Here is a 57,671-nt window from a genome sequence, read left to right on the forward strand (position 1 = left end):
AGGTGATATCGCTGAATACACCAACGAAATGACTTATTTTGCCATCGTCGTCGTGTACCGCATCTATGTTTAATTCCATTTCATAGCGTTCGCCATTAACGCGAACTGATTCTACTTCACCCGACCAGTTACCTTTGGTTTTCAGGGTCTTTTTAATCTCTTCTGTAAACGCATCGGGATACAAATGGAAATGTAGGTAGCTGGCAAGTGCTTGTTCTCTAGTTTCACCTGTATAGCTACAGTAAGCGTTATTCACTGAAATAAATTTAAACTGTGTGGTGGTAATGAATACACCCTCAGAGATATTTTCGATTGAACGCTTAAAGAGGTTTAGCTGTTCTTCTGCTTCCTTTAGGTGGTTGATATTCTTCAACGTTCCGGTCATACGAACCGGCTGCTGATTATGATCGCGCTCAACCACTTTTCCACGATCTAGTAGCCATATCCATTGGTTTTTAAAGGTTTTAGCGCGATAGGCAAGCTCGTAGAAGTCACTCTTACCTTCTAAATGGTTGCGTAATGTATCCCTAACGCGACCTATATCATTGGGGTGGATATTCGCATCATAGGCGCCAGTGGTTCTTATATCGTCTTGTGGGAAGTCTAAAGTCCCCCATGTGTTTGCTCGATATACTTGCCCGCGATACACGTCCCAATCCCATAGTTCGTCGCCAGAGCTCCATAAGGTAAGTTTAAGGCGTTCCTCTGATTCACGTATGGAAAGTTGATTCGATTTACGCAATTGGTACTGTCGAATAATAAAGGCCAGAACAATGGTTAGAATAAGTGCATAAAAAACTAATGCGACGGAATGTAACCAAGGGGGGCGTGCAATATAAATTTTTAACTCGCGACTTTGAGACCAATGCTTCCCAGGTTCGATAGCTTGGACTTCAAAAATATAATTTCCAAAAGAAATATTGTTAAATTGAGCCGTCCTAACATTTTCATTGTAAACCCATAAATTATCCATACCTTTAAGACGATATCGGTATGAAACCTCTTTAGGGTATACCGCGTTTATTAAACCAAATGAAATGCTGAACCTAGATTCAAAGTACTCTAGCGTTTTTTCACTTTTATAGGTGATGTTTGCAAGTAAACTATCTTCTTCAACTACTCTATCTGTACCAAGCAACCCCGTATTCGCTTGGTTTGACTCACCAAATACTCTAAATTCAAATAATTCAGGCATTCTTGTTCGATTCTCACTTTCAATCGTCGATGTTTGATGTGCCTTAGATATTATGTTGAAGCCTTTGTTACCGCCAAAATAGATATCTCCATTAGAGGTCGCTAAAACTGCACTTTCCCCTAACGAATTAAATTCGAGTTGATCGTTTGAAACACTCGACATTTCAGTAAGTGTCGAGAGTTCGATTTGATGCACGCCCGCACTGTCGGCATACCAAATGCTGTCGTGGGTACCAATAGATGAGAAAATAAATCCATTTCCATCATCACGAGTTTGCCGCTGTACAACTTGCAGTGTTTTTTTGCTAACTTTGAGCACGCCATCTGAGCGGGTAGTTAACCAGTACGCATCAGGCGTTTCATACACACCATAAACAGGTGATGAAAGACCTTTTTCTTTTCCAATCCGGTCTATTACTCTGTTACTACTTAGGGAGTAAAGAAGAATGCCACTTTCTTGCCGAAGCCATAGACGATTGTTATTATCGGTAAATATAGGGAGTAGGATAGTAGAGGTGTCATCTACTTCGTGATGGACCGGTAAAGGTGATGCCGAGTTCATCGAGGTGTCTATTGAATACAGGCCATTATCTTCCAACCAAACCCAAACTCTGTTGTTCCCTTTATAAATATAGTCAACAAACTGCCCTGGGAAATAACGCTCTAATAGCTCAAGCTTATTATCTACTCGTTTATAGACACTTAAACCACCTGAACTGGCGACCCAAAAGTAACCTTCTTTATCAATTTCAACGTCCCAATAACTGGTGCCAGGCGAGATTTCCTCATCTAAAGATAGATAGTCGAAATCACCTGTGACTCGATCGAGCCTTCCAATCCCGTCTTGTTGAGATGCAAAATAAATATCATTAGATGAGTCTTGGGCTAGACCCCATATCGTTGAGTTTTCATCTCTATCTGTGGCTTTAAGCGCGCTAGAATGAAAGCGTATTTCTGAAAACTCCGAGTGGAACTTAAAGGCATTTTGCATAGTGCCAAGCCATAGTGCGCCAGATCTATCTTTGGTGATACCGAAAATAATCTTTTGGCTGAGCTTGGTTATATTTTTTTTGTCTGAACTTAAATGGGCAATGTCTGCTGAAGATATATTTTTTGGAGATTCAATATTACTGTTAACAATAAAAAGCCCATTGTCTGAACTGAACCAAACATTCCCATTGAACTCTATAATGGAAGTGACATTCACGTTGCTATCAAGGTTCAATAGCTCTCTACTAATGTGTTTGAGCTGACCACCGTTCGCACTAATAACGTATACGCCTTCATTCGTTGCTAACCAATAATTGCCTTCAATTACCGTAACATCATGCAAGGCACCCGTTTCTATACTTATTCCCCAGGGATTAACCCTGCCTAAGTCAAAAACTTCTTTGGTATTTTTATCTAAAATTTTTGCACCTAGTTCATTAGAGCCAAACCAGATTCTAGACGGTTCATCGAAAATTAGTTTAATGGTGCTATCTGTCTTGTAGACTTGAGCGAGTATTTTTATTTGGTTATTTTCATTCTTAGAGAGGGAGTAAGCAAATTTATGGTCTGAAAACAGAATGCTGCCGTCAATACCTTCACTGATGGTCGTGATTACATCGAGTTTGATGACAGAGTTTTGTTTTGAAAATGTTTCAAAATCATCGCTTTCTGGTCGGTAGCGGGCTAATCCTGAATGAGTCGCAATCCAAAGGATGCCGTCAGAGTCAACAAACAATTTTTGAATAAATCCACTTGGGAGGGCGTGGGGGTCGTTGTCTGACGGGTGATACTGATTAATTTCATAACCAGAGTAACGGTTGAGCCCGTTTGGTGTCGCAAGCCATATGTACCCCTTGTCGTCTTCGGCAATGTCGAGAACAACTGTACTTGACAACCCATCTCGGTTGTCTAACTCAGTAAATTGTAAATCAGCAACTTCTATGGCTGCCGCATCGGAGAAAATTACTCCGAGCAGTTGAAGCCATATGACTATAACTGAGTAAGCTAGGGTTGAGCGCACCTACACACCTTTGGCATTACGCCTTATCATTATAATTTATAGTTAGGCTGGCCGCATCCCTAACAGCCAGAGTAATAAATATGCCGAAATAACGCGGGCTCTACAAGCGATTTTTAGTTATCGGAGGGTGATGGTTCAATTGTTAACCACCTTTTGCTAGTAATAGGGAATTTGGGATTTAAACTCGGAAATTCCATTGATGGTTCTTTGCTTTGGTGTTTCTAGTTTTTCGTACTTGCCTTGTGCAAAAAGAATTAACTCTCCGCACCGTTCTCGCTTGGCAAGTTGGTGCGCGTAGCTTTGTATATCCTCAAAACTCAATGCGCTAATACATTCAGCAAGTTGGGTATTTCTATTAAAGCTTAAATCCTGCGTCCCTAAGCTTATCCATAGTCTTTGCGACTTCATCGATAAATTAAGATCGCGTTCTTCTAGTTGCTTCAATAAGTTCTGTTTGATGGTAGACCAATAAAAACGATAGAACTCGATTTCTTCTAACTGCTGAAACAAAAATACCGTCATCGCATCAAGTAACGTTTTGGCACTATTATTAGGGCTTTGTACATAAAATGCCATCCCCGGGTGTTGATTATGGGGAACATAACCGGTTCCCACAATGTAGCCCAATTGTTGTTCTGTTCTAAGTGCATTGAAAAATGGTGCCGCTAGCATTTGTTCCAACACCATACAAAGTGCAGTGTCGTGCAGGTCTGCAGTCGGTGCCTGCAAATACAGCACTACAGCAGCATCGTCGTGTTCACAGGTGACTTGATGATAAAAAGCTTCACCAACAGGAAGTTTCGACACCGCGCGCGACAAAGGTGAGCCGCTGGTATTAACACATTTACTATCAATATTTTTCGCGAAGTCCTTTGCTTGTTCACTGGCCCAATTGCCATGCACAAAGCTTTCTATGAAATAGTCATCAAATGCATTGTCACGCACGTTAATCATGTCTTCATAGGAAGTGTTTGCTACCGCTTCCAGTAATTCCACAGGGGCTTGTGTATTACGCTGTATCAACACGCTTAACCTAGAGAACAAGCGGTTAGTCGGTTTGTTCAGCAGTGAGTTCTGTAAATTCTGAAGCTGCATTTGTTTGTAATGCTGAAAATTAAACTCAGAAGGTTTGAATGATAAGACGGCTTCTAATAACTGCTCTGCTAACAACATTTGCTGATTGGTAAAGCCTCGGGTATGCAGCGTAAAGCCAGCTTGATGACCATAAATTCGATAATGTAACCCTGCAATTTCGGCGCGGTAATACTTGGCCTGAAGGTAGTCATTTAATGCACTTAACCAGATTCGTTTAGCAGCAACCGCGGTTAACGAATCAGAGAAATGCACCATATCAAACGAGACATAAATGTCGCCTTTTGGGCTAAAAAACTGTTGGTCTTGTGCAAACCAAAAACGCACACCGTCTTTCTCAACCAATCTGGTCGGGTTATCAACTCCCGTTTCTGGTAATACTAGCGCGTAGCTTTCCCCTAAATAGGGGTTCGGAGGGGGAAGCGATAATGCATCTATCGTTATTGGTGACGCAAAGGCATTCAATTGATCGTCAGCAATAGGTTGAACACGGTATCTTGCGTTGTAATACGCGCAACTTCTATCGGTTTCTACATCCGGAGAGATTACTTTTAATCGAATGTTACACGGCGTAAAGAACGACAAGGCCTCTTTCATGACAGTGCCGTCGTAGCTGCCGATACTTGTTCGAAGTTTTCTAAGCTGCTCTGGCGTGAACAAAAATTGATGCTGGGCAAATTCGCTCACCATCGTTAGCGGCTTGACGTTTTCTTCGTACTCTAGTGCTAGCGCAGTAAGTTGCGCTTTCTCTTCGAATCGCCACGAGTCATTAATAGATTGTTTAACCAATTCTAGGTAACTGAATAATGCCATCACAACATCTTGTTGTTTTGCTAATCCTAGTTCTGTTAGCTGGAAGCTTATATTGAAGTCTTTAAATTTATCGCCTTCAATACCCGAGCCAGCGATCAGATTTACCGCCCAGTTTTGGCTCTTCAAATACGCAAGTAAACTGCCTTCGCCCTCATCGCCAAGTAAATGGCTAATATAATTTAGCGGTTTGGTATCGATATCGTTGTGAATACCAGGCAATGCAAAGGTTACAATCATTCGCCGCGCAGTTTGCAGCGGTTTAATATTAATTTGAATACCAAGCTGAGAAGAGGAATACAGCGCAGGCCATGAATCATTGGCTAACGCTCCGGCCTCAAAACTTGAAAAGCTTTGTGTTATTAACGCTTCTAACTGAGCAATGGGAACTGGGCTTGATATACATAAACACATGTTACGACCGCAATAATACTGTTTATGTAGGGCTCTTAATGCCTCTCGAAGACTGCCAACCTCGTGTTTTGAAAATATATCGGCATTGCCAACAGAAAATTTTGAGAAGGGATGAGCCGGATTACACGTTTCTTTGTGAATCTGATAAAGCCGGCGTAAGTCGTCTTTAATTTTAAACTGAAACTCTGCATCAATAGACTTTATTTCGTTTGTCAGCGCAGTTTCATTTAAGATGGGTTGGCGCAGCATATCGGCAAAGGCTGGAAGAGTTTGCGCAATGGCAGAGCCGTCACACTGATAATGGTAATTCGCATATTCAGTGCCTGTCCACGCGTTTATATTACCACCATATTGCTCGATGAACCCGTTGATACTATTAGGGTTTGGGAAATGTCGACTTCCCATAAAGAGCATGTGTTCTAGCAAGTGGGCTAGCCCCTGACAATCGTTTGGATCGTAAAAATGACCCGCACGAACCGCCATAGAAACATAGGAAGTGCTGGATTGTGGTTCATAGCATAACATAACCCTAAGACCGTTGGGCAAGGTAAAATGATATGCATTATCAAATTTTTGAACGTTAGTCACATGATCTCATTGTAAAAACTCAAGACAAAATTGTCAGGAAAACCACGAACTGCTCACAATCCCTGAAATGAAATAATACAGTTAAATAACCACTATTTAGGTTTTGTGCTATGCGTAATTAAAGCACTCTGTTATCGTAACTGCACATAAAACATAGTATGCGTAATGTTATGTCAGGTCAAAGTAGCAACGACGACATTTTTTTATTTATCATGCGCCATGGAGAGGCAGAAGCGCCGCGTTTGGATGACAAAAGTCGGCAGCTCACCCAAGTTGGTAGACAGCAATCGTCGGCCGCCACGCAGTGGTTGTGTGCGAATTATTGTCCTGATAACGCCGTGGATTTGGCGCTAATCAGTCCTTATCGTAGAACTCGCCAAACCCTTGATATGGTCTCCCTTGATATCGTCGCTGATAAAATCGAAGTCAATGAAGATATTATTCCCGACGGTTCGGCAGAATTGGTTAGCGATTATTTGTCGGCGCGGATACACAGCGCTGTTAATTCAAAACAGCCCCTCAAGCGAATATTGGTGGTCAGTCATATGCCATTAGTCAGCTATTTGGTTGACGCATTGTGTCAGTCTTACACAACCAGTTTATTCGCTACCGCTTCCATTGCTGTCATCCGATACTCGCCTAGAACACAAAAAGGTACCTTGGTAACGCATTACCAAGGCTGAAGGTTTAATGGCTAAAATAGGCTGGGGTACACGGTGTGTCTGGTTTGAAAGCTTATGATTATATTAGACTAAAGATTTATTCGCGGATTTTGCTTCAGAAGTTTTGTTTTTGACCGATAATTAATATTGAGAGTGTCAACGTTTATTCGAAAGCAGGGTGGGGAATGACCAGCAAATCTATTCCTGAACTCCTCAAGCGTTCATTGCAGTCGCATATGGCGGAAGCAGATTTGCGCGAAGACGAGGAGATGCAGGACATTATTACAAAACTATCTACATTGTCTGACAAGGTTGCGGCTGCAAAAGCGCAAGTGCTTGCCAAACGTGCTCAAAAAGCAGTAGATAAAATCTAGTCTGAAGCGCCAGATTGGGGGGCGTTGAAGTACTCCGGCATAATACGAACCGTTTTGATCATGTTTTCTGTAATATCCACAATCTCTAACGGGTAACCTGCCAAGCGAACACTCACTTTGTTCTCAGGAATTTCTTCTAAATACTCTAGCAATAACCCATTCAACGTTTTTGGCCCTTCAGTAGGCAAGTTCCAATCCATTTCTTTGTTTAGATCGCGAATGTTAGCACTTCCGTCCACCAGCACAGAACCATCTTGCTGAACGTGCGCTTCTTTGCTGTGATCGGGCACCATGCTGGTCGTGAAGTCCCCGATGATTTCTTCAAGAATATCTTCTAATGTGACCAAGCCCATAATGTCGCCATACTCATCGACAACCAGTGCAATGCGCTCTTTCTCAGCTTGGAACTTGTACATTAGCGTATGCAATGGCGTTGATTCTGGCGTGTAGTAAATTTCTCTTACTGCACGCAGTAGGCTCGACTTGGTAAACTGATCTTTTGATAATAAACGCAGTGCATCTCGCACATGAACAAACCCTACTGCATCATCGATACTATCGCGGTAAAGTAATACGCGGGTATGTTGGGCGTGAGTAAGGTGTTTCTGAATCCGCTTCCATTCGTCGTTAATATCTATGGCGACAATTTCAGCTCTTGGCACCATAATATCTTCAGCTGTGACACTTTCTAAATCAAGAATACTTACCAGCATATCTTGGTGTTTTTTCGGGATAAGGCTCCCCGCTTCGTATACCACAGTACGTAATTCTTCACGACTTAAAGAGTCATCATTGCCATCTGCTGGACTAATTTTAAGCAGAGCTAAAATGCCATTGGTGATGCCATTGATAAAAGCCACAAATGGATAAAGTATCGTTAGCAAGGGCAATAGTATTACCGAGCTTGGGAAGGCCACTTTTTCTGGGTAAAGGGCGGCTAATGTTTTCGGGGTGACTTCCGCAAAAATAAGTAGAATTAAGGTTAGACCAAAGGTGGCTGCAAATAAGCCCCAATAATCGCCAAACAAGCGAATACAAATAATTGTCGCTAACGATGACGCGGCGATATTAACAAGGTTGTTCCCTATTAAGATAAGACCTATAAGTCTATCAGGGCGGTCGAGCAGTTTTTGAACCCGTTGGGCAGATTTATTGCCTTCGTTTTGCAGGTGCTTCAGGCGATAACGGTTTATCGACATCATGCCTGTTTCAGAACTAGAGAAATACGCAGAAAGTAATATGAGTACGCCGAGCGCGATAAACAGCGTACTCGTAGATATGTCGTCCAACTATTGGGTTCCTATCATTTATTGATGTTCAAATAATATAATTTGAAATTGGGTCTACATGTGCAATATACGCAGCATACGCAAGGTGTGCACGTAAATTTGATTAATTCATTTAGATAATAGGTGATTTATAGCAATATTTCGCGAACCAATTTACTACCGAAGTACGCAAGTGACAGTAAAATAACGCCGAGTACTGTCATAAATATCACTTGTCTTCCTCGCCATCCTCTCAGCTTTTGACCAACCAATAATATTAAGTACACGACTAAAGCGGCACTCGATAGTACCGTTTTATGCGCATACGTTTTATTAAACATGTCATCTAAGAACACAAACCCGCTAAGAAGCGACACAGATAACAAGCATGTACCCACCAGCAAAAGCTTAAACAATATGCCTTCTACCAACATCAGAGGTGGCAAAGATGAATGTAGTAGCGCTGCGCCTTTTTGTTTCAATCGATAGGTGATGTATGACATCTGCAAGGCATAAAGAAAGGCAATAACCAATGTGCAATAAGCAAACAGAGACAAGCTGATATGCACAACTAGCCCTGGTTGCAGCTCTATATGCATGATGTAAGACACGGGAATAAATAGCGAGGCCAGCACTGATAGGCTAGCAAACCCAAATACCACCGGAAGCAAAATAAGGTTTGGAATAGCGCGAGCAAATATCAGCATGGCGGTGGTGATTATCCACGCCACTAGTGAAAGTACATTGGTAATACTCATGTCTTGCCCAGGCGCCACCATAATAACGTTAAGCAAAAACGCAATGTGCGCAACAACACCTAAGCTAGCAATGCCTAGGCCTAAGCGTTTGTTTGGGCCTTCTTGATGTACAAACTTGCCAAGTAAAACAATGGCGGCCATAGCGTAAAGCGCAGCGGCGGCAATGGCGAAAGCGGTGTTCATGATGTTTCCTGTAAAAAATGGTGTTTATCACCAATACTGGCGGTATTGATACTGGAAGTTGGGCTTAAATTCAACCATCTCCTTGTTTTTCTTTATGCAAGTACCATGTATTGGGGCAATAGCGTTCGTTTAATTTTCTCGCAAGCTAGTCTTTGAGATGAGACAATAACGACCTGAATTAGTTTAATGGTGGCTCATAGCAGGCTTGTATGCGTGAGCAGTAGACAGAGGAAAGAAATTTCCTTCACTAGACGGTACGTTAAGTCGCCCTTTTACGTTACAATAGGCGCATTACGTCTGAAATAAATAGAAGTTTCATACTATGTTTGAAAATTTATCAGAACGCTTAGGCCAGACATTACGAAATGTCAGTGGTAAGGGGCGTCTTACAGAAGACAACATTAAAGAAACGCTTCGCGAAGTGCGCATGGCGTTACTTGAAGCGGATGTTGCATTACCGGTTATCAAATCCTTCGTTGCACAAGTCAAAGAGCGTGCGGTAGGGACTGAAGTTACCAAGAGCCTGAAGCCAGGACAGATCTTTATCAAGATTGTTCAGTCTGAGCTAGAAGCGGTGATGGGGGAAGCAAATGAAAAGCTAAACCTTGCCACTCAGCCTCCTGCGGTTATTTTGATGGCTGGCCTTCAAGGGGCGGGGAAAACCACCTCTGTAGGTAAGCTTGCTAAATACCTAACCGAGCGTGAAAAGAAAAAGGTTATGGTAGTGAGTGCCGATGTTTATCGCCCAGCGGCGATCAAACAGTTGGAAACCCTTGCTAGCGAAGTTAACGTTGCTTTTCATCCATCAACTATTTTGCAAACGCCAATTCACATTGTTGAAGGCGCCATTGACGAAGCGAAGAAAAACTTCTTTGATGTACTGCTAGTTGATACTGCAGGTCGTTTACATGTCGACAATGACATGATGGACGAGATTAAAGATTTACATGCTGCCGTGAAGCCAATTGAAACCTTGTTCGTGGTTGATGCCATGACAGGTCAAGACGCTGCCAATACAGCAAAGGCGTTCAACGATGCACTACCATTAACCGGTGTAATCTTAACGAAAGCCGATGGTGATGCACGAGGCGGTGCAGCGCTTTCAGTTCGTCATATTACGGGTAAACCTATTAAGTTTATCGGTATGGGCGAGAAAGTAGATGCGCTAGAGCCATTCCACCCAGAGCGTATCGCTTCACGGATTTTAGGCATGGGTGATGTACTCAGCTTAATTGAAGAAGTGGAACGTAAGGTTGACCGCAATAAAGCAGAACAACTGGCTAAGAAAGTTCAAAAAGGCAAAGGCTTCGATCTGCAAGATTTTAAAGATCAGCTTGAGCAAATGAAGAACATGGGCGGCATGATGGGAATGATGGACAAACTGCCGGGTATGGGCGGTATGTCTGAAAAAATCAAAGAACAGGCCAACGACAAGCAGTTTAATCAGATGGAAGCCATTATTAACTCGATGACACCCGCTGAACGTTCTCGCCCTGATATCATCAAGGGGTCTCGTAAGCGACGTATTGCCGCAGGTTCTGGTACCCAGATTCAAGATGTGAACCGTTTACTTAAACAGTTTACTCAAATGCAGAAGATGATGAAAAAAATGTCTGGCGGCGGCATGAAGAAAATGATGCGTCAGATGAAAGGTATGATGCCTCCAGGTGGACCGGGCGGTCCAGGTGGATTTGGTGGCGGAGGCCCAGGTGGTTTCGGCGGCGGTGGCGGAATGTTCCCTCCACGCTAACCGTTAAATAGAAATGAATTTAAAAAGCCCCATCAAGATGGGGCTTTTTTTTATTTTCTCGCGTCTCATTCTATAGGCGAGTTGTTTGGTTTAAGTAACAGGACGTAAGCAGTTACACGGGTCTACCTAATCTGAGAGCGTGCAAAATTAATTGTGGTAAGTAAGCGAAAGTCGTTAATTGTGGGCAGTTTTGTGTGTGAGTTTCTATTCTTAGATGTAGAAACGAGGAGGTACAATCTTGCGAGAATATTATGGTTTTGACAATCCTGAGCTATAATAGTGTCCAACGCTGTTAATTTTTGATGCGAGGCAATAATGATAAGAGCGAACTACGTCATTAGAGCAGACAATAATGTTGTCATTGTACATGTCAAAGGCGCTTGGGATCTTTCTATTGCTGAGAGATTTAGTAAGGAATTTAAAAGCTTAGGCCGTCAGCTTAACACCAGCCCTTGGGCACACCTTGTGTATTTCGACGAGTGGGCGTTGTCTACCCCAGACGTAGAACCTGTCATTAACGAAATGCTTGTTTGGGCAAAAATTAATAATATGACGCACACCGCGAGGGTCTATAAAGATCACGCGCTTAAAACGTACCAGCTTAATCGCATGTTAGATGCAGAGAAACAAAAGGACAATATATGCCATGTCGAACATTCAAGCGAAGGTTTTGAATGGCTTTCAAAGCATGGTTTTCACGTTAACCTTGCTAAGGTAGTTGCTTAATTTTTCTCTTTTCACTACAACACCTATCACCTTAGCGCAAAAAAGCAGCAGTCACTCATTCTGCTGTGTTTGTCCCCTCATACTGTCTGTGCAAATCATTCATTTCATAATACACTGAACGGCTCATTAATCGGTTTACAAGCAGTGCCTGAGTGCGGCTTGTTAATTGCAAAAAATAAAACGTTTAATATAGATAGACGTGCTTGAAGCCCCAAAAGGGCAATGTGCTGATACTCAAATAATAGGATACTGAATGGCAGGCTTAAAACGTATTGTTCTCATCGATACCCATTTGCCGGGTGTGGTTGAATTAAAGCTTGATGGGCATACCAACATCTGTGGTACGAACGCATCGGGTAAAACTACCTTGCAGCGGCTCATTCCGGTTTTTTACGGTGAATATCCTAGTCGTGTTGTACCTGCCACTCGCGATAGTTTTGAGCGTTGGTACTTACCTCGTTTATCCAGTTTTATTATTTATGAGTATGCGCGCGCCGATGGTGATTTATGCCAAGCGGTTTTAAGCTCCAACGGTTCGGGTGTTAACTATCGTTTAGTGGGCAAGCCGTTCGATATCGACGATTACTTAATTAAACAAAAAAGTGGTAAGCACGTTAGCGTAAGTAGCGCCGAACTTGCCCGCGCCATGAAACGCAATAACGTGATGGTAACCAGCTTACTTAATACCAAAGACTTCCGCGCGATTGTGCAAAACGACCATGGTGTATTAAACCAAAGCGGTAACGGGCGTGAGCTGTTAGGTTACGCTAAAATATTTAGCCTGTGCGAGCCAAGCAAGCACATGCGTCATATCGAAAAACTTGCAAAAGCGGTGCATTCAAAAGAAGGCAAGATGGAAACCATCAAAGCCATGATTGCCGCTATTTTGGAAGAAGACGGGGTAACACCGCCTACTTCAGGTTTAAGCCGTCACCGTGTTGATGACTGGATTAAAGAATGCCAGTTAATCAAACAGTTCGACAATATTCGTCCTGAGTTCAGTAAACTTGAACAAGCCGATATGGCGTTAAGCAGCACTGAGCAACTATTAGCTAACTTAAAGCACAGCTTTGAGTTGGATAAAGTGTATCTATCTACTCGCGTTGATACCACTAAAAACGAATTAGATGAGAACACATTTCAGCGTAAACAAACGGATAGTCAGTGGCACGATACCCGTGATCACCTTAACCAAGTTATTTCGTCTGCCCGTGCTGATGTTGAAAAATACACCAGTGAACTCGATACCGTTGAGCGTGAATTCGATAAATGGCAAGACCAGAATATCGATAAACTAAAAGAAGACGTGGCCAATCTAGCGCAGTGGCAAAACGCGCGCGAGCTGGCCGACAGCCGCTATCTATTGCTTACCGAAAAGCACCAAGATATTGAATCAGCCTACAACAAACGATTGGCTGAACTAGGCGATAAGTTGTCACTCTCGTTAGAGTCACTGTCAGCGGCAAGGCAAGAGGCAGCGGAAACCAAAGCAGAGCAAACACAACAAGAACATGAAGCCATTGCTCGCATTCGAGACGACTACGCAGGCCAGCTCAGCACCTTACAAGCAAATTATCAAACCGCGTCTGGTGAGCTTAAAGTCGCTGAAGCTGAACTTAAGTCCTCGCTATCTAACGCGGGTTACAACGAATTTGAACAGTCGCAATTAGATTTGCTTGATGGCGCCACAAAAGAAGCGTCGGTTAACGAAGATGCAGCTCGAGCGGCTTACCGACAAACTCAGCAAGCCCACAGTAAAGCGGTGCAGTTTAGGCAAGATGCCTCAAACGCCCTTGATAAAGCGCGCGTTGCGTTTCAAAAAGAAGAGAGTGCAGTTTCAAAAATCAATGGTTTGTTGTACCCCGGAGAGGGCTCACTGCTAGAATTCTTGCGAGCCAATGTCGATGATTGGGAATTATCGTTAGGTAAGGTGCTTCGCCCTGAATTGTTAGACAGAAACGACTTGAACCCCAGCGTGGTTAAAGCCGCTGGTGAAGCCAAATTGGACCAAAAGTCGGACACTGACGAAGCAAATACGTCGCTGATGGGCGTTAGTCTAGCCCTATCAGAACTTGAAATACCTGAATACGCACAAACCGAACAAGCCTTAAAGCAACAACTTCAATTAGCCGAAACTCGTCAAGCGGCATCGCTTGCTGCGCAAAATGAATGCGAAACGCGTTTAGCTAAAGCCAATGAAGATGTGCGTAATGCTGAATTGTCGATGACGCAAAAAGACAATGCAGTGAAAAGTGCTGAGGCTAGCCGTAAGCGTGCGCAACAAGACCGAGATAGCTTATTAAGCGAATACCAGCAGGCGCTTTCAGCGCGTAAGCAAAAGGCGAAAACCAAGCTTGAAGCTAACCTTCAAGCCCAAAAACAAGCCAAAGCCCAATATGAGCTTAGCCGCGATGAAATAAAAGATCAGCAGCGAGAGTCGGAAACAGAACATAGCTTCCACTGGCAACAACTTATCGCCGACAGTACAGGCCGTATTGCACAAATTGATAAAGACATGCAGCAGGCAAAAGCGAATGCTGCTTGCGACCGTGAAGACATGCAAAAGTGGCTTGAAAATGAGCTAAATAATCGCGGTGTAGATATAGACGAAATAGGCCAGCTTAAAAAGCAAATTAATAAGCTGAAAGAGGACATAAACCGCACCGAAGCCCACCGCCATAAAGTGGCTGACTATGAACGTTGGTATGCCACCATTTTCACTAAACAAAAAGTGGTATGGCAGGACGAACTAGCTAAAGCACGGAAATCTTTAGGGGAATCTGAACGCGGTTTAGCTCAAAAGCAAAGCGAGTACAAAGCGACGCGCGAACAACTACAAGAACAGCAAGCTTCACTTGAAACTAGGCTGAAGACAGCAACGGATCAACTAGAACAAGTTCGAACATTAAGTAAATCACTCAGTAAGCTTACCCTGCAAGCAGCGAAAGAGTTTACTGAAATTAAGCATGACGATGTCAGTGTGAACCAGCGTATTTCTGAAGTTCAAGGGCACTTACAAGAACGAGATACACTTTATAGTGATATTCGAGCTTATGTAGAAAGGTTCGATCAGTTGATTGCAGCGCAAGCTGGAACTGGGCTTTCTGATACATGGGAGCGCGCACGTGAAGAATGCGCCACTATTAACGCCCACGGTGTAAAGAGCTTCGACCATCGCCGCATGGTATCTCACTTATCTCAGCTTCTTAATGTGATAGTGCCTCAGAAACTGCAAGGCTTACGTGAGCAGGGCAGAATATTCGGGGCTGACTTGTCTCAGTACTACTTTGTACTTGCCGATATAGATAAGCGCATTGTGTCGCAAAGCCGCCGAATTACCCAAGAAGTCGACGGTGAGCTGTTCCTAGATGGTGTGTCTGATTCAGCTGTTAAAATTCGCTCTCGCATAAGTGAGCTAGAATTCTGGCCAGAGCTAGAGCAGTTTAGAAAGCTTTACGAGCATTGGATGGAAGAGGGCGCCAATACCTTACCTGAAGAAGAATACGGGCTAAGTATGCGCCGTGTGCTAGATATTTTAGGCCGCGCAGCACTAACTGGCGGCATCAGCAAGTTGCTTGATATCGAACTTCATTTACGTGAAGGCAAAAGCGACTTGGTTATCCGAACCGATCGTCAGCTTAATGAATCGTCAAGTCATGGTATGGCTTACCTTATTTTGTGTAAGTTCTTACTGGCCTTTACCCGTTTACTGCGAGGCGACGCAGAAGCAACCGTACACTGGCCAATTGATGAACTAGGTACGCTGCATCAAAGCAATGTGAAGAAAATATTTGATGCCTGTCAGAATAATAACATTAGCGTAGTCGGGGCGTTTCCTAACCCAGAATCGGAAGTACTTACTTTGTTTGAAAACCGCTACTTAATTGACAAAGTAACCCGCCAGTTGCAGGTGGTTCAGCCTAGAACCAGTGGCATTGCTGCTCGCCTACAAGCTAAAAAAGCAAAAGATAAAGGGAACGCCGCTAGCCAGGAGACATTATCATGATGACTGAACAAGGCCGCGTGTTAAGCGCACTATTGCAAGGGACGTTTATTTGTCAGGTTACTGACGAAGAAGCATGGCGTTTCTTGAAAAACCGTGAAAAAGCCCAGCAACTAGAGCCACATTTAGCCATGCTAAATCGCACGCTTTCAAGCACAGCTGAAGGCGATGTGTTTTTTGCCAGTTACCTCACCATTGGTGAGACAGAGCGCAAAATGCTAACTCAACAGTTTCAAGATACCGCGTCGAACTTAGTCCCGCTGGTGGAATGGTTGTTGTTAGTACAACAGGCCAATGAATCTGATATGCCGGTTACCATGGGCAATGCTATTCGCTTGAACGAACTGCAAACTACTATTGAAGATACCCCTGCCTATGCCGAGCAACTAGAGAAAATTTCTCGTTACCGCATGTTTGGTTCTACCAGCGTAAATTTAGATGGTCAGTTAAAGCAGGTATTTAAACGCTTAACTGAAATGGGGTACTTAACTAGGCCAAACCCAGAAAAGCAGATTTACCTTGCTACCGGTAAAGTAGAGCACCTCTATGAAATGCTGCGTTTTATTGATGAAACCGAAGCGCTAAGTTTATCTGAGCAAGCTGATGCAGCTATAACCCAAGGTAGCTTGTTATGAGCCAAGCGCTTATTCAAACAGGCACTCGCTTACTGAATGCATTGGGTAAGCACAGTGACCTTATTATGCAGGTGTATATAAACGGCACCGTTGATGAGCAAAAACACAGCCCTAAGGTTTTAGAGCAATTGGTGCAGCTGGGAGTGCTTTGGCGTCCCGAGTCGCAAAGTGAGTTGCGGCTTAAAAGTGCGGTGCGTACGTTACTAGAAGGTAGCTTACAAGATGAAAGAAACCGCACGATTAATGCGAATATCGGTGCGTCGCTAGCGAGCTTAAAAACCTTGGCTGAGCATTATAAAGAAGCGCTGCATTACAATAAGTACAATGAGTCTGCTGCTCACATGAGCGATTTAACCGAGCATGTGTATCAACTGTCTGAGTCATTATCGAATAGCGTACGTGTATTATTCGGGCGTATTACCAATGAGTTTGGTTATGTGTCTTCGGTAGATGCGAAAATTCGCGAAAACGAACTGGCGCAAGGGCAAGTTACTGATCTGTTGTCACAGCTGGAATGTTTCCGCTTTGACGAATTAAGTGAAATAGCTGGCTCAAACCGAGAGCTTCGCCATTTGCTGGTGGTTTCTTTGCAACAGCGCTTTTCAAAAGCCGCGCAAGAACTCTCGGTAGTACAAGCGCGGTTGATAGATTTGCTTGGCCGGTTTCGGGAATTCCAAGGTCGTACTCGCTTACTTAAAGGCTACTTGCTACACATGGAGCAACACCCTGACTTTGCGCCGGGTAACTACACTAACTTGACCCAAGTGCCAGTGTTGTTTAATCAATCGAACAGCGTGATTAGTGCAGCTGCGCCAGACGTGAATAACGTTGAGCACGAGAACGATTATCAAGAGATTGTGTCCTCGCTTACGCATATTCATCAACGTGCTTCTAAACAAGATGATGCTGAAGCACAACAAGATATCGATGTAACCGCACAATCTACGGTATCTCTTGAAAAGGATGAATTGCAGTTGGCCATAGAAGACTTCTTCTGCGAAGTCATTGATTCAGGCCAACCGAAAACAGCGTTAACCTACTATGAAGAAAAAGCATTAGGCTTTGATCAAGAGGTATGGATGTATCAAGTGATTGGTGGCTATCAAGCGCTTGCCGATCAGGAAAAGCAATTTTTTGCACTCGATCCCCATGGTGAAAATGACAAAACGTTTACTGGCAATTTCTACATTAACGATATCACGCTAGGGCTGCGTTAGCAGCTCTATTCTTTACAATCATCTTTACACTTATTTTGGGCTTCTTATACGCAAGTTTACTTGGAACCCGTAGAAAAAGGACTATAATAATAACAGTTGTTTTACACTAATTTCACATGTTGAACTTAATTGTTCATGGTGGCGTAATATAGCTGTCAACGAGTAGGAGCAACATTAAAACTCTCGTGAGAAACAATAAACTGCCTAGCAGGATGCGGGCAAGTAGTGGTGCCAATGCGTATGGCACGAAGAGGATGAAACTATGCAACTTTCACAGCAACAAACCTTTAATCAAGCACTTATCAAATTGTCAGTACTACTTTACCAAGTAGACGGTATGGTGACGTTATCCGAACAAGACTATCTCAATTCAATGGTTGAAGAATTAGACTGGCAAAGCCCAATTTGCCGGGAAGCTTTCTTGAACGATACGATTTATCAAACTAGACAAGCTATTGATACTGGCGATGAGCTTAAGTTCATGCGAGCGCTAAAAGATGACCTATCTTTTGACGCGGAAAAAACCTTGGAGGTCGCCATGGCAATCACAGGCGTTGATGGAGAGCGAAGTGAAGCAGAAACAGAGCTATTATCGGTACTTACCCATAAACTATTGGCAAAAGCATTGATAGCAGGCAGCAGTGCACTGCCCAATCAGGTTAATAGCCAAGCTCCGCACTAACTGCCTAGAGCTGGTTAAACACTTAGAGCTTAGCTAGACGCCAAGTGCTCAGCGAGATGCAATATACACAAGTTACTAACCGTCGGTAGCAAAGCGTGGGATCACTGAATAGTGTTTTCACTACTTGGCCTTGCTAGTACAACGCATTAGCTAACAGCAATACCATAGTGTAGCCAACACTATAAGCAAGAAGTAATAGGGCAGAGTAACGTAGGAAGGTAGCGAAAGTTAGCCCTTCCACTTTACTCATGGCCACAATACCTGCTGCCGATCCTATGACTAATAAAGAGCCACCCACACCCACCGCATAAGTGAACGATAACCACTCAGGTGTCGTCATGGCTATTTCCGCTTTTAACAACGCTGCGGTTAAAGGTACGTTATCTATCATAGACGATACTATCCCCATCAGATAATTAGCTACGCTCACAGGCAGTGAATCGTATAAATACATAAAGCCGTTAAGTGCGTGAATATGTTCCAACATGCCTACAAGCAATAGCACACCTAAGAAAAACAACAGGGTGTCGAATTCAATATAACGAATGTAGTTGAGTATGGGGTCGTTGTCGTTGTGTTTTCCGTAGAGCGTTGCCACCATAAACATAACCGCCATACCGGTTAAAAAGCTAAGTACAGGCGGAATGGAAAACATGACATTAGCGGCCAGGGTAAATATTATGGTCGCAAGAAATATGGCGGCAATCATGTAATCAACCGTTGCGATATCATTTCGCTGTTTCTTAATTCTTACTTCGCCAGTAATGCCAATACTAAGCAATGCTGCTAGCAACATCACGGTGATAAAGGATGGGACTATCAGCATGAGCAGTTCGGTAATAGACACTTTGTGTTGCAGAAAAATCATCAGCGTTGTGACATCGCCGGTAATCAATGATACCCCACCTGAATTAACGGCGAATACCACCAAAACGGAAAAGCGGATGGTCTGTTTTAATGGCAAGCCCAAAGACAGCACTAACGCAATTGATACCAGCGTTGCTGTAATGTTATCGGCTAACGAGGAGAAGCAAAAACTGAAAATAGCAGTAAAGAACAGTAATGCTTTTAGGCTGATTTTCTCTGGCATCACAATATTCATCACATTTTCAATTAAGCCTTTTCGGTTTAAATACGCCACGAATGTCATCGCTGCCACCAAAAATAACCATAATGTGGAAATTTCGGTGAAGTTACTCATTAACGCGTCATTGATGTGCTTAGTCTGAGAAATAGACGAAGAAAATATAAACAGAAGTAACCAAGAAATAGTGCCTAGTAATAAGGTAGTTTTGGCTTTGTCTATATGAATGAGGTCTTCAAAGATAACGCACAGTAGTGCAAGAATGGCGATGACAATGAGTGCCACGTCTAACATGGTGTCGATTCCTAGCAGCAATTTTTATTCGCGCGGATTGTAAGAGTTAGAGAGTAAAATAAACAGTGAGATAGGCATGAAAGCCCCATTTTTTGGGATGTTTTAACTATCAGTGTGATAACTTTTTGCTATCACCTATGGAAAAGTGAAAAAGTGAATTACCCATCACATAATCGGCGACAATTATAAGCATGATGAAGCTTAAATAGTGCAGCGTTTATAAGCCGCTGAGTTATAAAAAAGCCCCGTTAAAAACGAGGTTTTTAAAAGATACTTTAGGTACAGAGGAGTAAGCGAATATTCACGCCGTCTGTATTGGCCTTAACTTACACTGGCTTCTTCGCGCAGTTCAGCCTCTCGCATTTCCCCTTCTAACCGCTGGCTTTCATCGGCGCGAGGTTTAGTAAATCGGGCTAATGCAAGATATAGCACTGGGGTTAGGTATAAGGTAAAGACTACCGCAATGCCTAGCCCACCAAACACAACCCAGCCAATAGCATTTCGCGCTTCAGCACCAGCACCGGTTGAAAGTATAAGGGGCAAGCCACCTAATATTGTAGACACTAATGTCATCATAATGGGGCGAAGGCGAACGCGACCCGCTTCTATAATGGCATCGTAAACGCTGTAGCCTTTGTCGCGTAACTGATCAGCAAACTCAATAAGTAAGATGGCATTTTTCGCCAGCAGACCTATTAGCATCACCAAGCCAATTTGCGAGTAAATGTTAATGCTTGTACTGGTTAGGTATAGGGCATAAATAGCCGCAGCAATACCGAAGGGGACCGTCAACATAACCACAACGGCTGAATTCACACTTTCAAATTGCGCTGCCAATACTAGCAGTACAATAATAAACGCGAGTACATAGGTGAGGGCGACTTGCTTAGATGTTTCTTCATAGGTTTGTGCTTCACCTAAGAATACCAACCCCATGCCATCTGGTAACGTTTCGTTGCCAAGTTCACGAATACTGTCTACCACATCGCTTAAGGCTAAGTCTTCTGGTAAATCCATTTCGATATTGATGGCACGGCGCTGCGCTTGGCGTTCAAGTTCTGCCGCCACACCTTCTTCTGTAATAAATGCGACACTGGATAATGGCACTAGGTTGCCGGTACTGCTTTTCACATATAGGTTAGTCAGATCTGATGGGTTAATAGAATTTCTATTATTAGTTTGCAGCATAATAGGAATGGCTTGGTCACCCACGTTTAAATCAGCAATATCATCACCGTTAACCGCAGCGCGAAGGGCGCTGGCAATATCAGGTAGTGGCACACCTAATTCCTCTGCTCGTCGCCTATCTATATTAACTCGCATTTGAGGCTGCGTAGGGTCGTAGCTTATTTGCGGCCTACCTACTTCAGGTAACGCATTCTCTATCTCGTTAGCAAAAGCCAATGCCGCTTTATGAATATTTTCATAAGTATCGCCAGTGAGTGCCAGTTCTAGTCCACCACCTTGGCCACGTAAATTAAGGCTGTTTCCACCAAAGGCATTGCCCGGCGCACCTGGAATGGCTTGCAAGCCAGGGCGAATTTCACCCACGATGTCTTGTAGCGACTTGTCGCGGTCATCCCAATGTTTAAGCGGAACAGTAATAAATACAATGTTAGGATCCCACTGTCCCACTACTGTGTAAATAGAGTCTATGGTGCCGTTTTCCACATAAGGGAATAGCATTTCTTCCATCTTCTCGGCCTGTCGGTCCATGAAGTTCAAGCCTGCACCATCGGGCCCACGAGCAAATATACGAATAGTGCCTCTATCTTCACTTGGCATTAATTCATTATCGATATTTTTTGCCAGTAAATACGCACCACCGCCAGCCAATAAGCTTAGTATGCCTACCGCCCACGCATATTTTAGCGCGACCACTAATGACTTTTGATACATCCGTAAACAGGCGTGACCGAAGCGGCCAAAGGTGGCATCGAAAAAGCCCGACTTCGTCGATTGCTTTTTCGAGAGCCGAGCGGTAAGCGCGGGTACTAACGACAAAGCAACAAACGATGAAATAATGACTGCTCCCGCTAGCACGCCGCCGAATTCTCTGAATAAGCGCCCTGCGGTAGATGGCAAAAATGCGATAGGTATAAACACCGAGGCTAGTACTGCCGTGGTAGCAATAACCGCAAAAAATACTTCACGGGTACCAATAACCGCGGCTGCCCGAGGACCAAGCCCCATAGCTCTTCTGCGCTGAATGTTTTCAGATACCACAATGGCGTCATCAACAATCATGCCTGTGGCAAGGACTAGCGCCAATAAGGTTAGGATGTTAACCGAAAAGCCCATGGCCCAAATAATACCTAACGCACCTGCAAGTGAGACCGGGATACTCAGTGCTGGCACAATAGTGGCGCGCCAAGAGCCAATAAACACTAATAAAGTAAGAACAACCAAGGCTACGGTAAGACTCAACGACACTACTACTTCTTTTACCGAATCTCGAATAAATTCGGCGTCGTCAGACGTCACTACAATCTTCATATCCGTAAAGCGTTTGTCTATGTCTTTCACCATAGAAAGCACTTCATCTGAAATTTCAATGGTGTTCGAACTGGCTTGGCGTATAACGCCTAAGCCAATAACAGGCCGGCCATCAAGTCGAACCATACTGCTGGAATCGGCAGGGCCAAAATACACACTAGCGACGTCGCTGATTCGTATATCACCTGAAACGACAATGTTACCTACATCTTCAGCACTGACTGATGTAGCGTCTGCTCGCACAATTAAGGCTTGATCGGAAGATTGAATACTGCCTGCTGGCACATCAAAAGGCGCGAGTTCTAATGCGCTGGCAATTTCGGCCATCGATAGCCCAAAGCTGGTTAAACGAAGGGGGTCAACGGATACCCTAAGTACACGTTCTCTGTCGCCACTCATGCTGACATCCGCCACCCCAGGAATGCTTAAAAAAAGCGGAGCGACATCGGTATCAACACGCTCAGTTAGGGTTTCCATGTCTAGGGTTTCACTTGAAATCGCAAGGCTTACCACCGCTTGCGCGTCACTGTCTGCACGAATAATAGCAAGCTCTTCAACGTCATCCGGTAGTTGTCGTTGAACGCGACTCACTGACTCTCGGGTTTCGTTGGCGGCATCTTCTAAGTTGACGCCAGCGCGAAACTCTACCCTTATTCTTGCTGAGTTTTCTTCACTTTGTGCGGAAATATTCTTTACGCCGCTAACGCGGGCTACTGCGCCTTCTAAGCGACTGGTGACCTCTGCATCAACGGTTTCCGGTGACGCACCTGGGTAGGTGGCGGTCACCGTAATTCTTGGTGTATCTACATCGGGGAGTTCTCGAACTTCTAGTGCACTTAATGCCGATAAACCGGCAATCGCAATAAGTAAGTTAAGAACAACAATGAGTACTGGCCGTCGAATTGATAACGAGGGGAGATCGTTGGTTACAGGCGTGTTACTCATTGGAGGGGCCCCCAACCAATTCCGTCGTAATGTCTTGTCCATTTCGAAGACGCTGCACGCCCTCAGCAATTAGCGTGTCTCCTTCGCTAATGGCGCCAGACACTAAAATTGCACCGCGTAAACGTTGATGAACGTTTACATCGACACGCTTCGCCTTTCCAGATTCTGCAAGCCAAATGTACGCGCCAGTGGCACCCCACAATAACGCGGCTTCTGGAATAGCAGCATAGCGGTCGCCTTTAATGCTTAAATTTACCCGAAAGCTCATACCAGGGCGGAATTTGTCTGCAGAGTTGTCTAACAGCGCGCGGGCACGTAAGGTACGATCAGCTTCGTTAATGCGTGAGTCAATTTGTGCAATTTCGGCCTTAATAGCCACTTCGCGATCGCTCCAAGGTTCTAACGTCACATCCGGCGCGTTCATCAGCACAGGTAAAGCCGCTTCTGGGGCTTTGAAGTTAATGTAAAGCTTACTTCTATGGTCAAGCGTGGTGATTAACGTTTGTTCATTTATTCTATCGCCTACTTCAATGTCAGTAATGCCAACAACGCCATCAAAAGGTGCTTTTATAAAACGGTCATCTAAGTCGACAATGGCTTCTTCTAAAGCAACCTCGGCTAGGTCACGCTGGGTGCGTGCAAGATCAAGCTCACTGATGGGCACCGCGCCTTGGGCATGGCTAGTAACAAGCCTATCAAGCGTGCGTTGTGCATCTTTAAGGGTTAGTTCGGCTCGTTTTACTGCAACTTTCTGCCTACGGTTGTCTAGCTTTATTAATACTTTCCCAGCTTCAACCAGTTGGCCAGGAACAAAATTGACTTCTATGACCTCGTCGGCAACGGCAGGGTAAAGTGCAATAGAGCGGAGCGCCTCGGCACTGCCCACCGCTTCCACTTTTCGGGTTTCATACATGAAAGAGACCGGTTCAGTCACGACTAACTTAGCTTGTTTGTCACCCATAAATTGGCTGTAAGCCGGTACACTTGTCAGCGCCAATACTACACAGCACGCCGATACCCTCGCGTATCGGGAGATCATATTTGTCATTTTTTTTCCGAAATCTTTTAGTTTTTATTTTTTTAGTGATGATAATTAGTGGCTGTTTTTGCGTTCTTTTTTCGCCACTTAACACAAGCAAAATTCTAGTGCTATAGCACCATAGGAGGCTTAGCTAAGCAATTGCAGTTCAGCGTATTCTCTGTACAGGGTATCGCTTTTCATTAACTGTGTGTGTGTACCGATACTGACAATGTTGCCTTTATCCATCACAACTATACGATCAGCATGTTGAACGGTGGCAAGTCGATGTGCGATAACAATACTGGTTTTGCCTTCCATTAAACGGTTCATTGCCTGTTGAACCATACGCTCACTCATGGCATCTAGCGCACTTGTTGCTTCATCTAAAAGAAGGATAGGGCGATTGGCTAATATTGCACGGGCTATGGCGATGCGCTGTTTCTGCCCGCCAGAAAGCTTGATGCCACGCTCCCCCAATTGAGTGTGATAGCGATTTTCCAGATTATCGATAAACTCATGGGCAAAAGCTTTTTTGGCCGCACTCATTACTTCGTCATCCGTTGCTTTGGGGCTGCCATAGCGAATGTTTTCCATTACGCTATTGGCGAATACCACAGGCTCTTGGGTAACAATGGCAATATGTTGGCGCAAGCAGCTTAGCGGCATGCCGATAATGGGAGTGTCATCAAAAGTGATTTCACCGCTAGAGGGGTCGTAAAAACGCATCAGCAATTGGAATAGAGACGACTTTCCAGCGCCACTCGCTCCCACTAAAGCAAGATTCTCACCGGCTTTAATATTTACGTTTAGGTTGTTAAATAAAGGCTTAGTACCGGGATAACCAAAGCTCATGTCTTTAAACGCAATAGCAGGCGCTACCTGAGGTACTTGCGATGAAGCCGAATGTTCAGACAGCGAGGTCACTTCTGATGTTGCATTCAGTAGCTGATAAAGGCGTTCGCTTGCGCCTACGCCTCGTTGCACTTCACCAATTACTTCACTCACAGTGGCGATACTGCCACCTGCCATCACCGCGTAAAATAGAAAAGCAGACAATTCCCCGACGGTCATTTTGCCTTCTAATACTTGGCGTGCGCCTACCCAAGCAATAAATATAATGGCTGTCATGCTCAAGCACATAATGCAGCCAATTAATAAAGAGCGGTAATGGATACGATGCTTGGCCGCATCCATGGCATACTCTACGCGAGATGAAAAGTGGGCACGTTCTTTGTCTTCTGCGGTATACGCTTGAACCGTCATAATTTCATGCAGGCTTTCATCTATGTGCGAGCCTAAATCTGCCACCTTATCTTGACTAATTTTAGCGAACTTGCGCACTTGCGGTGCCAACACTTTGATGGGGACAAGTACCGCGGGTACTGCAATGATGACGCAAAAGGTAAGTAGGGGACTCGATATTCCCATTAGCACCAACGCGCCAACAAATGTTACTACCGAGCGAAGCGTCATTGATAAGCTCATGCCCACCACAGTTTGAATGACCGTCGTGTCGCTGGTGAAGCGTGAAATAACCTCACCGGTTCTAAGCTCTGCGAAAAACGATGGGGGAAGTGAGAGCAAATGAGAGTAAACCTGATTCCTAATATCGGCACTGACTCTCTCGCCCAACCATGTCATCAAGTAAAAGCGGGCATAGGTAGCAATGCAGGCAATCAACGTTATCACCAGTACAATAACCGTGGCCTGGTTTAAGGTTTCAGAGGCGCTTTCAACAAAGCCACTATCGATGGCGTATTTAATGCCTTGTCCTAGCATTAACCATGCTATAGCGGCAGTAAACAAGGCGATAATGGCCCCAGCGACACGTGTTTTGTATTGGCTTAAGTGTGAACCTATCCACTGCAGTACTTGTTTTGTTGACACTTCATTTAACGGTGTTGCCAAAATAACCTCTTTTAAATTTTTAACCGGGTAAAGCGACATTACGGAAAACCGTATCTAATTTGCGCTATCGATGTGTTCGACCATTGGTCGAGAACGATTAACCGATAAGACTATACGCTGAATAAGGAAAAGTTGATTTATTCATGCGACTACAGTTGCAGTAAATCAGGTGGGTGGAGCCTTGCTTGTACCTTACTGACACAGACTAAATTAAAAATTTGTTAGACAATCCGAAAGTGAGGAAAAGACACGAGTCAAGGAACAAACGGCGGAATAAAGAGAATAGGCAAGACGCCGGGGCTCCATTTGAAATCCAGAACCCCGACATACCTAAGTGCAATTAAGCGCTTTAAAATACAAAGCGTAACTGCTTCAAGTGTTTAGCTTTGGCTAGCGATAAGCGCTTGCTCGATGTCAGCCACAATATCGTCGATATGTTCGATACCTACCGAAATACGCACCATATCTTCACTAACACCGGCCGACGCGAGTTCTTCAGCATTCAATTGACGGTGTGTTGTACTGGCAGGATGACATGCTAAAGACTTTGCATCACCAATATTAACCAAGCGTAAAATTAGTTGTAGGGCATCGATAAACTGAGCGCCTGCTGGCAACCCACCTTGAATACCAAAGCTAATAATACCGGCCGCTTTACCGCCACAAATGCGTTGGCAGGTTTCAAAGTGTTCACTATCAGGCAGGGCCGCATAGTTAACCCAGTTCACTGAAGGGTGTTTTTGCAGGAACGCAGCTACTTTTTCTGCGTTTTCGCAGTGACGCTCCATGCGCAACGATAAGGTTTCTAAACCTTGCATAATATTGAACGCACTTTGTGCTGAAAGCGCTGCCCCCGTGTTTCGAAGAGGAACGACACGACAACGGCCAATATACGCGGCAGGGCCAAGGGCTTCGGTGTAGGTAACACCATGGTAGCTTGGATCGGGAGTGGTCAGCATACTGAATCGCTCTGGCTGAGAAGCCCAGTCAAAGTTACCTGAATCAACAATAATACCGCCAACAGTCGTACCGTGACCGCCAATATATTTGGTTAGCGAATGTATGGCGATATCAGCCCCATGGTCGAACACCTTGCAGAGAATAGGCGTGGCTACCGTGTTATCAACAATTAAAGGCACGCCTGCGGCATGTGCAATATCGGCCCATCGTTTAATATCAACTACGTTTCCTGCAGGGTTGCCAATAGATTCGCAAAATACCGCTTTCGTATTTTCATCAATGGCGGCGGCAAGGCCTTCGAAGTCATTGGCTTGTACAAAGGTCGTTTGAATACCTTGGCGAGGAAAAGTATGCGCAAATAGGTTGTAGGTGCCACCGTATAACTGCCCAACACTAACAATATTACTTCCCACTTCTGCGATAGCTTCAATGGCGTAGCGAATAGCGGCCATGCCAGAGGCTACAGCTAGGGCGCCCACACCACCTTCCAATTCAGTTAAACGCTGCTCTAACACCGCGTTTGTCGGGTTCATTATTCGGCTGTAGATATAACCTGGTACTTTAAGGTCGAACAAATCAGCGCCATGCTGTGTATTATCAAAGGTAAATGAGGTGGTTTGATAGATAGGTGTGGTTGCCGCTTTGGTGGTTTCTTCGCTAGTATAGCCTGCGTGTAATGCAATGGTTTCTGGTTTCATTGAACATACCTTAAAAGTTAATTTGGATTTTAGACGTTTAGACGTCTACCTAAAGTAGTTCAAAAATCGTTCCTTGAGAAGCATTAACGTGTAAGTTGTAAATAAAAAGTTATCACTCAATACGCAGATCACCACATAGGCTTCTATCAAGCATGCATATTGACAGTATTAAATGCCCTTTTCAGTTTGGAATGGGCCCTAAGAGCCGACAGACTCAAAAATGAATTATTGGAAGAAAGTTACATGGGGCAAGCTATTAGTTTGCTTGATTTTGAATATCACAAAAGCTTCTCGACTATAACGACGTCAAGCCATTTACCATCTATTTTACCATGGCGCTGATAAATACCGACTTCTCTAAACCCCAATTTCTCGCATAGAGACAAACTGGCGTGGTTAAAGGTAAATATTCGTGAAAGCACTTTATTAAACCCCCCACTTTTCGCCGCGCTTAATAACGCTGAAAGTAATTTTGTTCCTAAACCTTTACCCTTGGCTTCGTCAGCAAGGTAAATAGAAAATTCGGCAATCGTTTTATAGCAATCGCGATCGCTGTATTTAGACAGTCGGGCAAACCCGATAACGTTGTCTTTTTCTATACCAACAATTACAGGGTATCTACTTTGTTCTGCTAACCAATTCTCTATATCCGTTGGCGTGCGCATAGAAGTGTCAAATGTCGCACTACCTGACTGTATTCCCTTATTGTAAATAGCGCATATCGCATTAACGTCTTCTAACGTGGCGTTTCTTAATTGCATGGTATTTCATTGTGTTAAGTTACATGTGAATTATCATATGTATAATTTTAGGCGTGTCAATAAGTTGAGTAAACGCATAGCTAAAGGGGAAGGTAGGTCACTGGGGTTCATTTCCTTAAAGAAAGCAATATGGACATTATATCGCTGTCGAATTACTCTCGTTACTCTTCCATTTTCCATCGACTTGCAAAGGATGACATCAGTGATGCAACACATAATAAAATCTACCCTACTTATTAGCCTTTTATTTTTATTCAGTCATACCACTTTGGCGAATACCACTATCGAGAAAGAAATCGCACAGTACATCGATAAAAATCTGGCTAAGTCGAAAGCGATGTTGGAAAAAACGGTAAATATTAACAGTGGCACCATGAATTTCGACGGTGTTAAAAAGGTGGGGGCTATTTATCAAGCTGAATTCGATGCAATGGGTTTTGATACCCAATGGGTTGATGGAAGTAAATTTAATCGCGCGGGTCATTTAGTGGCAAGTTATGGAAATTCGGGGCCGAAAATTTTAATGATAGGGCATTTAGATACAGTATTTGCTAAAGACGATGCATTTCAAAATTACAGCGTTGTAGATGACAGCCATATTGCAGGCCCCGGTATTACTGATATGAAGGGCGGTGACGTAATTATTATAGCTGCACTGCAAGCGCTGAAAGCCTTAAATTTGCTAGATAATGTGAGTATTAAGGTAGTGATGACGGGTGATGAAGAAAGTAGTGGCCGCCCACTTTCGTTATCTAAGAAAGCTTTGGTTGATGCGGCAATATGGGCAGATATCGCGCTGGGGTTTGAAGATGCCGATGGCGATATTAAAACCGCTGTGGTTGCTCGTCGTGGCTCTATAGGCTGGCAGCTAGATGTGGTAGGTAAGCCTGCGCACTCATCACAAATATTTACCGACAATGTGGGCTATGGCGCTATTTTTGAAACTGCTCGTATTTTAAATAGCTTTCGTGAGCAATTAGCGGGCGTAGGCAATATTACCTTTAACCCTGGCCTTATCGCGGGTGGTACGGAAGTGCAAATACAGCCCGAAAACTCCATTGTTCAAGGCTTTGGTAAAACTAATGTGGTGGCCAAAGAAGTGACCGTGAAAGGGGGCATTCGTACCTTAACCTCTAATGAGCTAGCACAAGCTAAAAAGGTGATGCAAGACATTGTAGCAGACAACCTTTTACATACATCGGCAACCTTAACGTTTGCCGATGGTTACCCACCAATGTCACCGACCGATCAAAACTATGCGTTGTTGAAAATGTATAGCGATGTGAGTGAATCTTTAGGTTATGGCCCTGTTGCGCCAGTAAATCCGCGAAACGCAGGCGCAGCTGATATTTCATTCGCTGCAGATCATGTAGACATGGCAATTGATGGCTTAGGGTTAATGGGGGACGGTGGGCACACCAAAGATGAAGTGGCCGATATGTCTACTTTTGCGCAAAACATGCATAAAGCCGCTATTTTAATTTATCGCTTAGGTGAGAGTTATACCCAATAACACTACGCACAATGTGCTTTATCTGCACTAATATCATCTTATTGGCAAATAGGGATGCATAATCCCTATTTAACCCGCATTTATACTTGCATTCACACCCCATATCCGTATAATTCGGCGGCCTTCTCTTAGGCGCTTAATTTATAGGCGTTGAAAGAAGGCTTAAGTTAACGGTAACGCTACAACGAGTTTGAGGCATTTATGGTTACTATTCGTTTACAGCGTGGTGGCGCGAAAAAGCGTCCATTTTATCAACTAGTGGTGGCTGATAGCCGTCGTGCAAGAAACGGTCGTTTTATTGAAAACGTTGGTTTCTTCAACCCAACTGCACAAGGTCAAGCAGAGCGTTTACGCGTTGACCTAGAACGTGTTGATTACTGGGTTGGTGTTGGCGCGAGCTTATCTGAGCGCGTAACTAGCTTGGTAAAAGAAGCTAAAAAATCTGCAGCGTAAGTTGCAATTAACTGGTGAGTATAGATGAGTTTAGCGTCTGACATTGTGGTTGTTGGCAAAATCGGTGCACCTTACGGTGTGAAAGGTTGGGTCAAAATCAACAGCTATACACAAACACCAGAAGGTATTTTTGAGTACTTGCCTTGGTTCCTTGGCGAAGAAAACGAATACCAAATTGACCAATGGCGAACGCATGGTAAAGGCCTGGTAGCAAAGATTGTTGGTGTAGATAGCCGAGATGATGCAGAACGCATCAAAAACTTGGATATAAACATTAGCGCTTCGCAACTTCCCGATTTAGGGGACGATGGTATTTATTGGCGCGAGCTCACTGGCATGAAAGTGGTAACTACGCAAGGTTACGACTTAGGTGTGGTGAAAGAAGTATTTAATACAGGTGCCAATGACGTGGTTCACGTTAAAGCGAATGTAGGCGATGCTTTTGGTCAAAAAGAAAGATTAATACCTTTTGTGTTCGACGACGTTGTACAAGAGGTAGATCGGGAAGCGAAGGTCATTAAAGTTGACTGGGATCCGGGGTTTTAAGTGACACCGGAAAAATGGTTCGGGGTAGTTAGCCTGTTTCCAGATATGTTCGCGCCATTCACCCAGCAGGGTGTAATCGGCAGGGCAGTTAAGTCTGGTAAATTATCGGTTGATACCTTTAACCCCCGCGACTTTACTCATGACCGCCATCGCACAGTTGACGATCGCCCCTATGGTGGCGGACCCGGCATGCTGATGATGGTTAAACCGCTTACCGATGCTATACAAGCTGCCAAGAAAGTTGGTGGCGAAAACAGTAGCGTGATCTACTTATCACCCCAAGGGAAACCCCTTGACCAAGCAGGCGTTCAACGTCTTGCTGGCATTGACCGTACGATTTTAATCTGTGGTCGATATGAAGGAATTGATGAGCGCGTAATCGAAAGCCATGTAGATGATGAAGTCTCCATTGGTGATTACGTTCTAAGTGGCGGTGAACTGCCGGCAATGGTCTTAATGGACGCAGTTGCCAGATTAGTTCCCGGCGTGTTGGGGCATAAAGCTTCAGCAGTTGAAGATTCCTTTACCGATGGTCTTCTGGATTGTCCGCATTATACGCGGCCAGAAGTACTAGATGGTCAATCGGTACCTGATGTGTTGTTAAGTGGTGATCATGAAAAAATTAGGCAGTGGCGATTAATGCAGTCTTTGGGTAGAACCTTACTGCGTCGCCCTGATTTGTTAAATCACCTAGCTCTGACTGAGGAGCAGCAGCGGTTATTGGAAATATTCCAAACGCAGTTGCAGCGAGATGACAGTTAACTAGGACGAGAGGATATGATGAGCAAAGTCAGTCAAGATATCATCAAGAAAATTGAGCAAGCACAGCTTAAATCTGATGTTCCAGGGTTCGGCCCGGGTGACACAGTAGTTGTTAAAGTTCGCGTTACCGAAGGTGACAAAGAACGTCTTCAGGCTTATGAAGGTGTTGTTATCGCTAAGCGTAACCGTGGTCTGCACTCGTCTTTTACCGTACGTAAGATTTCTAGCGGCGAAGGCGTTGAGCGTGTGTTCCAAACACACAGCCCGGCTATCTCTTCAATTGAAGTTAAACGCCGCGGTGCGGTTCGTCGTGCTAAGCTTTACTATCTTCGTGAACGTTCAGGTAAATCTGCACGTATCAAAGAAAAGCTTAACTAAGATTACTAATCCTTGCGTTATTGTTAACTTCGAAAGAGCCCGCTTATTAGCGGGCTTTTTTGTGTCTGCAAAAAAGCGGGAGAGAAGCGGTGTAGGTGCCAATGACTCGCCGTAAACCCATCCATGGGGGCTCTGCCAGCGCGTCCTGCGCTGGAAGGTCATCGGCACCTACACCGCATCCCTCCGGTCGCACTTTGTAGCATGAGTTGGTTAGGGGAAGGGCTTTGTGCGCCTCTGAAACCCGGCGTAAACCCATCCATGGGGCCTTCGCTACAGCATCCATGCTGTAGAGAGTTTCCGAGGCGCACAAAGCCCTTCCTTCTGAACAGCCGGTTAAGGCTCACCGTTGAATATTAATATTAGTCGCCAGTAGAAGCCCACGTGAAACGAGGCGCGAATCCATCTATGGAGTTTTCGCAATAGCTCCATGTTGTGGAAGGCTTCTGATGAGGGCGACTCCCGCTCCTATAAACGCTGACCCGTACCATGAAGTAGTGCGTCATAAACCCATCCATGGGCGCTATGTCAGCGCATCCATGCGCTGGAAGGTCACTGCCAACTACATAGCATTCCGGAATGTATTCCTTGGTGTTGGCACAATTGCTCAATGCACGTTTGCGAGATAAGATGTTGAAAATAGATAATTAAAACAATGAGTGGCCCCATGCGATTGCGTTTTTTCTGGGTAATAACGGTGTTTGTCTTTAGTGCTATGGCTAGTACCGTGGCAAATGCTGACGTTGAATTCAAAATACCTAGAAGTACTGTTGTGGAACTTCAAGACAATAAATCTAACCGAACTTACCCCATTTTTATTAAGTTACCGAAAAGCTATCGAGCTAATACGAAAGCGTCTTACCCGGTCATTTATTTGTTGGATGGTTCGTATGCATTTCAGGTTGTGTCAGGGGGAACACGATTTCCCATGAATAGCGGTGTAATGGAACAGGTTATCATCGTGGCCATATCCTACTCTAAAGGGTCTAAAGGCGCCTCTAGTCGCGTTCGCGACTATACCCCTTATCTTGCTGAAGACTGGAAGCTTGAAACTGGCAAAGCGGGGCAACATGCTGACTTTATCAATGACACGGTATTTACCTACATAGAGAATAACTATCGCGTGAAGGGAATGCATAGAACGTTAGTGGGAAATTCTTTAGGTGGGTTGTTTAGTGCCTATGTGCTTTTTACCCGTCCAAATATGTTTAGTAGTTACATTATTGGCAGCCCATCGGTATGGTTTCGCGACAATGCCATTTTGTCTGAACCGGTTGTTAAACCTAAAACGCCAGTTAAGGTCTTCCTTGCTGTAGGCGAATTAGAACGTCCCGAATATGGTGAAAGGCAAAATATGGTGGAAGGAGCACAAAAACTAGCTCAAAAAATAACGCAGCAGAATGATAATCAGGTAAATCTGAAGTTCACACTCATTGGTGAGGCCACTCACGCTACGGCGTTTCCCACCACAACAATTCAGGGGGTAGATTGGCTTTACGCAAGCAAACCACACGTGAAAGCGCAGCAGTAAGCATGAGTGCTATTGTGCGTTTTGGGGGCCTGATTCACTAATCCAACGTTTTAGCGGAATCACCCATTCATCCATAGGACGATAAAACGCACCATGTTCTTTTCCTGTTGAGATGGCTATCTCTTTAAATTCCCTTAGTTTACGGCTTCGAGCTTCTAAGAGGTTGCATGAGCCTACGTCGTCAGAAGTTTCATAAATAGAAAGCACACGACCGTATAGCTGAATATCCCGCTTACGATTAATCAATCCTGCGCAGCCCGCTAAAATCACAACGTTAACCCGAGCGTTTTTTAACTCGTTTGACGCGAGTATTGTAATCGCGCCGCCGCGTGAAAACCCGGTAAGGGTAATGTTCTGTGGGGGCACACCTGCGGTGATAAGTTGTTTAACTTCTCCAGCAAGGCGTTTAGCGTAATCGATAGGACTTACACCTTCTGGTCTGTGGTGTGCTATTAAAACATAGCTATCGTCATCAAGTGCTTTTTGAACGCTAGGAAAATTGTATACACCCCACCTAGGATGTATGGGCGTTAGATCATCCCCTTCTACAATAAAGCCATGTGAATAGAAAACGTAGCGTCTGGCAGGGTCTATACTATTTGGGAACGCATATTCACTGGACGCTGCCTGAGCGTTAACTGTAGTAACAACAAAGAATAAAATGAGTATAAATTTCATCTACAAGATAGGTTTGCATACTTAAAACAATAATACTGACACGAAATTCGTAAATTAACGATCTGTACTCAACTATTTTCAGAATAAACCTATAACAAAAACGCAAGTGAGACAGGAATGACGGCAGATTACTTTCTTTTTTTAGGGCTATTTGGGGTGGCGTTCTTCGCGGTTTCTGGCGCACTGATGGGGCACGAAAAAAGCATTAATGGTTTTGGGGTGGTAGTGGTGGCGTCGGTCACTGCATTAGGCGGGGGAACCATCAGAGACTTATTGCTTACCCAACCTATTTTTTGGGTAGAAACGCCTTCTTATTTATACTCTGCCTATGGTGCAGTGGTACTCACAGTATTATCCATTCGCTATCTACCGCCATTATCTAACTATTATTTTATTTTGATGGATGCGGCAGGGCTTGCCATCTTTAACATCATGGGCATAGAAAAAGCACTGATAGAAGGTACAGGAATGATAGTGGCGCTAACCATGGGAATGACTACAGGGATATTTGGCGGGTTATTAAGGGATGTAATTTGCAGAGAGGTTCCTTTAGTCATGCGCGGCGACCTTTATGCAACCGCGTGCCTTTCTGGTGGCTTAGCGTATGCGGCATTGTTTGCATTAGATGCACCCTACGCGTGGTGTATTTTTGGCTCACTAATAACAACCGTATTTATTCGTCTAGGTTCGCTACATTGGGGTTGGAAACCTAACATATTTAAGAAAGGATACACGCCGAAGAGCTAACACTCACCTTTGGTTGAAAAGTAAACTAAATAGGCGTGAACTTAACTGATCGTCAGGTGAAAAACATATTTGTTGGACTTAAAGCAAAGTATTATACGTTAAAGCTTGCTTGCTTATTCGTTTGTTGTTAAAAAGTCAATGACGTTAAAGAAAATTAGAAAATGCCTGTTGTACAAATAAGTTTACATGCGAAAATATACTCTTTTGACGTTTCATTTTTTCCGTTTTTAGTAGTTAAGAGAGCCCCATGATCAAGGACACAGTAAATAATATCCACGTAAGCGCTGAAGATGTGCTTATTACCCCAGAAGCTTTAAGCGCTGAGTTGCCTGCCTCAGAGAAAGCGCTTGCAGCTATTTCAGAATCTCGCAAGATTGTTTCTGATATCATTCACCGCCGTGACCATCGTATGTTGGTCGTATGTGGGCCATGTTCTATTCACGATGTTGAAGCAGCTAAAGAATACGCGCTTAAGTTAAAGGAACTGCATGAATCATGCAAAGACACCTTATTCATTGTGATGCGCGTTTATTTTGAAAAGCCCCGTACCACAACGGGTTGGAAGGGGTTAATTAACGACCCTCATATTAACGACACATTCGATATTGAAGCTGGCCTGCGTAAAGCCCGAGAACTATTGATTTGGTTGGCTGAACTCGAACTTCCGGTCGCGACCGAAGCGCTAGATCCAATTAGCCCTCAGTACTTAGCCGAATTATTCAGCTGGTCTGCAATTGGTGCTCGCACCTCTGAGTCACAAACTCACCGTGAAATGGCGAGTGGTCTTTCGATGCCAGTTGGTTTTAAAAATGGTACTGACGGCAGTTTAGATATCGCGTTGAATGCCCTTAAATCAGCAGCTTCAGGTCACCGCTTCATGGGCATTAACAAACAAGGCCAAGTTAGCGTTATTGCGACAAGTGGCAACCCAGATGGTCATATTATTTTACGCGGTGGTAAACAGCCTAACTACGATTCAGTGTGTGTATCTGAGTGTGAAGTTGAAATGCAGGAAGCGGGCCTAACAGCTGGCTTAGTGGTCGACTGTAGTCATGCGAACTCTTCAAAAGACTATCGACGTCAGCCTCTGGTTGCACAAAACGTAGTGAATCAAATACTAGAAGGTAATCAGTCTATTATTGGCGTAATGTTAGAAAGCCACTTAAAAGCGGGTAACCAAAAATCTGATGGGAAAAAGCTAAGCGAAATGGAATACGGTGTGTCTATCACCGACGGCTGTATTGATTGGGAAACCACAGAATCGCTTATTGCCCAAACCAGAGATAAATTAATAACTGTGCTACCCTTACGCCAAAATAAGCGCACCGATGTTGCCTAATAGGTGAGGTAGTCAGTGCCATTTGATTTGAGGGACATACTGAATGGCCGAATTTTCGCAGCAATTAAATACGCTGCGTGAAGGAATAGACGAGCTGGATACCCAGCTCGTTGAACTTCTCGCAAAACGCAATGCACTTACTACACAAGTGGGTCAGGTAAAAGCCGAAGCTGGTATGCCTGTTTATGTACCTTCCAGAGAAAAAGAACTTATCGCTTCGCGGCGAGCGCAAGCTGAATCGTTAGGCGTTTCCCCTGATCTTACCGAAGACTTATTACGCCGCATCATGCGCGAGTCTTATCATACGCAAAATAATCGATACCTTGGGGTAAATGCTGATGTCGGTACCATTGTGGTTATTGGTGGAGCAGGTGCACTGGGTAAAATATTCGTCAGCTTGTTCGAGCGAAGCGGTTACTCTGTTTCTGTCGTCGAAAGGGAAGATTGGGAAAGTGGCCATGCTGCTAACGTGCTTTCAACCGCCGCATTAGCGGTGGTGGCTGTACCAATTAACCTCACTGAACAGGTGATAGGTCAGCTCTCTATGTTACCTGAAAGCTGTGTTTTAGCTGATATCACGAGTATCAAGGTTAAGCCCATAGAAGCTATGATGGCAGTGCATAAGGGCCCCGTGGTTGGCTTGCACCCTATGTTTGGGCCTGATGCTCCAGGTATGATTAAACAGGTTGTGGTGGTGTGTGAGGGACGCGACGAGAGCGCTTATGGTTGGCTTATCGATCAAATGCGAATTTGGGGGGCAACTATTCACAATAGCACCGCCGAAGAGCATGATAAATCTATGGCTTATATTCAGGTAATGCGCCATTTCAATACTTTCGTGTATGGTGAGCATTTACGTGGAGAAGATCCCGATCTTGAATCCCTCACTATGTTTAGCTCGCCTATCTATCGATTAGAGTTAGCTATGGTTGGCCGATTATTCGCGCAAGCCCCCGAGTTGTACGCCGATATTATTTTCAACAACCCTGAAAACTTCGCTTTACTCCGCCGTTTCTATGACCGTTTCGGTTTAGCCTTAACCTTGCTGGAAAAGGGCGATAAAAAAGCGTTTATCAAGCAGTTTTTAACCATAGGAAACTGGTTTGGCAGCTACGCGAAAAACTGTCTGATGGATAGTAAACAATTGTTATTAAAAGCCGATGACGGCCAGCTATTGCGTAAGAAGTAATAGGGTATGTTTTCTGCGAACTAGCGATTAATAAAAACGGTACTTCGATGGTCATAAACCCCGTAGTACCGTTCTTAAAGCTGGCTTATATTATTCCGCTAGCGCACTAGCTGCCGCTACTTTTGTGGGGCTGATTTCTTCGCTAGGGTAGCAGCCCAGTATTTTAATGTAACGGGTAATGTTTCTAAGGGCTTCAATGGCATTTTGTACAGGGCCATCTTCCACATTGCCTTTCACATCAATGTAAAACATTTCTTCCCAAGGATTACCTGGAATAGGACGAGACTCTAGCTTCGTCATATTAATGTTGTTTTCACTTAGCACCAACAGCGCTTCAACTAATGCGCCGGGCTTTTGGACCGTTGACATAACCAGTGTGGTTTTAGCGGGTACTTGAAGTGGAACTACTACGGCTTTTCGAGCAACTACGATGAAGCGACTGTGGTTTTCTTTTTGGTTGGCCAAGTTACTTTTTATTGCTGTAAGTCCATATAGGTTTCCGCCAGCCTCACTGCCAATAGCTGCAATATCATCTCGCTGTAGCTCACTCACTGTCAACATAGCCGATGATGTACTGTCCATGGTTTTCACTTCAATGTTGCCAAGCTCAGCCAAGAAGTGGCTACATTGTGTGAATACTTGTGGATGAGCGTACACGGTTTTAATTTTATCTACGGTCGTATCTGCGCCAACAAGCAAGGTGTGACGAATAGGGTGAGTAAGTTCGCCAATAATGCTTAAGTGAGTATGTTGAAGTTGGTCATAAACTTCATTAATACTGCCTGAGGTTGTATTTTCAATAGGCAGAACCGCATAGTCGGCCTCTACATTCTCTACTTTTTGAATAATTTCACTGAAACTCTGACAACCTATTTCCAGCAATTCACCCGGACGTCGAGAGAAATATTTCTGGGTAGCAAGGTACGAGTAAGAGCCTTTGTCGCCCAAGAAAGCCACGCGATTTAGTGGAAGCGTACTGCCAGGGTTCGCGCGTTCAGCAAGCATTGCCTGCTGGTTTAACACTGAGTCTTCAATGATGACGTGAAAAATCTGAGTAACGTAGTGTGGGTCAAGACCTACATCTTTACCTTCTTTAATAAGGCGAACAAGCAGTTGCTCTTCACGTTTCTGATCTCGAACTGGAATATGGTGCTTAATTTTAGTTTCAGCAACCTCGTTGGTGAGCACACGGCGCTCAGCCAATAAGGTTAGAAGTTCACTATCTAATGATGTTATGCGCTCTCTTACAGCATCTAAGGCGTTGTCAGACATAGTTTTCCACTTATCGTATTAGCTAAAAAAAAACCTCCCTTGAGGGAGGTTTTTATGCATGTAGCTGCGCCTCCCTATTTAAAGAGCATAAACGCAAAAAAGATAGCCACTGCATGTATATTATTCTGTTTCATACGATTGACTTTATGCGTACAGCGTTTCAGTGTCAACCTGTTTTTACATTGGTTTTGATTTTTATTGGGGGGAGGGCTTGATAGATACTAGTAGAAGGGGTAGGGCGAATAACGAATTTGCCTTAAAGCAGTAAACCGACGCTATGGTGTCGGTTTTCTGCTTTAATCAATATGGGGAGATTATTTGCAATTCGTAATGTTAGTTACCCAATAAGGCCGCTAGCATTTGACGAACTTCCGTAGGTTCGAATGGCTTATCACATAGCGCATTCACACCGGTCTGTTGAATATTGGACATATGGGCACTATCGGCTGCTTCAGACGTTACCATGATGATAGGAATATGCGTGGTTTCAGGGTTGAAACGGATGAACTCAGAGAGTTCTCGGCCATCCATTTCTGGCATATTGTAATCGGTAACCACTAAATCGAAGGCTTCATCTTTAATAAACGTGAGTGCCATTGCACCGTTTTCAGCTTCTTTTATGCGCTGTAGGCCCATACCTTCAAGTACACGGCGAATGTGGTTGCGCGCTAATTTACTGTCGTCAACAAGCAGCACCCTAACATCGTGAATATCGAATAGCTCTAGTTCAAGTTCGTCGTGATTGATTAAATCAAGGCTAGCGTTTAGAGCACGAGACAAATGAAGGGGCTCGAAAGGTTTAGGAAGAATGGCTGCAACACCTGCTTGTTTAAACTCTTCCAGTTTACTTAATCTGTTCTCACTTGATACCAGCATGAATGGAATAGATTTAAATTCGTCACTTTCTTTAATGAACTTGAGTAAATCTAATGCTGTGCCGTCTTCGAAATACATCGCGCTAACAATCAGGTCTGCACCGTGCGCTTTAACCGCTGACATAGCCTCAGAAAGGGTACTAACAGGATCAATTTCCCTTACCTTTTCTTTCAACAATAGGGTAGTAATAATCTTCCTCTGTGTATCAGAGGGTTCAACTAATATGATGTGTAAATCAGAAATTGACAGCTTTTCCATTCCGTTCTCTTTTTGGTATTTTCAAGGAAAGTAAGGGGGGTGAATTAACCCCCAGCAATTTTAGCGCTAAAGCCCTTATCCTGCAGTAAAGCTTTTAACTTCTCGCGGTCATCCGTTTGAACTTCAATGTGTCCATCTTTAACCGCGCCACCACAGCCACACTTCTTTTTTAATTCAGTGCCCAGTTTTTTTAACGCATCGGGGGCTAAATCAAGCCCTTTAATTATAGACACGCCTTTTCCTTTGCGGCCTTTTGTTTCTCTGTGTATACGAACAATACCATCGTCGGAAGTGGAACGCTTTGCTTCTTTAGGCGAAGGTTTAACTTTACCTGTATCGGTACTGTATACCAGCAGTGCATCTTGCCAATCTTGCATTTTACCCTCTGATTTTTTCCTGTGCGTTAAACGAGCCATATTTAGGCTTATCTACAATTGTAGCATGGCATGCTGAAATATCTGCGCTAGAATAAATTCTAGTAAAGCCTAAATATACGCTGAGTTCATTCCTAGAATAATACGGGATAAAAGGAAATGGGGAAGCAGTGTAGTTAACGGAAGAAGGAGTGATTAAATGAATGTATTAAAGGATAAGGTCAATGAGCAAGAGACTTTAATCATAGAGATGGGCGAAAAGTTCGATTTCAGCAAAGTGGAAGCATTTCGCTCAGCCTATCAAGATTTAGACTCTGATGTTAAGCACATCACCGTTGACTTAGCTAAGACAGAATACATGGACAGTTCAGCCTTAGGTATGTTGCTTAATATGCAAAAGGTATTATCACAAAGGTCACTGACATTTAGTATTGAGAATAGCCGACCACCCGTGGAGCGAATACTAAAAATATCGCGTTTTGACAAAAAATTTATTATTCGTTGAGACGCAGCGGTAAGTCAGCCACAGGGCGCTAACATTACATGAAAATTCTTATCGTTGATGACGAACCAATAAATCGCACCATGTTAGTTAGCATGTTAAGCGAGGCGGGGTTCACTGATTGTGTTGAAGCTGCATGCGGTGAGGACGCGTTAACGATAGTTGAACAAGCGATACCCGATTTAGTATTACTTGATGTAATCATGCCCGGTATGAGTGGTTTCGAGGTTGCACCACAAATTAGAACCTTAGCCGGTGGCCGATACTTACCTATTTTATTCATCACCGCGCTGGATGACAAAGAAAGTCTGGTTAAATGTTTAGAGGTAGGGGGGAATGACTTTGCGACGAAACCTTTCGACAAACATATTCTCACCGCTAAAATTCGCGCTCACGAAAAAATTCGTAACCTAAGCGCTCATATTGAACAACAAAATGAAGAGCTTAGATTTTATCAACAGCGGGTAGCAAGGGAACATGCGATTGTTGAGCATATTTTTAGTCATGCCATTGTTAACAAAGGCCACGTTCTTAAATATTTCGATCATGCATTAACGCCTGCGGAAACATTTAATGGCGATGTGTTTGTGTGTGAAGCTAGCCCAAGTGGCGGCCTGTACTTTTTAGTGGGAGATTTTACAGGGCATGGGCTTGCATCAGCCATTGGTGCACTGCCGGTAACCCGGGCATTTCAAGAGATGTCAGCAAAAGGGCTGTCGGTCAATGAAATGGCGACAGAGTTTAATAAAATACTATTGCGATTTTTACCCAGCGATATGTTTATGGCTGCGGTTGTCGGCGAGGTTGGCTCTGATGGTTCACGTATCACCTTGTGGCAAGGTGGTATGCCACAGATGATGGTGGTGTCAGGCAAACGGCGATTTATCAAAACGATTTCTTCACCTCATATGGCACTGGGTATTCTTGAGCAACATGAGTTTGACAGTGAATGCGAAATTTTTGAAATGCTGGCAAATGACAAGTTAATTATCTATTCCGATGGACTAACAGAAGCGGTTGATGCTGACGGAAATATGCTAACCGAAGAGGGGGTAAAACAATGGTGTGCTGATGCTAGTGATATTACTGCCGACGGGATTTTTAATCACGCTAAAGCATTTTCGGCTACGCCTAGTTTTGACGACGATGTTTCTGTGGTTATCTTTAAAAGTCAGTCGTTAGAAGGCGTGCAGCCCTATAGAGCTACCGACGATATTCCATTGAATATAGTTATTACCTTGAGTGCCAAGCATTTGAAGCAGCCCGATATTCAAACCCGTATGCTCCACCAAACCTCTCAGTGTAGCGGTATTGAACATGTTCGTTCGGTGCTTTTTACCGTGGTTTCCGAAATGTTTAGCAACGCCTTAGAGCACGGTATTTTGAACATGGACTCACGTTTAAAGCACTCACCAGAAGGCTTTCAACTATATTATGAGCAGCGAGAAAAGCTGCTGAGCGCCCTAGATGAAGGGACGATTATTATTAGTATTGAGTCTGATCCTGTGAAAAAGGTTGTCTTTCTTTCAATAGAAGACAGCGGCAATGGTTTTGATTGGGAGCGTAAAGCCAGCCCCGAAAGTAATGACTCATTCGGAAGAGGGCTGGGCCTTATTAGAGCGCTAAGTAGTAAAGTGTGGTTTGAAAAAGGCGGGCGAAAAATAAACTGTTTGCTCAATACAGCCGTTGAATAACTACCACTAAACTAAAAATGCCAACGATTTGCCGTATATTCCCACTTCAGAACGGTGGATATGTTATGCAATAGCGTCGTTGTTTAATTGGAGCGCCTAATGCTTAAATCTTTGTTACAGCTTTTCGAAACGAAAGAGTCAGAAGAGCAACAGAAACATACTGTCGAACTTGCCACTGCTGCATTGTTAAGTGAAATTATGCGGGCTGACGATAATGTAACAGACAGTGAGCTTAAAGCTTACAAAACGCACTTATATAAGCAGTTTGAGCTCTCTGATGATGAGCTAAAATTGCTAATGGAAGAAGGTCGTATGTCAGCAGAAGAAGCTGTCGATTTAGTACAATTTACTAAGATAATTAATCAAACGTGTGATCCAGACCAAAAGCGGGATATTCTCGAAGGCTTATGGGTTATTGCTTATGCAGATAATCAACTTGCTCCTATTGAAGAGCATACAATACGGCGTATATCAGATTTACTACATGTGCCGCATTCCCATTTTATTAAAGCCAAACTGCATGTTTCACCAGAAAATTAATACAGTACTTGAAACACTTGCTCGCTATTAATAATGTAAAAAGTGCTTGTTACACAGGTAATTAGTGAAAAATAATGCTATAAATAAATCATGATTTTCTGTGGTCTCAGACATCGTCGAGATTGTGATAATAACGTAAGATTTATTTAAAACATGATTGCAATGTATAACGCGGGTGGTGTTTAAGGAAGTGGGTGTATTTAAGTCTATAAAGGCCCCAATTAGTATTGTCGTAACTTTGTCTATGTCAGTTATGGCTGCAGCTGTGTTGTGGTTTGCGGTAATAGAGCACAAAGCGCTTTATCTCAATTTGGCCCATTCTCATACGATTTCTCTTGGCAATGGCGTGGTGAAGAACATAGCGCCATCCATGTTATTGAATACCGAAAAGTCCTCCTCTATTTCAAATGTTCTGCTCCTATTAAAGGAGCATGAACATGTTATCGCAGCAAGAATTTATGATAGTAACTTTACTCTTTTACTAGAAGAAGAGGGCCCATCTGCTATTAGGTTGAACGAGCCCTTTTTCAATATGCTTGACCCATTAGGATTACCCGAAGGGGTATCCTCAGAAAATGACGTGATTATTGCACGACGGGTAATAGGCTCTTCGCAAAAGCCTGATGGTTTCTTGGTACTGTTCGTTGATGCCAAGGCACCGCTTTCGGGAAGTATTAAGGGCTTATTGTTGAATGTGTTACCCCTTATCTTCGTGCTGTGGGTAATAAGTATAATAGGCACATTGTTTTTCATTCATCGTGTATTTCGCCCTTTGAGTGAGTTGAGTTTTTTCACCAAACAAGTCACAGATACAAAAGATTATGCGCTGCGACAAAACCTAACGTCGAGAGATGAAATAGGAGAATTAGGAGAAAACATCAATCGCCTTTTAGAAATGATTGAGGTTGAGTTACTCATCAATCATGAACAAAATCAAACGTTGGTCGATCAACAGGAAACTATGATTCGCCTGGCTAACTATGACAGCCTAACGGGGTTGCCCAATAGACAATTTGTGCTTGATAACTTGCGGTTAGAATTAGCCCGAGCGCGAAGAAATGATGATGATCTTGCGCTTCTGTTTTTCGATTTAGATGGGTTTAAAGGAATAAACGATTCACTAGGTCATGAGACCGGCGATTTAATATTGATAGAAGTAGCAGATAGGGTTAGCGCCCTGTTGCGAGAAGGGGATTTGGTCGCCCGTTTAGGGGGCGATGAGTTTTTAGTATTACCAGACAGGGAAACGCGAGATACCAGTCTCGAAAATATGGCGGGTAGATTGATTAATGCCTTTACCAGTCCTTTTGAACTGCGTGGGCTGTCGCTGTCTGTTGGCGTTAGTGTGGGCGTAGCGCGAGCCATAGACGCCGACTATGATTTAAGTGAACTCATGAGCAACGCAGATCTTGCCATGTACCGCTCTAAAGCCAAAGGGCGTGGTAGCTTTACCATATTTACGCCCGATATGGTGGAGTCACATAAGCGTAAATTCCATTTAGCCAATGCCATAGAGCAAGGATTAAAGAACAATGAGTTTATGGTGTACTTCCAAATTAAAGTCGATCATAAAGGGAAAGTTATCGGCTTAGAGGCACTGCTTAGGTGGCAACATCCTGAATATGGTTTAGTCATGCCGAATGAGTTTATTCCCATTGCGGAACAAGGCGGCAAAATATCTGCCATTACCCGGTGGGTAATTGAAAAGGTCTGTATTGACCTACCCAAATTAAGAGAATGGCTTCCCCATCGTTTTCGTGTGTCAGTAAATTTATCAGGTCACGACCTTCGTGATAGTAATCTATTTGACAATATCTATGAGATTTTTACGCGCCACAATGTAAACCCGGAATACGTAGAATTCGAGGTAACTGAGTCTGCTTATTTAGAGAATTTTGCGTCTTCAAATAAATTCTTTAAACGCATGAGCAACATGGGGTGCGCCATTGCCCTTGACGATTTTGGCACGGGTTATTCTTCGCTAAGCTATTTAACCCAAATTAGTATCGATACCTTAAAAATTGATAAGCAATTCGTACACGAGTTAGAAACGTCCGAACGCAGCCGGTTAGTAACGGGCGCTATTATCGATTTGGCCAAACGTCTTTCACTGTCTGTATGTGCTGAAGGTATTGAGAATGAAACCCAGTGGCATTATTTGATTGATCACGGTTGTGACTACATTCAAGGGTTTATGTTTAGCAAACCCATTCCTATGGATGAGCTCGTTCAGTCACCTAAACAGTTTTACATAGGTAATACTGATAATAGTGAAGCGTAGGTAGACACCCAATGCCAATGCATTGCGCTTTTTATTAGGTTATGTTAACCAACTGTTCTAAAAGACTGTTTCAGCAACCTATTTTGAAGCATTATCAGGTTATTGGATACATTTACAACTGTTCGTGTAACTGTGTCTGTTTATAGATACAATGAGCAGGAGGTTAGTTGATTTACGTATTGTAAGTACTTGATATATAGTTGTATTGTATTTTTGGCTCAATTTTAGCTTACCAAATCAGAGTTAACAGAGTTATCGAAGTTAGTTTAAGGGATTTATAAACAAGCAGTAATGCGGAGGATTCATGATGAAACGACTAGAGAAGGTTTTTCTGATTTTACTTACTATCGCGGCGATACAAGCTATTTCGGTAGTTGAAGCGCACGCGTCACCTGCGAAAACGTTGATGCAGCAGTTAGATACTAATAAAGACGGCCTAATATCACTAAAGGAAGCGGTTCGACATACCGAACTATTGCGTAACTTTGGGTTAATTGACGACAATGAAGATGGCAAATTAACTGAAGCCGAATTAGCAAAAAGTAAACTAACACCAGGAAATGCAAAATCTGCCGTCAGTAAATAGCTGCCGTTAGCGTATGAAATAAATAATAGCCTAGCAGATGCGCCTGCCGGTGCTTGTTTGAAGGAATACCACTCTGATTGAGAAATTTTCATTTGGTGAACGGCTGGTTCAGCTAGGCTCTTTACGTCAACTCACGCTAGGTAGCTTCGTGCTGGCGTTAATCCCATTAATTGCGCTGTTGTGGCAAAGTCAAAGTGATTTAGCCAAAGTAGGGCAAATGACCACGCTGGAAACCCGCTACGTGGTTGATGTCGTGGGGGATATGCAACGCCTAGACGGTGCCGTCGTGGACTTAGAGCGAAGTATTCGCCAATACGCCGTTATTCGAACCGAGAAAGTTGCCACGTTATCCGACAATGCACTCGACCAGTTCGCGGTGGCCGCAGATAACCTTTGCCAAGCCTTATCTGTTCAGGGAACCTGTGAAAGGTTGTCTGAACAATTAGGCGATCTTTCTGATTACCGCTTAATTGAAGATCAACTCCTACTCAATGCCTACCTTGCTAACGTATCACGAAGTGTTTCACAACTTCGTGACGACGTGGAACTCGCGATTTCCGAGCGGGTCAAAGTTCAGCAAGATGACTTAAACGCGATGCAAGCAAAGCAGGCATGGTCTACGGCGATGTTGGTAAGTGTTTCCTTGCTGCTTATCCTTTTGGGAAGCCAACTGATTGTTAATCCAGTCAATAAACTAAAGCAGATAATACGGATAGTGGCTCATCAGCAAGGTGATCTTCCTCCTTTATCTCGCCAAGCGCCGCGAGAGCTAATAGATGTGGAGAAAGATCTACATTGGCTGTACGATCGGCTTGGTCAGTTAGAGCATATACGCACAGCACTATTGCGGCATGCTGCTCACGAATTGAAAACACCGTTGGCCAGTATTAAGGAAGGATGTAGTTTATTATCGGAAAATGTTGTGGGCGATTTAAATGATGCTCAACGTGAAGTGTTGTCGCTACTTAGCGCAAGTACTCAGAGATTGAACACATTAATTGAAAAATTACTCGACTATAACTTGTTGTTACAGCAAGCTCAGCCCAACATCGTCAATACTGATGCGAAGAAGTTGGTTGATGCATGTCTGGGGGATTACGCCCTCGCGCTGCAAGAGCGAGAAGTTACCGTATCGGTAGAAAATAGCCATATTTGGGCTGACGAAGAGTTATTTCGACGAATACTCGACAATTTGGTGTCTAACGCGGTAGCACATGGTGCAGTAGGACGACCCATTAATGTACATATATATTTAAATAATAACTTTGCTATATTGGACGTTGCAAATCGAGGCAAGCGGATTGCCAAAGAGTCGGTTGCAACACTGTTTGAACCTTTCACCCGTGGCGCTGAGCCGAGAAATGACAATGTTATAGGTACAGGATTAGGCTTATCAATTGTTGCGGATTGTGCGCGACTGATGCATGGCGACGTGCAAGTTGTCGATGTTGATTATGCTGATGTGTGCTTTAGGGTGACGATTCCTCAACAGGAAAAATAAAATGAGAATAAGTTGTATGATACTGGCCCTGACGATGATGTCGGGTTGCAGTGTGTTGTCTAAGCAGCCAATCGAACAGAAAATTGATGTTCCACTACCCCAGCTCATTGAAGTGGCTGTAGACGACGATATTTGCCTGTTCACTTCAGAACCAGAAAATTTTGATTACAATTGCAACATGACTTACTGGTTGGAAGTTTGGCTTGAAGCTGATGCCACGCCTTGGATAGAGCGTAAAGCGCAGTTGACAGCGCTTGGTCAATCGAAAAAAGACAAAATTCACGCTTACCTTTTATCCTTATCCAGTGACACCCCGTATCAAGATAGGCTACGAGCCCAACTCTCTATAGATGATTTAATGCCTGAATTTACCGACGCCGCCGCGTTGGTCATTCAAGTTGTGGTAAGTAACCCAAACAAACAGTTAATGGAACTTGAGTCTGCGTTGAGTGTATTAAGCAAAGAAAATACCCTTCGAGGTCAAGAATTACAAAAGCTGTATGCTGAGCTTAAAGCTCAGCAGAAAAAACTAGAAGAACTCCTCCAAATTGAAGCAACACTTATGGATAAAAACAGGAACAACTAACAATGAGTGAAAGTAGTAAGAACAAACCCCATTTATTGTTGGTTGATGATGATAAAAGTTTACTTCGTCTTTTGACCATTCGGTTAGAAGGTGAGGGTTATCAAGTTACTGCCGTTGAAGATGGTAATGCGGCGTTAAGAAAACTTCAAAATGATGCTTTTGACGTAGTCCTCAGTGATTTGCGTATGCCTGGCCTTGACGGGTTAAGTTTATTTGAAGAAATCATGGGCATTCGAAAAGATATTCCCGTTATTTTGATGACCGCTCACGGAACCATTTCTGATGCGGTTGCGGCCACCCAACGAGGTGTTTTTGGCTTTCTTCCAAAGCCAGTCGATCATGATGAACTGCGTACCTTATTACAAAAAGCATTAAGTCAGTCACAAGCAGCCCAGCCCGGTGAGTGGGCGAAAAGTATCGTTACCCGCTCTCAAGATATGCTTAATGTACTTGATCAAGCGTACCGAATTGCACAGCGAGAAGTTAGCGTACTCATTAGCGGAGCAAGTGGAACAGGTAAAGAGTTACTAGCGAATGCAATGCATCAGGCAAGCGATCGACGTAACAAGCCATTTGTTGCTATTAACTGTGGCGCACTGCCAGAAAACTTACTTGAATCAGAGTTATTCGGGCATGCAAAAGGTGCTTTCACTGGAGCGGTAGCCGCTCACCCAGGTTTATTTCGAGAAGCCGATGGCGGTACTCTATTTTTAGATGAAATTGGCGATATGCCAATGACACTACAAGTTAAACTATTACGTGCGTTACAAGAGCGTCAAATCAGGCCTGTAGGCAGCAGCAAGCATGTAGATATTGATGTTCGTATCATTTCGGCTACTCACAAAGATTTGCTCAAAGAAATGGAAGAGGGCACTTTCAGGGAAGACTTATATTACCGCTTAAATGTGGTGAACTTAAAGCTTCCGTCGTTGAAAGCGCGTAGCGAAGATATTCCATTACTTGCTCGTTCATTGTTACAGCAAAGTGCTCAGCGTCATGGCGTGAATGTTAGTCAGTTTTCAGACGATGCTATGCAGCTGTTAGTGAAATCATCTTGGCCAGGAAACGTGCGTCAATTAGTGAATGTGGTAGAGCAATGTGTTGCCTTAACACAAACCCCGGTAGTGCCTCTGCATCTTGTAGAACAAGCGCTATCAGCTACCAAACAAAGTTGGCCAACGCTGACCGAAGCCCGTGATGCCTTCGAGCAACAGTATTTGAACAAGCTTTTGAAAATGACGGATGGAAACGTAACCCGCGCGGCTGAGTTAGCCGGTCGTAACCGAACCGATATGCATAAGTTAATGAAGAAGCATGACTTAGATGCGGGAGACTTTCGTTAGTACGACCCCTACTGGAAGTATCTTTGAAGCGTAAAGCGTAAAGCGTAAAAGCTGCCACCTAATGTGGCAGCTTTTTTCTTTTAGATTAGTGGGCTTTAATAGCCTTGTTAGCGATTGTTAATCTACCATTGATTCTCATTAATGATGGTTTCCGCTTTCTTGGCCATCTCTTTTAACATAAGAATTTCTTCAGCAGAGAACTCTCTCGGTTCATCATGAATAACACATAATGTACCAAGCTCGTACCCATCGTTAGAACGAAGAATAGCGCCAGCATAAGAGCGAATGTAAGGCTCACCTTTAACCAAGGGGCCGCCTGCAAAACGGCTGTCTTTTGTTGCGTCGGTTACAATTAAATATTCTTCTTCCGCTATTGCGTAAGTGCAAAATGAAATATTGCGCGGTGTTTCTGACACATCTAAACACTGGCGAGACTTAAACCATTGTCTGTCTTCGGCAATTAAGCTCACCAAGCAAATTTTGCATTTAAAATATTCTTGGGTTGCTTTGGTAACGGCATCTAGCTGTGCGTCGGGTTTGGTGTCTAGAATGTTTAAATTTTCTAGGGCTTTTAATCGCAAGGTTTCGCGATCAAGCGTTGGTAATTCCATTAATTATTTCACTTAAATAAAAAGTTACTATTGAGACTGTCTCAATAGCTTTCAGTTTATAGGAAGGTAAGCATAAGCACTAGTTAATATTCTTAATGTATGGTGCATGGCTTTGCTATTTAAAATAGTTAAAACAGCAGCACTTTTAGCGAAATTTATGCGCAGCAAATGCACGCTAAAACAAGGCGTTTTGGCTCGGCTGTTGTTTAATGGCAAGGTTAGGAATTGCCGCATCACCATGCTTTTGGTTGTACAAATCAATAAACTGCTGCGCCAACCACGGGGCGTCTTTGTTATCGGGTCGATGACAAAAGAAATACGGGCTTTTTCCTTCTAGCCGCCATTGATGAATTTTATTCACCCAAGGCGTTAAGCACGCAATATTATCTTCGTCCGTATCATTTCCTACAAAACGAACGACAGGGTTATTCGCGGTGGCAATCACATTCACCGGGACTCTAGGTTTTTTATGTCGTACCTCACTTAATAGCGCACTGTTGCTAGCCCTTGTATTAGCCCCTGTATCTAGCCTTGAAACAGGGCCGGTAAACAAGGCGCGGGTGTCCATAATAATGCGGTTGGCGTTGTGCTCAATTAATAATTGGTTTAACTGTTTCTCTTCATCACCTTTTTTAAAAAAAGCCAAATTCCTAACCTCAACGGCCACCTTAATATGGCGTGGTAAATGACTTAAAAACGAAGCCAGTCGCTCGAGTTTTTCAGGGCCAAAGCTTGCAGGAAGTTGCAACAGCATCACACCGAGTTTGTGCTCAAGTTGCGCAAGAATTTGTAATTGTTCGTTCACTTCATCTTCGCAATGCAATAATTGGTGAACATGCGTGATTTGCTGGTTAAATTTAAAGGTAAACGAAAAGTCGCTACCTACAGATTGTTCCCAGCGTGCTACCGCATCTGAATGGGGGAGAGAATAAAAGGTTGTATTTCCCTCAACCGTATTACACTCATTAGCGTAATGAACCAGTTGATTGTCACTTTTTGGGTAATTAGCAAACCAGGTTTTTGGCCAATGACTATGCTGCCACTGCGGCAGGCCAATAAATACCTCGGGTAGCGCCGAAGAAGTTGATAATTTAGTTACTGCAGGATTGTTTGTATTTGTCATTGGGCTTTAGTGCGCATTTGTTTATACTATGCGACCTTAATTTAACACATAGTGCATGATGGCAAGGGGCGCGATCGCCTCATTGTAGAGTAATGGCAAGCAGGTTCAAGGGTTTGCCAACCATCGTGTAACGCAAGATAAGAATATCAGGGGTCAACGACCATGCGCACAGATTACTGTGGGAACATCGATTCATCATACATTGGGCAAGAAATCACCCTATGTGGTTGGGTAAACAAACGCCGTGATTTAGGTGGCGTTATCTTCATCGACTTACGAGACCGCGAAGGTATCGTTCAAGTGGTATTCGACCCTGATTTACCAGAGGTATTAAGCGTAGCGAATAAACTTCGCGGTGAATTCTGCGTGAAGCTTACCGGTAAAGTACGTGCTCGTCCTGAAGGTCAAATGAATAAAGATATGCGTACCGGCGAAATTGAAATTTTGGGCACAGGCCTAGAAATCATCAATCGCTCTGATGCGCTGCCACTTGATTGGAACCAAGAGAACTCTGAAGAGCAGCGTTTACGCTACCGTTACCTTGATTTACGTCGCCCTGTTATGAGCCAGCGCTTGCAGTTCCGCGCTAAGGTAACTGGTGCAGTACGTCGTTTCTTAGAAGGCGAAGGCTTTCTAGATATTGAAACCCCTATTTTGACCAAAGCGACACCTGAAGGTGCTCGTGATTATTTAGTACCTAGTCGTACGCATAAAGGCGAGTTCTTTGCACTGCCGCAATCGCCACAACTGTTTAAGCAATTGCTGATGATGTCTGGCATGGACAGATACTATCAAATCGTAAAATGCTTCCGTGACGAAGATTTGCGTGCCGACCGCCAACCAGAATTTACTCAAATCGATATCGAAACTACGTTTTTAGATGCCGATGGCGTAATGGCGATCACTGAAAGCATGATCCGCGATTTGTTCAGCACTATGTTGAACGTAGATTTAGGTGACTTCCCACGCATGACCTACGCCGAAGCAATGAAGCGTTTTGGTAGCGATAAGCCTGATTTACGTAATCCACTAGAGCTTACCGATATTGCTGACCTACTTGAAACTGTTGAGTTTAAAGTATTCAGTGGCCCAGCTAACGATCCTAAAGGTCGTATTGCTGCTATTCGCGTACCTGGCGGTGCCAGCATGTCTCGTAAGCAAATTGACGAGTACACCAAGTTTGTGGGCATTTACGGCGCGAAAGGCTTAGCCTGGATGAAAGTGAACGAAATGGCACCAGGCCAAGAAGGTTTACAATCACCTATTCTTAAATTCTTAAGCGAAGATATTACCGACGGTATTTTACAGCGTACTGGTGCTCAAGCTGGCGATATCCTGTTGTTTGGTGCCGACACTAACACGGTAGTTACCGAAGCCATGGGCGCACTTCGCCTTAAGCTAGGTGAAGATTTTGAACTATTGGAAGGTGAGTGGAAGCCGTTGTGGGTTGTCGACTTCCCTATGTTCGAAGAATTCGATGGACAGCTTCATGCTATACACCATCCGTTTACTGCACCTCGCGGCTTAACCGCAGAAGAGCTAAAAGCCAACCCGGTTGGCGCATTGTCTGATGCCTACGATATGGTATTAAATGGTTGCGAGCTTGGTGGTGGTTCAGTACGTATTCACAACGAAGAAATGCAATCTGCCGTGTTTGAGATTTTGGGTATTGAAGAAGAAGAAGCGAAGAATAAATTTGGCTTCTTACTTGATGCTTTACGCTTTGGTGCGCCGCCTCACGCAGGTCTAGCGTTCGGTTTAGATCGCCTTGTTATGCTTATGACAGGTGCTAGCTCTATTCGTGATGTAATGGCATTCCCTAAAACCACGACAGCGGCTTGCCCATTAACATCTGCGCCAAGTCCAGCGAATCCACAGCAGTTGGAAGAGTTGGCGATTGCAACGGTAAAAAAGCCGTCGTAAACGATGGCTTATAAAAAGCCCGAGTCGGTCCTTGTGGTGTTGTACGATCAGCACCATAAGGTACTTTTGCTACAGCGCAATGACGACCCTGAATTTTGGCAGTCGGTTACCGGCGCAATGGAAGATGGCGAGCTCCCTATTGAAACCGCATACCGAGAAGTAGCGGAAGAAACAGGGATTGACGCCAAACAACTGTCTATAGAAATGTTTAACCACAATAGACAAAACCAATACGAAATTCGCAGCCGCTGGTTGCATCGATATCCCCCCGGAACACGGTTTAACACCGAACACGTTTTTTCTCTTCAAGTAGACAGTACCTTGCCGTTGGTGCTTACTGAACATTTGCAGTATGAGTGGGTAGATAAAGCACAAGCATTAGCGCGACTTTGGTCGCCTTCAAACAAAGAGGCGGTATCAATGTTTGTACCAAACGTACCTTAATGGTTATACTGGGTATAGATCCAGGTTCTAGGGTTACAGGCTACGGCGTTATTGAGCGTAAGCAGGGTAAACTTGTGTATGTGGCGAGCGGTTGTATTCGCGTTGGAACGGCAGACTTACCGTCCAGGCTTGCCAATATTTATACCGGCATTAGCGATATTATTCGCCAGTACAACCCTGCACAATTTGCTATCGAGCAAGTGTTTATGGCAAAAAATCCCGACTCTGCTTTAAAGTTAGGGCAAGCCCGCGGTGCCGCTATTGTGGCAGCCACTCAAGGTGATTTGCCAGTAGCAGAATATTCGGCTAGGCAAATTAAACAAGCAGTAGTAGGTAAGGGTAGTGCAGATAAAACCCAAGTGCAGCACATGGTGAAGCATTTGTTGAGTTTAAGTGGTACACCTCAAGCTGATGCAGCTGATGCTCTTGCGGTAGCGCTATGTCATGCTCATACCGAGCAAAGCTTGATTAATATGGCAGGGCAAGCACGCAAAACCGTGCGAGGCCGTTTGCGTTAATTGTTTTGTTTGCTCTAGCGTTGTTAAAAACTCGCATAGCGGTAACCACTTTTTTGTAACTAATAGAACCTTCCTATTCGTTTTATTTCCCTACATTGGGAAAATACCAGGTAAGAGAGCAGTCATGATTGGACGTATTCGCGGTACATTGGCCGAAAAGCAGCCCCCAGAAATATTGGTAGATGCAAATGGGGTAGGTTATGAAATTCATATGCCAATGACCAGCTTCTATCAATTGCCAGCCGTAGGTGAGGAAGTGGTAGTTTATACCCATTTCGTCGTGCGAGAAGACGCGCAATTGCTGTTCGGTTTTGCCGATAAAATGGAGCGAGGATTATTCCGAGAGCTAATTAAAGCGAATGGGGTGGGCCCTAAATTAGGCTTAACCATATTATCGGGTATGTCCGCAGGCCAATTTTTATCAGCGGTTCAAAATGCAGACGTTTCTGCGCTAGTGAGCTTGCCGGGCATTGGTAAGAAAACGGCTGAAAGGTTAGTGGTTGAGTTAAAAGATAGGTTAGCGAAGTTTGGCAAAGTACAAAGTATTGCCATTCCACCGCCCAGTGGGGATTTACTTAACACCAATACGCTAGTAGAAGTAAACGACACGAGAGAAGATGCCCAGAGCGCGCTAGTGGCACTAGGCTATAAGCCTGCGCAGGCCAGTAAACTTATCGACAGTGTTTATAAAGAAGGCATGGAAAGCGAATCGCTAATTCGTGAAGCGTTAAAAGCCGCTATTTAAACCTTTTTAAACAGAAGCCAAGACTAAAACAAGCTAGCGCGATAGGCCTACGTAGCCGATTTACATTAAAGCAGAGCCCTAATGATAGAAGCTGACAGATTAATTACGCCCGACGCGAGTACCGAAGATGAAGTTATCGACCGTGCTATTCGCCCTAAAATGCTTGATGATTACACAGGCCAGCCTCACGTGTGTGAGCAGATGGAAATCTTCATTCAGGCAGCTAGAAAGCGTGACGATGCCCTTGATCACTTATTAATATTTGGCCCGCCAGGGTTAGGTAAAACTACCCTAGCAAATATTGTGGCGAACGAGATGGATGTCAGCATTAAAACCACCTCTGGTCCCGTACTTGAAAAAGCAGGTGACCTAGCGGCATTGCTGACTAACCTTGAACGCAACGATGTGCTTTTTATTGATGAAATTCATCGATTAAGCCCTGTAGTGGAAGAAATTCTGTATCCCGCCATGGAAGATTACCAGCTGGATATTATGATAGGCGAGGGGCCAGCAGCCCGCTCTATCAAACTTGACTTACCACCTTTCACCTTAGTGGGAGCTACAACGCGGGCAGGTTCGCTTACATCGCCATTGCGAGACCGATTCGGCATAGTTCAACGACTCGAGTTTTATTCGGTTAAAGATCTCACCACCATTGTGGCTCGTAGTGCGAGTTACTTGAATTTGGATATGAGCCCAGAAGGCGCACAGGAAATTGCACGTCGCTCTAGAGGTACACCGCGTATTGCCAACAGGCTATTACGACGGGTTCGAGATTACGCAGAAATTAAATCTGATGGTACGGTAGGCGTTGAAACCGCAGCAAAGGCATTGGATATGCTTGATGTAGATAAAGAAGGTTTCGATTACATGGATCGGAAATTGCTTTGTGCCATTATAGAGAAATTTGATGGCGGCCCAGTAGGGCTAGATAATTTAGCTGCGGCGATTGGTGAAGAGAAAGAGACTATTGAAGATGTTATTGAACCCTTTCTAATTCAGCAAGGTTTCTTACAGCGTACCCCGCGTGGGCGTATAGTCTCGCAACGCGCCTATCTTCACTTCGGTTTTACACCTTCTGTTTAGCGGCTTACCCTTTGTGTATTTGTATGAGCAAGCCCTATGTTTGCTCATGCTTAGTTTCTGTTATTTAGCACACCCTTTCACTTTTCTTCAGATAAAAAAAAGCCCGCTCAATGAACGGGCCAAAACAACAAGTGTTAAAGGAAATAAATCCAGGGAACTCATATCTAACAGGAGAAAAACTCTTGCATAACCGTGTGGTACACCATTACGCTCTGTAGAACTGATGCTGCGTATTATAGGCTTAGTTTGAATTCTTACAATTGAGTAAAATTGTTTTTTAGCCTTAGAAAAACTAATGTGTTGCAGTGGTGTTAATGGTTTATCATTTTATCATTAAATTCTCCTGGAAATGGGGTGTGTAGGGTGAATATTATCGTTTTTGTAAGTCTGTAATACGATAAATAACCAAGGTTAACGATTAATTTTATTGACGGTGAAAGAATATTTATGCATTTACACCAAGTAAGAGTGTATTACGAAGATACTGATGCGGGGGGCATTGTATATTATGCCAACTACCTCAAGTTTATGGAGAGGGCAAGAACCGAGTGGCTTAGAGCCCTTGGCTTCGAACAAGATAGATTAATGGAACAATCAGTGGCTTTTGTCGTCAAACGCGTTGAAATGCATAACTATGCGCCTGCTCGGTTTAATGACCTGTTGAGTATTGAAACGCAGGTTGTAGAATTGAAAGGAGCGAGTATGACGTTTCAACAAACCATTAGAAATAAACAAGATGTAACTTTAGTATCTGCCGATATTCAAGTTGCTTGTGTCAGTCTGGAGACGATGAAGCCCAGACGACTACCACGTACATTGTTAGGGGAAATAACGCGTGTCATCTGATCTTACTTTTATCGGCCTATTTTTGCAGGCCAGCTTTATTGTTCAACTTGTTATGTTGCTTTTATTAGGCGTTTCAGTTGCGTCTTGGACATTTATCTTTCAGCGTAGTAAGGCGCTTTCAAGTGCACGAGAAGAGATGCGTCAGTTTGAAGACAAGTTTTGGTCGGGTGCTGATTTAAATCGACTCTATCAAGAGCTATCTGCTCGCCCTAACTTATCGGGTATTGGCACTATCTTTTGTGCTGGCTTTAAAGAGTTCGTCCGCTTGCGCAAATCGAATTCAGGCACCAATGCTATTGTTGATGGTACTTACCGCTCAATGCGGGTAACTATGTCTCGCCAAGTGGAAGAATTAGAAAGTCGTCTTCCGTTTCTAGCAACGGCCGGTTCTATTAGTCCGTATATAGGCCTATTTGGTACGGTGTGGGGGATCATGAACGCCTTTATCGCTTTAGGTGAAGTACAGCAAGCCACCCTTGCCATGGTAGCGCCAGGTATTGCGGAAGCCCTTATTGCAACGGCTATCGGCTTATTTGCGGCCATTCCTGCGGTTATTGCGTATAACCGTTTCAGTCACCAAGTTGAGAAATTGGAAAACAGCTACGGTAACTTTATGGAAGAGTTTTCTGCCATTCTTCACCGTCAGGCAGTATCTGGTCAAGCTCAGCAGCCGCAAGCGTAAATGCGAACATTGATGCGAGCTTAACTCACTGGTGAGAGAGGAATTATTATGTATGTAAGAAAGCGCCGTAGGCCGGTTTCTGAAATTAATGTAGTACCTTACATCGATGTGATGTTGGTACTACTGATTATCTTTATGGTAACGGCTCCGCTTATTTCGCAAGGGGTTAAAGTTGATTTACCTAAAGCAAGTGCGAACCCAATTGAGCAAGAA

General features: G+C 43.9%; 50 protein-coding genes (2 of these 50 cut by a window edge). 33 read left to right on the forward strand and 17 right to left on the reverse strand.

Annotated elements, in window-relative coordinates; translation table 11 throughout:
- Both KYS23_RS03195 and KYS23_RS03200 read right to left on the reverse strand, forming a co-directional pair.
- Positions 1 to 3,205, reverse strand: partial view of an EAL domain-containing protein gene (locus KYS23_RS03195; RefSeq protein ID WP_218395403.1) — the 5' portion only. It extends 1,340 nt beyond the left edge of the window; 3,205 of the gene's 4,545 nt are visible here — the first part of the coding sequence; the start codon lies at positions 3,203 to 3,205; the stop codon falls past the left edge of the window.
- Between the two features lie 156 nt (positions 3,206 to 3,361).
- Complete coding sequence (locus KYS23_RS03200; protein ID WP_218418031.1) at positions 3,362 to 6,109, reverse strand: insulinase family protein; 2,748 nt, start codon at positions 6,107 to 6,109, stop codon at positions 3,362 to 3,364.
- A 158-nt stretch (positions 6,110 to 6,267) separates the two neighbouring features.
- Here KYS23_RS03200 and sixA point away from each other — a divergent pair, with 158 nt between their 5' ends.
- Together sixA and KYS23_RS03210 are read left to right on the forward strand one after the other, a co-directional pair.
- Positions 6,268 to 6,792 carry a phosphohistidine phosphatase SixA gene (gene sixA, locus KYS23_RS03205; protein WP_159529685.1) on the forward strand — a complete coding sequence of 175 codons (525 nt, stop codon included), beginning with the start codon at positions 6,268 to 6,270 and terminating at the stop codon, positions 6,790 to 6,792.
- Positions 6,793 to 6,956: 164 nt separating this feature from the next.
- On the forward strand, positions 6,957 to 7,145 hold the full coding sequence (locus KYS23_RS03210; protein ID WP_013784916.1) for a hypothetical protein: 189 nt from the start codon (positions 6,957 to 6,959) through the stop codon (positions 7,143 to 7,145).
- On the opposite strand, the gene KYS23_RS03215 is transcribed toward KYS23_RS03210, so the two are convergent.
- Complete coding sequence (locus KYS23_RS03215) at positions 7,142 to 8,434, reverse strand: HlyC/CorC family transporter (RefSeq protein ID WP_057793021.1); 1,293 nt, start codon at positions 8,432 to 8,434, stop codon at positions 7,142 to 7,144. The genes KYS23_RS03210 and KYS23_RS03215 overlap by 4 nt on opposite strands.
- A gap of 128 nt (positions 8,435 to 8,562) precedes the next feature.
- Positions 8,563 to 9,354, reverse strand: coding sequence for a cytochrome C assembly family protein (locus KYS23_RS03220; RefSeq protein ID WP_159529687.1), 792 nt, complete (start codon positions 9,352 to 9,354; stop codon positions 8,563 to 8,565).
- A 322-nt stretch (positions 9,355 to 9,676) separates the two neighbouring features.
- Between KYS23_RS03220 and ffh the strand changes: the two genes are divergently transcribed.
- From ffh to KYS23_RS03250, 6 genes are all read left to right on the forward strand, one after another.
- Positions 9,677 to 11,104, forward strand: coding sequence for a signal recognition particle protein (gene ffh / locus KYS23_RS03225; RefSeq protein WP_159529689.1), 1,428 nt, complete (start codon positions 9,677 to 9,679; stop codon positions 11,102 to 11,104).
- Positions 11,105 to 11,419: 315 nt separating this feature from the next.
- On the forward strand, positions 11,420 to 11,830 hold the full coding sequence (locus KYS23_RS03230; protein ID WP_159529691.1) for a hypothetical protein: 411 nt from the start codon (positions 11,420 to 11,422) through the stop codon (positions 11,828 to 11,830).
- Between the two features lie 253 nt (positions 11,831 to 12,083).
- Entirely contained in the window at positions 12,084 to 15,836 is a 3,753-nt protein-coding gene (locus tag KYS23_RS03235; RefSeq protein WP_218418032.1) for an ATP-binding protein, read from the forward strand.
- Complete coding sequence (locus tag KYS23_RS03240) at positions 15,833 to 16,468, forward strand: condensin complex protein MksE (RefSeq protein ID WP_159529695.1); 636 nt, start codon at positions 15,833 to 15,835, stop codon at positions 16,466 to 16,468. Before KYS23_RS03235 ends, KYS23_RS03240 begins: the two co-directional genes overlap by 4 nt.
- Positions 16,465 to 17,685 carry a phosphoenolpyruvate carboxylase gene (locus KYS23_RS03245; RefSeq protein ID WP_218418033.1) on the forward strand — a complete coding sequence of 407 codons (1,221 nt, stop codon included), beginning with the start codon at positions 16,465 to 16,467 and terminating at the stop codon, positions 17,683 to 17,685. Before KYS23_RS03240 ends, KYS23_RS03245 begins: the two co-directional genes overlap by 4 nt.
- A 262-nt stretch (positions 17,686 to 17,947) precedes the next feature.
- Positions 17,948 to 18,367, forward strand: a complete 420-nt coding sequence (locus KYS23_RS03250) for a tellurite resistance TerB family protein (RefSeq protein ID WP_218395397.1) — start codon at positions 17,948 to 17,950, stop codon at positions 18,365 to 18,367.
- A 133-nt stretch (positions 18,368 to 18,500) separates the two neighbouring features.
- Here KYS23_RS03250 and nhaD read toward each other — a convergent pair whose 3' ends face one another.
- From nhaD to KYS23_RS03280, 6 genes are all read right to left on the reverse strand, one after another.
- Positions 18,501 to 19,745, reverse strand: coding sequence for a sodium:proton antiporter NhaD (nhaD, locus tag KYS23_RS03255; RefSeq protein ID WP_218418034.1), 1,245 nt, complete (start codon positions 19,743 to 19,745; stop codon positions 18,501 to 18,503).
- Positions 19,746 to 20,066: 321 nt separating this feature from the next.
- Positions 20,067 to 23,186, reverse strand: a complete 3,120-nt coding sequence (locus KYS23_RS03260) for an efflux RND transporter permease subunit (protein ID WP_218418035.1) — start codon at positions 23,184 to 23,186, stop codon at positions 20,067 to 20,069.
- Positions 23,179 to 24,225 carry an efflux RND transporter periplasmic adaptor subunit gene (locus tag KYS23_RS03265; RefSeq protein ID WP_373996580.1) on the reverse strand — a complete coding sequence of 349 codons (1,047 nt, stop codon included), beginning with the start codon at positions 24,223 to 24,225 and terminating at the stop codon, positions 23,179 to 23,181. Before KYS23_RS03265 ends, KYS23_RS03260 begins: the two co-directional genes overlap by 8 nt.
- 129 nt (positions 24,226 to 24,354) lie before the next feature.
- Complete coding sequence (locus KYS23_RS03270; protein WP_218418036.1) at positions 24,355 to 26,115, reverse strand: ABC transporter transmembrane domain-containing protein; 1,761 nt, start codon at positions 26,113 to 26,115, stop codon at positions 24,355 to 24,357.
- A 380-nt stretch (positions 26,116 to 26,495) separates the two neighbouring features.
- Positions 26,496 to 27,773 (reverse strand): O-acetylhomoserine aminocarboxypropyltransferase/cysteine synthase family protein, encoded by a 1,278-nt coding sequence (locus KYS23_RS03275; protein WP_159529707.1) that lies wholly within the window; start codon positions 27,771 to 27,773, stop codon positions 26,496 to 26,498.
- Positions 27,774 to 28,051: 278 nt separating this feature from the next.
- Positions 28,052 to 28,534 carry an arsinothricin resistance N-acetyltransferase ArsN1 family A gene (locus KYS23_RS03280; RefSeq protein ID WP_218395393.1) on the reverse strand — a complete coding sequence of 161 codons (483 nt, stop codon included), beginning with the start codon at positions 28,532 to 28,534 and terminating at the stop codon, positions 28,052 to 28,054.
- A gap of 205 nt (positions 28,535 to 28,739) precedes the next feature.
- Between KYS23_RS03280 and KYS23_RS03285 the strand changes: the two genes are divergently transcribed.
- The 5 genes from KYS23_RS03285 (at position 28,740) to rplS (ending at position 32,186) form a co-directional block, all read left to right on the forward strand.
- A complete protein-coding gene (locus tag KYS23_RS03285; RefSeq protein WP_218418050.1) occupies positions 28,740 to 30,047 on the forward strand; it encodes a M20/M25/M40 family metallo-hydrolase in 1,308 nt (435 codons plus the stop codon).
- Between the two features lie 201 nt (positions 30,048 to 30,248).
- A complete protein-coding gene (gene rpsP, locus KYS23_RS03290; RefSeq protein WP_013784900.1) occupies positions 30,249 to 30,500 on the forward strand; it encodes a 30S ribosomal protein S16 in 252 nt (83 codons plus the stop codon).
- Positions 30,501 to 30,524: 24 nt separating this feature from the next.
- Positions 30,525 to 31,046 (forward strand): ribosome maturation factor RimM, encoded by a 522-nt coding sequence (gene rimM, locus KYS23_RS03295; RefSeq protein ID WP_159529711.1) that lies wholly within the window; start codon positions 30,525 to 30,527, stop codon positions 31,044 to 31,046.
- Positions 31,047 to 31,808, forward strand: a complete 762-nt coding sequence (gene trmD / locus KYS23_RS03300) for a tRNA (guanosine(37)-N1)-methyltransferase TrmD (protein WP_013784898.1) — start codon at positions 31,047 to 31,049, stop codon at positions 31,806 to 31,808.
- A gap of 18 nt (positions 31,809 to 31,826) precedes the next feature.
- Entirely contained in the window at positions 31,827 to 32,186 is a 360-nt protein-coding gene (gene rplS / locus KYS23_RS03305) for a 50S ribosomal protein L19 (RefSeq protein ID WP_013784897.1), read from the forward strand.
- A gap of 46 nt (positions 32,187 to 32,232) precedes the next feature.
- Here rplS and KYS23_RS03310 read toward each other — a convergent pair whose 3' ends face one another.
- Positions 32,233 to 32,469, reverse strand: coding sequence for a hypothetical protein (locus KYS23_RS03310; RefSeq protein ID WP_159529713.1), 237 nt, complete (start codon positions 32,467 to 32,469; stop codon positions 32,233 to 32,235).
- A gap of 381 nt (positions 32,470 to 32,850) precedes the next feature.
- On the opposite strand from KYS23_RS03310, the gene KYS23_RS03315 reads away from it, so the two are divergent.
- A complete protein-coding gene (locus KYS23_RS03315; protein ID WP_246604265.1) occupies positions 32,851 to 33,714 on the forward strand; it encodes an alpha/beta hydrolase in 864 nt (287 codons plus the stop codon).
- A gap of 9 nt (positions 33,715 to 33,723) precedes the next feature.
- Here KYS23_RS03315 and KYS23_RS03320 read toward each other — a convergent pair whose 3' ends face one another.
- On the reverse strand, positions 33,724 to 34,392 hold the full coding sequence (locus KYS23_RS03320) for an alpha/beta hydrolase family protein (RefSeq protein ID WP_159529717.1): 669 nt from the start codon (positions 34,390 to 34,392) through the stop codon (positions 33,724 to 33,726).
- 117 nt (positions 34,393 to 34,509) lie between these two features.
- On the opposite strand from KYS23_RS03320, the gene KYS23_RS03325 reads away from it, so the two are divergent.
- From KYS23_RS03325 to tyrA, 3 genes are all read left to right on the forward strand, one after another.
- Positions 34,510 to 35,139: a trimeric intracellular cation channel family protein gene (locus KYS23_RS03325; RefSeq protein ID WP_013784894.1), complete on the forward strand. Its 630-nt coding sequence runs from the start codon at positions 34,510 to 34,512 to the stop codon at positions 35,137 to 35,139.
- Positions 35,140 to 35,386: 247 nt separating this feature from the next.
- On the forward strand, positions 35,387 to 36,478 hold the full coding sequence (locus KYS23_RS03330) for a 3-deoxy-7-phosphoheptulonate synthase (protein WP_129737336.1): 1,092 nt from the start codon (positions 35,387 to 35,389) through the stop codon (positions 36,476 to 36,478).
- A 43-nt stretch (positions 36,479 to 36,521) separates the two neighbouring features.
- Positions 36,522 to 37,667, forward strand: a complete 1,146-nt coding sequence (tyrA, locus tag KYS23_RS03335; RefSeq protein ID WP_218418038.1) for a bifunctional chorismate mutase/prephenate dehydrogenase — start codon at positions 36,522 to 36,524, stop codon at positions 37,665 to 37,667.
- A 90-nt stretch (positions 37,668 to 37,757) separates the two neighbouring features.
- Here tyrA and pheA read toward each other — a convergent pair whose 3' ends face one another.
- The 3 genes from pheA to yciH all read right to left on the reverse strand — a co-directional run bounded on the left by pheA (position 37,758) and on the right by yciH (position 40,450).
- On the reverse strand, positions 37,758 to 38,939 hold the full coding sequence (gene pheA / locus KYS23_RS03340) for a prephenate dehydratase (RefSeq protein WP_013784891.1): 1,182 nt from the start codon (positions 38,937 to 38,939) through the stop codon (positions 37,758 to 37,760).
- Positions 38,940 to 39,272: 333 nt separating this feature from the next.
- Positions 39,273 to 40,073 (reverse strand): response regulator, encoded by an 801-nt coding sequence (locus tag KYS23_RS03345; protein WP_126871870.1) that lies wholly within the window; start codon positions 40,071 to 40,073, stop codon positions 39,273 to 39,275.
- Between the two features lie 44 nt (positions 40,074 to 40,117).
- Positions 40,118 to 40,450 carry a stress response translation initiation inhibitor YciH gene (yciH, locus tag KYS23_RS03350; protein ID WP_159534435.1) on the reverse strand — a complete coding sequence of 111 codons (333 nt, stop codon included), beginning with the start codon at positions 40,448 to 40,450 and terminating at the stop codon, positions 40,118 to 40,120.
- A gap of 196 nt (positions 40,451 to 40,646) precedes the next feature.
- On the opposite strand from yciH, the gene KYS23_RS03355 reads away from it, so the two are divergent.
- From KYS23_RS03355 to KYS23_RS03390, 8 genes are all read left to right on the forward strand, one after another.
- Positions 40,647 to 40,952, forward strand: a complete 306-nt coding sequence (locus KYS23_RS03355; RefSeq protein WP_159529723.1) for an STAS domain-containing protein — start codon at positions 40,647 to 40,649, stop codon at positions 40,950 to 40,952.
- A gap of 38 nt (positions 40,953 to 40,990) precedes the next feature.
- Positions 40,991 to 42,643 (forward strand): ATP-binding SpoIIE family protein phosphatase, encoded by a 1,653-nt coding sequence (locus KYS23_RS03360; protein WP_218395385.1) that lies wholly within the window; start codon positions 40,991 to 40,993, stop codon positions 42,641 to 42,643.
- A gap of 99 nt (positions 42,644 to 42,742) precedes the next feature.
- The gene (locus KYS23_RS03365; RefSeq protein WP_013784886.1) at positions 42,743 to 43,183 is read left to right on the forward strand and encodes a tellurite resistance TerB family protein; all 441 of its coding nucleotides are present in this window, start codon (positions 42,743 to 42,745) and stop codon (positions 43,181 to 43,183) included.
- Positions 43,184 to 43,427: 244 nt separating this feature from the next.
- Positions 43,428 to 45,464 carry an EAL domain-containing protein gene (locus KYS23_RS03370; RefSeq protein ID WP_220099803.1) on the forward strand — a complete coding sequence of 679 codons (2,037 nt, stop codon included), beginning with the start codon at positions 43,428 to 43,430 and terminating at the stop codon, positions 45,462 to 45,464.
- 304 nt (positions 45,465 to 45,768) lie between these two features.
- Positions 45,769 to 46,050 (forward strand): EF-hand domain-containing protein, encoded by a 282-nt coding sequence (locus KYS23_RS03375; protein WP_232370592.1) that lies wholly within the window; start codon positions 45,769 to 45,771, stop codon positions 46,048 to 46,050.
- A 103-nt stretch (positions 46,051 to 46,153) separates the two neighbouring features.
- A complete protein-coding gene (locus KYS23_RS03380) occupies positions 46,154 to 47,551 on the forward strand; it encodes a sensor histidine kinase (RefSeq protein WP_159534439.1) in 1,398 nt (465 codons plus the stop codon).
- A gap of 1 nt (position 47,552) precedes the next feature.
- Complete coding sequence (locus tag KYS23_RS03385; RefSeq protein WP_218418040.1) at positions 47,553 to 48,137, forward strand: hypothetical protein; 585 nt, start codon at positions 47,553 to 47,555, stop codon at positions 48,135 to 48,137.
- Between the two features lie 2 nt (positions 48,138 to 48,139).
- The gene (locus tag KYS23_RS03390; RefSeq protein WP_159529731.1) at positions 48,140 to 49,480 is read left to right on the forward strand and encodes a sigma 54-interacting transcriptional regulator; all 1,341 of its coding nucleotides are present in this window, start codon (positions 48,140 to 48,142) and stop codon (positions 49,478 to 49,480) included.
- A 122-nt stretch (positions 49,481 to 49,602) separates the two neighbouring features.
- Here KYS23_RS03390 and KYS23_RS03395 read toward each other — a convergent pair whose 3' ends face one another.
- Both KYS23_RS03395 and KYS23_RS03400 read right to left on the reverse strand, forming a co-directional pair.
- Entirely contained in the window at positions 49,603 to 50,091 is a 489-nt protein-coding gene (locus KYS23_RS03395) for a GAF domain-containing protein (protein ID WP_159529733.1), read from the reverse strand.
- Positions 50,092 to 50,266: 175 nt separating this feature from the next.
- Positions 50,267 to 51,214, reverse strand: a complete 948-nt coding sequence (locus tag KYS23_RS03400) for a DUF72 domain-containing protein (RefSeq protein WP_232370593.1) — start codon at positions 51,212 to 51,214, stop codon at positions 50,267 to 50,269.
- Between the two features lie 162 nt (positions 51,215 to 51,376).
- On the opposite strand from KYS23_RS03400, the gene aspS reads away from it, so the two are divergent.
- The 8 genes from aspS to tolR all read left to right on the forward strand — a co-directional run.
- The gene (gene aspS / locus KYS23_RS03405) at positions 51,377 to 53,137 is read left to right on the forward strand and encodes an aspartate--tRNA ligase (RefSeq protein ID WP_218418041.1); all 1,761 of its coding nucleotides are present in this window, start codon (positions 51,377 to 51,379) and stop codon (positions 53,135 to 53,137) included.
- Positions 53,138 to 53,140: 3 nt separating this feature from the next.
- Positions 53,141 to 53,581 carry a dihydroneopterin triphosphate diphosphatase gene (gene nudB, locus KYS23_RS03410; protein ID WP_013784877.1) on the forward strand — a complete coding sequence of 147 codons (441 nt, stop codon included), beginning with the start codon at positions 53,141 to 53,143 and terminating at the stop codon, positions 53,579 to 53,581.
- Positions 53,581 to 54,099, forward strand: coding sequence for a crossover junction endodeoxyribonuclease RuvC (gene ruvC / locus KYS23_RS03415; RefSeq protein ID WP_159529737.1), 519 nt, complete (start codon positions 53,581 to 53,583; stop codon positions 54,097 to 54,099). The genes nudB and ruvC overlap by 1 nt, the downstream gene beginning before the upstream one ends.
- A gap of 124 nt (positions 54,100 to 54,223) precedes the next feature.
- Entirely contained in the window at positions 54,224 to 54,844 is a 621-nt protein-coding gene (gene ruvA / locus KYS23_RS03420; protein ID WP_013784875.1) for a Holliday junction branch migration protein RuvA, read from the forward strand.
- A gap of 81 nt (positions 54,845 to 54,925) precedes the next feature.
- A complete protein-coding gene (gene ruvB / locus KYS23_RS03425) occupies positions 54,926 to 55,930 on the forward strand; it encodes a Holliday junction branch migration DNA helicase RuvB (RefSeq protein ID WP_057792964.1) in 1,005 nt (334 codons plus the stop codon).
- Between the two features lie 447 nt (positions 55,931 to 56,377).
- Positions 56,378 to 56,776 carry a tol-pal system-associated acyl-CoA thioesterase gene (gene ybgC, locus KYS23_RS03430; RefSeq protein WP_159529741.1) on the forward strand — a complete coding sequence of 133 codons (399 nt, stop codon included), beginning with the start codon at positions 56,378 to 56,380 and terminating at the stop codon, positions 56,774 to 56,776.
- Positions 56,766 to 57,458 carry a protein TolQ gene (tolQ, locus tag KYS23_RS03435; protein ID WP_159529743.1) on the forward strand — a complete coding sequence of 231 codons (693 nt, stop codon included), beginning with the start codon at positions 56,766 to 56,768 and terminating at the stop codon, positions 57,456 to 57,458. The genes ybgC and tolQ overlap by 11 nt, the downstream gene beginning before the upstream one ends.
- 48 nt (positions 57,459 to 57,506) lie before the next feature.
- Positions 57,507 to 57,671, forward strand: the beginning of a protein-coding gene (tolR, locus tag KYS23_RS03440) for a protein TolR (RefSeq protein ID WP_057792958.1). 261 nt of this gene lie beyond the right edge of the window; the window shows 165 of its 426 coding nt (coding positions 1–165); the start codon lies at positions 57,507 to 57,509; its stop codon lies off the right edge, out of view.

The sequence above is a fragment of the Alteromonas lipotrueae genome (assembly GCF_019249255.1).
GTDB lineage: Bacteria > Pseudomonadota > Gammaproteobacteria > Enterobacterales > Alteromonadaceae > Alteromonas > Alteromonas lipotrueae.

Coding starts and splice junctions, on each gene's coding strand:
- yciH (WP_159534435.1), bottom strand. CDS start 40,450: ATGCAAGATTGGCAAGATGCACTGCTGGTATACAGTACCGATACAGGT.
- KYS23_RS03210 (WP_013784916.1), top strand. CDS start 6,957: ATGACCAGCAAATCTATTCCTGAACTCCTCAAGCGTTCATTGCAGTCG.
- KYS23_RS03285 (WP_218418050.1), top strand. CDS start 28,740: ATGCAACACATAATAAAATCTACCCTACTTATTAGCCTTTTATTTTTA.
- pheA (WP_013784891.1), bottom strand. CDS start 38,939: ATGTCTGACAACGCCTTAGATGCTGTAAGAGAGCGCATAACATCATTA.
- KYS23_RS03385 (WP_218418040.1), top strand. CDS start 47,553: ATGAGAATAAGTTGTATGATACTGGCCCTGACGATGATGTCGGGTTGC.
- KYS23_RS03265 (WP_373996580.1), bottom strand. CDS start 24,225: ATGATCTCCCGATACGCGAGGGTATCGGCGTGCTGTGTAGTATTGGCG.
- ruvC (WP_159529737.1), top strand. CDS start 53,581: ATGGTTATACTGGGTATAGATCCAGGTTCTAGGGTTACAGGCTACGGC.
- aspS (WP_218418041.1), top strand. CDS start 51,377: ATGCGCACAGATTACTGTGGGAACATCGATTCATCATACATTGGGCAA.
- KYS23_RS03400 (WP_232370593.1), bottom strand. CDS start 51,214: ATGACAAATACAAACAATCCTGCAGTAACTAAATTATCAACTTCTTCG.
- ruvA (WP_013784875.1), top strand. CDS start 54,224: ATGATTGGACGTATTCGCGGTACATTGGCCGAAAAGCAGCCCCCAGAA.
- tyrA (WP_218418038.1), top strand. CDS start 36,522: ATGGCCGAATTTTCGCAGCAATTAAATACGCTGCGTGAAGGAATAGAC.
- KYS23_RS03390 (WP_159529731.1), top strand. CDS start 48,140: ATGAGTGAAAGTAGTAAGAACAAACCCCATTTATTGTTGGTTGATGAT.
- KYS23_RS03310 (WP_159529713.1), bottom strand. CDS start 32,469: ATGGATGCTGTAGCGAAGGCCCCATGGATGGGTTTACGCCGGGTTTCA.
- ffh (WP_159529689.1), top strand. CDS start 9,677: ATGTTTGAAAATTTATCAGAACGCTTAGGCCAGACATTACGAAATGTC.
- KYS23_RS03360 (WP_218395385.1), top strand. CDS start 40,991: ATGAAAATTCTTATCGTTGATGACGAACCAATAAATCGCACCATGTTA.
- KYS23_RS03375 (WP_232370592.1), top strand. CDS start 45,769: ATGATGAAACGACTAGAGAAGGTTTTTCTGATTTTACTTACTATCGCG.
- KYS23_RS03280 (WP_218395393.1), bottom strand. CDS start 28,534: ATGCAATTAAGAAACGCCACGTTAGAAGACGTTAATGCGATATGCGCT.
- rpsP (WP_013784900.1), top strand. CDS start 30,249: ATGGTTACTATTCGTTTACAGCGTGGTGGCGCGAAAAAGCGTCCATTT.
- KYS23_RS03330 (WP_129737336.1), top strand. CDS start 35,387: ATGATCAAGGACACAGTAAATAATATCCACGTAAGCGCTGAAGATGTG.
- ruvB (WP_057792964.1), top strand. CDS start 54,926: ATGATAGAAGCTGACAGATTAATTACGCCCGACGCGAGTACCGAAGAT.
- KYS23_RS03370 (WP_220099803.1), top strand. CDS start 43,428: ATGTCAGTTATGGCTGCAGCTGTGTTGTGGTTTGCGGTAATAGAGCAC.
- KYS23_RS03320 (WP_159529717.1), bottom strand. CDS start 34,392: ATGAAATTTATACTCATTTTATTCTTTGTTGTTACTACAGTTAACGCT.
- ybgC (WP_159529741.1), top strand. CDS start 56,378: ATGCATTTACACCAAGTAAGAGTGTATTACGAAGATACTGATGCGGGG.
- KYS23_RS03345 (WP_126871870.1), bottom strand. CDS start 40,073: ATGGAAAAGCTGTCAATTTCTGATTTACACATCATATTAGTTGAACCC.
- sixA (WP_159529685.1), top strand. CDS start 6,268: ATGCGTAATGTTATGTCAGGTCAAAGTAGCAACGACGACATTTTTTTA.
- KYS23_RS03230 (WP_159529691.1), top strand. CDS start 11,420: ATGATAAGAGCGAACTACGTCATTAGAGCAGACAATAATGTTGTCATT.
- rimM (WP_159529711.1), top strand. CDS start 30,525: ATGAGTTTAGCGTCTGACATTGTGGTTGTTGGCAAAATCGGTGCACCT.
- KYS23_RS03240 (WP_159529695.1), top strand. CDS start 15,833: ATGATGACTGAACAAGGCCGCGTGTTAAGCGCACTATTGCAAGGGACG.
- KYS23_RS03365 (WP_013784886.1), top strand. CDS start 42,743: ATGCTTAAATCTTTGTTACAGCTTTTCGAAACGAAAGAGTCAGAAGAG.
- KYS23_RS03315 (WP_246604265.1), top strand. CDS start 32,851: ATGCGATTGCGTTTTTTCTGGGTAATAACGGTGTTTGTCTTTAGTGCT.
- KYS23_RS03250 (WP_218395397.1), top strand. CDS start 17,948: ATGCAACTTTCACAGCAACAAACCTTTAATCAAGCACTTATCAAATTG.
- KYS23_RS03325 (WP_013784894.1), top strand. CDS start 34,510: ATGACGGCAGATTACTTTCTTTTTTTAGGGCTATTTGGGGTGGCGTTC.
- nudB (WP_013784877.1), top strand. CDS start 53,141: ATGGCTTATAAAAAGCCCGAGTCGGTCCTTGTGGTGTTGTACGATCAG.
- KYS23_RS03395 (WP_159529733.1), bottom strand. CDS start 50,091: ATGGAATTACCAACGCTTGATCGCGAAACCTTGCGATTAAAAGCCCTA.
- KYS23_RS03355 (WP_159529723.1), top strand. CDS start 40,647: ATGAATGTATTAAAGGATAAGGTCAATGAGCAAGAGACTTTAATCATA.
- nhaD (WP_218418034.1), bottom strand. CDS start 19,745: ATGTTAGACGTGGCACTCATTGTCATCGCCATTCTTGCACTACTGTGC.
- KYS23_RS03245 (WP_218418033.1), top strand. CDS start 16,465: ATGAGCCAAGCGCTTATTCAAACAGGCACTCGCTTACTGAATGCATTG.
- KYS23_RS03260 (WP_218418035.1), bottom strand. CDS start 23,186: ATGAGTAACACGCCTGTAACCAACGATCTCCCCTCGTTATCAATTCGA.
- KYS23_RS03220 (WP_159529687.1), bottom strand. CDS start 9,354: ATGAACACCGCTTTCGCCATTGCCGCCGCTGCGCTTTACGCTATGGCC.
- rplS (WP_013784897.1), top strand. CDS start 31,827: ATGAGCAAAGTCAGTCAAGATATCATCAAGAAAATTGAGCAAGCACAG.
- KYS23_RS03275 (WP_159529707.1), bottom strand. CDS start 27,773: ATGAAACCAGAAACCATTGCATTACACGCAGGCTATACTAGCGAAGAA.
- KYS23_RS03235 (WP_218418032.1), top strand. CDS start 12,084: ATGGCAGGCTTAAAACGTATTGTTCTCATCGATACCCATTTGCCGGGT.